55 protein-coding genes (2 of these 55 running past the window's edge) are annotated in these 57,671 nt (G+C 54.4%); 30 read left to right on the forward strand and 25 right to left on the reverse strand.

All coding sequences use genetic code 11. From position 1 onward, the window contains the following. The 5 genes from ACXADJ_RS10465 to ACXADJ_RS10485 all read right to left on the reverse strand — a co-directional run. On the reverse strand, positions 1-1,045 hold the 5' portion of the coding sequence (locus tag ACXADJ_RS10465) for a FliH/SctL family protein (RefSeq protein WP_475065515.1). The gene continues 236 nt to the left of window position 1, outside the view; only the first 1,045 of its 1,281 coding nucleotides appear in the window; it begins with the start codon at positions 1,043-1,045; the stop codon falls past the left edge of the window. A 53-nt stretch (positions 1,046-1,098) separates the two neighbouring features. Next, positions 1,099-2,106, reverse strand: a complete 1,008-nt coding sequence (fliG, locus tag ACXADJ_RS10470) for a flagellar motor switch protein FliG (RefSeq protein ID WP_028294670.1) — start codon at positions 2,104-2,106, stop codon at positions 1,099-1,101. Next, positions 2,099-3,844 carry a flagellar basal-body MS-ring/collar protein FliF gene (fliF, locus tag ACXADJ_RS10475; RefSeq protein WP_475065517.1) on the reverse strand — a complete coding sequence of 582 codons (1,746 nt, stop codon included), beginning with the start codon at positions 3,842-3,844 and terminating at the stop codon, positions 2,099-2,101. Before fliF ends, fliG begins: the two co-directional genes overlap by 8 nt. 54 nt (positions 3,845-3,898) lie before the next feature. After that, positions 3,899-4,420, reverse strand: coding sequence for a flagellar hook-basal body complex protein FliE (fliE, locus tag ACXADJ_RS10480; RefSeq protein WP_475065519.1), 522 nt, complete (start codon positions 4,418-4,420; stop codon positions 3,899-3,901). A gap of 113 nt (positions 4,421-4,533) precedes the next feature. Then, a complete protein-coding gene (locus ACXADJ_RS10485; protein ID WP_475065521.1) occupies positions 4,534-4,788 on the reverse strand; it encodes a hypothetical protein in 255 nt (84 codons plus the stop codon). Positions 4,789-5,067: 279 nt separating this feature from the next. Between ACXADJ_RS10485 and ACXADJ_RS10490 the strand changes: the two genes are divergently transcribed. Together ACXADJ_RS10490 and ACXADJ_RS10495 are read left to right on the forward strand one after the other, a co-directional pair. Next, positions 5,068-6,087: a DUF1852 domain-containing protein gene (locus ACXADJ_RS10490; protein WP_475065523.1), complete on the forward strand. Its 1,020-nt coding sequence runs from the start codon at positions 5,068-5,070 to the stop codon at positions 6,085-6,087. 122 nt (positions 6,088-6,209) lie between these two features. Beyond that, positions 6,210-7,238 (forward strand): methionine synthase, encoded by a 1,029-nt coding sequence (locus ACXADJ_RS10495; protein ID WP_475065525.1) that lies wholly within the window; start codon positions 6,210-6,212, stop codon positions 7,236-7,238. Between the two features lie 445 nt (positions 7,239-7,683). On the opposite strand, the gene ACXADJ_RS10500 is transcribed toward ACXADJ_RS10495, so the two are convergent. Both ACXADJ_RS10500 and ACXADJ_RS10505 read right to left on the reverse strand, forming a co-directional pair. Continuing rightward, positions 7,684-8,780 (reverse strand): IS3 family transposase gene (locus ACXADJ_RS10500; protein WP_475065529.1). Its coding sequence is split into 2 segments (ribosomal slippage): positions 7,684-8,519 and positions 8,519-8,780, totalling 1,098 coding nucleotides; the frame shifts between segments, so codons are not numbered across the junction. A gap of 286 nt (positions 8,781-9,066) precedes the next feature. After that, positions 9,067-9,276 carry a cold-shock protein gene (locus tag ACXADJ_RS10505; RefSeq protein WP_475068184.1) on the reverse strand — a complete coding sequence of 70 codons (210 nt, stop codon included), beginning with the start codon at positions 9,274-9,276 and terminating at the stop codon, positions 9,067-9,069. Between the two features lie 313 nt (positions 9,277-9,589). Here ACXADJ_RS10505 and ACXADJ_RS10510 point away from each other — a divergent pair, with 313 nt between their 5' ends. Continuing rightward, positions 9,590-9,859 (forward strand): hypothetical protein, encoded by a 270-nt coding sequence (locus ACXADJ_RS10510; protein ID WP_475065530.1) that lies wholly within the window; start codon positions 9,590-9,592, stop codon positions 9,857-9,859. Positions 9,860-10,178: 319 nt separating this feature from the next. On the opposite strand, the gene ACXADJ_RS10515 is transcribed toward ACXADJ_RS10510, so the two are convergent. The 9 genes from ACXADJ_RS10515 to ACXADJ_RS10555 all read right to left on the reverse strand — a co-directional run bounded on the left by ACXADJ_RS10515 (position 10,179) and on the right by ACXADJ_RS10555 (position 17,251). Then, positions 10,179-10,556: a hypothetical protein gene (locus tag ACXADJ_RS10515; protein WP_475065532.1), complete on the reverse strand. Its 378-nt coding sequence runs from the start codon at positions 10,554-10,556 to the stop codon at positions 10,179-10,181. Positions 10,557-10,664: 108 nt separating this feature from the next. Then, positions 10,665-11,048 (reverse strand): hypothetical protein, encoded by a 384-nt coding sequence (locus ACXADJ_RS10520; protein WP_475065533.1) that lies wholly within the window; start codon positions 11,046-11,048, stop codon positions 10,665-10,667. Positions 11,049-11,126: 78 nt separating this feature from the next. Next, complete coding sequence (locus ACXADJ_RS10525) at positions 11,127-11,930, reverse strand: IS3 family transposase (RefSeq protein WP_475065534.1); 804 nt, start codon at positions 11,928-11,930, stop codon at positions 11,127-11,129. Next, positions 11,891-12,250 carry a transposase gene (locus ACXADJ_RS10530; RefSeq protein WP_475065536.1) on the reverse strand — a complete coding sequence of 120 codons (360 nt, stop codon included), beginning with the start codon at positions 12,248-12,250 and terminating at the stop codon, positions 11,891-11,893. The genes ACXADJ_RS10525 and ACXADJ_RS10530 overlap by 40 nt, the downstream gene beginning before the upstream one ends. A gap of 81 nt (positions 12,251-12,331) precedes the next feature. After that, positions 12,332-12,637 (reverse strand): hypothetical protein, encoded by a 306-nt coding sequence (locus tag ACXADJ_RS10535; RefSeq protein ID WP_475065539.1) that lies wholly within the window; start codon positions 12,635-12,637, stop codon positions 12,332-12,334. 95 nt (positions 12,638-12,732) lie between these two features. Further along, complete coding sequence (locus ACXADJ_RS10540) at positions 12,733-13,629, reverse strand: DUF5677 domain-containing protein (RefSeq protein WP_475065541.1); 897 nt, start codon at positions 13,627-13,629, stop codon at positions 12,733-12,735. A 439-nt stretch (positions 13,630-14,068) separates the two neighbouring features. Beyond that, positions 14,069-15,712 (reverse strand): chaperonin GroEL, encoded by a 1,644-nt coding sequence (gene groL, locus ACXADJ_RS10545; protein ID WP_475065544.1) that lies wholly within the window; start codon positions 15,710-15,712, stop codon positions 14,069-14,071. Positions 15,713-15,786: 74 nt separating this feature from the next. Next, on the reverse strand, positions 15,787-16,080 hold the full coding sequence (locus tag ACXADJ_RS10550; RefSeq protein ID WP_028294658.1) for a co-chaperone GroES: 294 nt from the start codon (positions 16,078-16,080) through the stop codon (positions 15,787-15,789). A 646-nt stretch (positions 16,081-16,726) separates the two neighbouring features. Beyond that, complete coding sequence (locus ACXADJ_RS10555) at positions 16,727-17,251, reverse strand: FxsA family protein (RefSeq protein WP_475065548.1); 525 nt, start codon at positions 17,249-17,251, stop codon at positions 16,727-16,729. Between the two features lie 302 nt (positions 17,252-17,553). Here ACXADJ_RS10555 and ACXADJ_RS10560 point away from each other — a divergent pair, with 302 nt between their 5' ends. The 4 genes from ACXADJ_RS10560 (at position 17,554) to ACXADJ_RS10575 (ending at position 20,428) form a co-directional block, all read left to right on the forward strand. Then, complete coding sequence (locus tag ACXADJ_RS10560; protein ID WP_475065550.1) at positions 17,554-18,312, forward strand: SDR family oxidoreductase; 759 nt, start codon at positions 17,554-17,556, stop codon at positions 18,310-18,312. A 179-nt stretch (positions 18,313-18,491) separates the two neighbouring features. Then, positions 18,492-18,827 (forward strand): MGMT family protein, encoded by a 336-nt coding sequence (locus ACXADJ_RS10565; RefSeq protein ID WP_051219551.1) that lies wholly within the window; start codon positions 18,492-18,494, stop codon positions 18,825-18,827. A 97-nt stretch (positions 18,828-18,924) separates the two neighbouring features. Continuing rightward, entirely contained in the window at positions 18,925-19,524 is a 600-nt protein-coding gene (locus ACXADJ_RS10570) for an NUDIX hydrolase (RefSeq protein WP_475065552.1), read from the forward strand. Between the two features lie 85 nt (positions 19,525-19,609). Continuing rightward, on the forward strand, positions 19,610-20,428 hold the full coding sequence (locus ACXADJ_RS10575) for a hypothetical protein (protein ID WP_475065554.1): 819 nt from the start codon (positions 19,610-19,612) through the stop codon (positions 20,426-20,428). A gap of 205 nt (positions 20,429-20,633) precedes the next feature. Here the strand turns inward: ACXADJ_RS10575 and ACXADJ_RS10580 are convergent, their stop codons facing one another. The 4 genes from ACXADJ_RS10580 to fliS form a co-directional block, all read right to left on the reverse strand. Further along, positions 20,634-22,106, reverse strand: coding sequence for a sigma-54-dependent transcriptional regulator (locus ACXADJ_RS10580; RefSeq protein WP_475065556.1), 1,473 nt, complete (start codon positions 22,104-22,106; stop codon positions 20,634-20,636). Between the two features lie 10 nt (positions 22,107-22,116). Beyond that, complete coding sequence (locus ACXADJ_RS10585) at positions 22,117-23,415, reverse strand: sensor histidine kinase (RefSeq protein WP_036537221.1); 1,299 nt, start codon at positions 23,413-23,415, stop codon at positions 22,117-22,119. 231 nt (positions 23,416-23,646) lie between these two features. Next, a complete protein-coding gene (locus ACXADJ_RS10590; protein ID WP_475065560.1) occupies positions 23,647-25,122 on the reverse strand; it encodes a sigma-54 dependent transcriptional regulator in 1,476 nt (491 codons plus the stop codon). A 361-nt stretch (positions 25,123-25,483) separates the two neighbouring features. After that, positions 25,484-25,936, reverse strand: coding sequence for a flagellar export chaperone FliS (gene fliS, locus ACXADJ_RS10595; protein WP_028294649.1), 453 nt, complete (start codon positions 25,934-25,936; stop codon positions 25,484-25,486). Positions 25,937-26,270: 334 nt separating this feature from the next. On the opposite strand from fliS, the gene ACXADJ_RS10600 reads away from it, so the two are divergent. From ACXADJ_RS10600 to mqo, 8 genes are all read left to right on the forward strand, one after another. Next, positions 26,271-28,358, forward strand: a complete 2,088-nt coding sequence (locus ACXADJ_RS10600) for a methyltransferase domain-containing protein (protein ID WP_475065566.1) — start codon at positions 26,271-26,273, stop codon at positions 28,356-28,358. A 238-nt stretch (positions 28,359-28,596) separates the two neighbouring features. After that, positions 28,597-29,085: a MotA/TolQ/ExbB proton channel family protein gene (locus tag ACXADJ_RS10605; RefSeq protein WP_475065568.1), complete on the forward strand. Its 489-nt coding sequence runs from the start codon at positions 28,597-28,599 to the stop codon at positions 29,083-29,085. A gap of 38 nt (positions 29,086-29,123) precedes the next feature. Next, entirely contained in the window at positions 29,124-29,255 is a 132-nt protein-coding gene (locus ACXADJ_RS10610) for a hypothetical protein (protein ID WP_475065573.1), read from the forward strand. 25 nt (positions 29,256-29,280) lie between these two features. Next, positions 29,281-29,694 (forward strand): ExbD/TolR family protein, encoded by a 414-nt coding sequence (locus ACXADJ_RS10615; RefSeq protein ID WP_475065575.1) that lies wholly within the window; start codon positions 29,281-29,283, stop codon positions 29,692-29,694. Between the two features lie 24 nt (positions 29,695-29,718). Further along, complete coding sequence (locus ACXADJ_RS10620) at positions 29,719-30,144, forward strand: ExbD/TolR family protein (RefSeq protein ID WP_475065579.1); 426 nt, start codon at positions 29,719-29,721, stop codon at positions 30,142-30,144. Continuing rightward, positions 30,141-31,046 carry an energy transducer TonB gene (locus tag ACXADJ_RS10625; RefSeq protein ID WP_475065582.1) on the forward strand — a complete coding sequence of 302 codons (906 nt, stop codon included), beginning with the start codon at positions 30,141-30,143 and terminating at the stop codon, positions 31,044-31,046. Before ACXADJ_RS10620 ends, ACXADJ_RS10625 begins: the two co-directional genes overlap by 4 nt. Positions 31,047-31,069: 23 nt before the next feature. Continuing rightward, on the forward strand, positions 31,070-31,261 hold the full coding sequence (locus tag ACXADJ_RS10630) for a hypothetical protein (protein WP_475065584.1): 192 nt from the start codon (positions 31,070-31,072) through the stop codon (positions 31,259-31,261). A gap of 520 nt (positions 31,262-31,781) precedes the next feature. Continuing rightward, positions 31,782-33,263: a malate dehydrogenase (quinone) gene (gene mqo, locus ACXADJ_RS10635; RefSeq protein WP_475065587.1), complete on the forward strand. Its 1,482-nt coding sequence runs from the start codon at positions 31,782-31,784 to the stop codon at positions 33,261-33,263. A 226-nt stretch (positions 33,264-33,489) separates the two neighbouring features. On the opposite strand, the gene ACXADJ_RS10640 is transcribed toward mqo, so the two are convergent. The 4 genes from ACXADJ_RS10640 to ACXADJ_RS10655 form a co-directional block, all read right to left on the reverse strand. After that, a complete protein-coding gene (locus ACXADJ_RS10640) occupies positions 33,490-33,768 on the reverse strand; it encodes a 4a-hydroxytetrahydrobiopterin dehydratase (RefSeq protein WP_475065591.1) in 279 nt (92 codons plus the stop codon). 110 nt (positions 33,769-33,878) lie between these two features. Next, entirely contained in the window at positions 33,879-35,192 is a 1,314-nt protein-coding gene (locus ACXADJ_RS10645) for a sodium ion-translocating decarboxylase subunit beta (RefSeq protein WP_475065593.1), read from the reverse strand. Positions 35,193-35,206: 14 nt separating this feature from the next. Next, positions 35,207-36,979, reverse strand: coding sequence for a sodium-extruding oxaloacetate decarboxylase subunit alpha (gene oadA, locus ACXADJ_RS10650; protein WP_475065595.1), 1,773 nt, complete (start codon positions 36,977-36,979; stop codon positions 35,207-35,209). A gap of 62 nt (positions 36,980-37,041) precedes the next feature. Next, positions 37,042-37,296 carry an OadG family protein gene (locus tag ACXADJ_RS10655; RefSeq protein WP_475065599.1) on the reverse strand — a complete coding sequence of 85 codons (255 nt, stop codon included), beginning with the start codon at positions 37,294-37,296 and terminating at the stop codon, positions 37,042-37,044. 356 nt (positions 37,297-37,652) lie between these two features. On the opposite strand from ACXADJ_RS10655, the gene ACXADJ_RS10660 reads away from it, so the two are divergent. The 14 genes from ACXADJ_RS10660 to ACXADJ_RS10725 all read left to right on the forward strand — a co-directional run bounded on the left by ACXADJ_RS10660 (position 37,653) and on the right by ACXADJ_RS10725 (position 54,379). After that, entirely contained in the window at positions 37,653-38,726 is a 1,074-nt protein-coding gene (locus tag ACXADJ_RS10660) for a tRNA dihydrouridine synthase (RefSeq protein WP_475065602.1), read from the forward strand. 410 nt (positions 38,727-39,136) lie between these two features. After that, positions 39,137-39,625: a thiol-disulfide oxidoreductase DCC family protein gene (locus tag ACXADJ_RS10665; RefSeq protein ID WP_475065606.1), complete on the forward strand. Its 489-nt coding sequence runs from the start codon at positions 39,137-39,139 to the stop codon at positions 39,623-39,625. A 13-nt stretch (positions 39,626-39,638) separates the two neighbouring features. After that, positions 39,639-41,063, forward strand: coding sequence for a DASH family cryptochrome (locus ACXADJ_RS10670; RefSeq protein ID WP_475065609.1), 1,425 nt, complete (start codon positions 39,639-39,641; stop codon positions 41,061-41,063). Positions 41,064-41,069: 6 nt separating this feature from the next. Then, complete coding sequence (locus ACXADJ_RS10675) at positions 41,070-42,689, forward strand: cryptochrome/deoxyribodipyrimidine photo-lyase family protein (RefSeq protein WP_475065612.1); 1,620 nt, start codon at positions 41,070-41,072, stop codon at positions 42,687-42,689. A 346-nt stretch (positions 42,690-43,035) separates the two neighbouring features. Then, positions 43,036-44,949, forward strand: a complete 1,914-nt coding sequence (locus tag ACXADJ_RS10680; RefSeq protein ID WP_475065614.1) for a methyl-accepting chemotaxis protein — start codon at positions 43,036-43,038, stop codon at positions 44,947-44,949. A gap of 18 nt (positions 44,950-44,967) precedes the next feature. Then, positions 44,968-46,506 carry a chemotaxis protein CheW gene (locus ACXADJ_RS10685; protein WP_475065618.1) on the forward strand — a complete coding sequence of 513 codons (1,539 nt, stop codon included), beginning with the start codon at positions 44,968-44,970 and terminating at the stop codon, positions 46,504-46,506. 54 nt (positions 46,507-46,560) lie between these two features. Continuing rightward, positions 46,561-47,757 (forward strand): chemotaxis-specific protein-glutamate methyltransferase CheB, encoded by a 1,197-nt coding sequence (cheB, locus tag ACXADJ_RS10690; RefSeq protein WP_475065621.1) that lies wholly within the window; start codon positions 46,561-46,563, stop codon positions 47,755-47,757. 3 nt (positions 47,758-47,760) lie between these two features. Then, positions 47,761-48,393 (forward strand): HEAT repeat domain-containing protein, encoded by a 633-nt coding sequence (locus ACXADJ_RS10695; protein WP_475065623.1) that lies wholly within the window; start codon positions 47,761-47,763, stop codon positions 48,391-48,393. Positions 48,394-48,395: 2 nt separating this feature from the next. After that, positions 48,396-49,235: a CheR family methyltransferase gene (locus tag ACXADJ_RS10700; RefSeq protein ID WP_028294631.1), complete on the forward strand. Its 840-nt coding sequence runs from the start codon at positions 48,396-48,398 to the stop codon at positions 49,233-49,235. Further along, entirely contained in the window at positions 49,232-49,603 is a 372-nt protein-coding gene (locus ACXADJ_RS10705) for a response regulator transcription factor (RefSeq protein ID WP_475065628.1), read from the forward strand. Before ACXADJ_RS10700 ends, ACXADJ_RS10705 begins: the two co-directional genes overlap by 4 nt. An 8-nt stretch (positions 49,604-49,611) precedes the next feature. After that, positions 49,612-52,494 (forward strand): chemotaxis protein CheA, encoded by a 2,883-nt coding sequence (locus ACXADJ_RS10710; RefSeq protein WP_475065633.1) that lies wholly within the window; start codon positions 49,612-49,614, stop codon positions 52,492-52,494. A gap of 1 nt (position 52,495) precedes the next feature. Then, positions 52,496-52,753 carry a hypothetical protein gene (locus ACXADJ_RS10715; RefSeq protein WP_475065637.1) on the forward strand — a complete coding sequence of 86 codons (258 nt, stop codon included), beginning with the start codon at positions 52,496-52,498 and terminating at the stop codon, positions 52,751-52,753. Positions 52,754-52,765: 12 nt separating this feature from the next. Then, on the forward strand, positions 52,766-53,128 hold the full coding sequence (locus ACXADJ_RS10720; RefSeq protein WP_245582692.1) for a response regulator: 363 nt from the start codon (positions 52,766-52,768) through the stop codon (positions 53,126-53,128). Positions 53,129-53,146: 18 nt separating this feature from the next. Further along, the gene (locus ACXADJ_RS10725) at positions 53,147-54,379 is read left to right on the forward strand and encodes a methyl-accepting chemotaxis protein (protein ID WP_475065639.1); all 1,233 of its coding nucleotides are present in this window, start codon (positions 53,147-53,149) and stop codon (positions 54,377-54,379) included. A 417-nt stretch (positions 54,380-54,796) separates the two neighbouring features. Here ACXADJ_RS10725 and ACXADJ_RS10730 read toward each other — a convergent pair whose 3' ends face one another. Next, entirely contained in the window at positions 54,797-56,851 is a 2,055-nt protein-coding gene (locus ACXADJ_RS10730; RefSeq protein WP_475065642.1) for a putative bifunctional diguanylate cyclase/phosphodiesterase, read from the reverse strand. Positions 56,852-57,133: 282 nt separating this feature from the next. Here ACXADJ_RS10730 and ACXADJ_RS10735 point away from each other — a divergent pair, with 282 nt between their 5' ends. Then, positions 57,134-57,671: the beginning of a hypothetical protein gene (locus tag ACXADJ_RS10735; protein ID WP_475065646.1), read on the forward strand. 752 nt of this gene lie beyond the right edge of the window; only the first 538 of its 1,290 coding nucleotides appear in the window; the start codon lies at positions 57,134-57,136; its stop codon lies off the right edge, out of view.

Consider the following 57,671-nt stretch of genomic DNA (forward strand, 5'->3'; position numbering starts at 1 on the left):
ATTCAGGCTCTGCGGATTCAGGCTCTGCGGATTCAGGCTCTGCGGATTCTGGTTCTACGGATTCTGGCTCTACGGATTCTGGTTCTACGGATTCTGGTTCTACGGATTCTGGTTCTTCAGGCTCGGCATGCAACTGCTCGACGGCGGCGTCGATTTCCTGCTCCAATTCGGCGGCCAGTGTTTCGTCGTCAGGAACGGTTTGCACCAATGCCGGAGCCAGCTGTTCTAACAGCTGTTGCAGATGGTCGTACACCCGATAGTCCACCTGACTGTCGGCGGTTTTCACCTTGCATTCACCGGCCTGCAGGTTCGGGTCGATGTTGAAGTCCAGGCTTTCGCCAAACTCGGCCAACTGACCTTCCAGAAAGCTGGCATCGTCTTTGGACACAAATACTTTCGCTTGCTGTTCTGCGCCGTCGGGCAGTTGCTCCAGCGCGCTACGCACGTATTTATGGATGTTTTTGGCACCGTCCGCCAGCTCATAACGCAGCACCTGCTCGCATGCCATCATCACCAAACCTGCCAACATTTCCGGTAGCTGTTGATCACGCTCAATCAGGCTTTGGCTGGCGACCTGCTGCAACGCCTTGAAGCGATCCAGCAATTGCTCTACCTGCTCGCCAGTTGCTTTCAGAGCTTCGGCCTTGCCTTCGTTAAAGCCGATGGTGTTGCCGGCTTTTTCACCTTCCTGCTTGCCGGTTTCGAGACCCTTGGCATAGCCGTCGTCGTAACCGGCTTTTTCGCCATTCTGACGGCCTTCCACCAGCCCTTGTTCAAGGCCTTCGTTGTAGGCTTCGCGGCGAATATTCTCCAGTTCTTCGGCGGTCGGCAGCTGGATGTCTTCTTCAATTTCCGGCTCGGCTTCAGGCTCTGACTGACGGCGGCGGTTGGCAATCATCAACGAGGTATCCGGCTGCTCCCGCTCTGCCTTATGCACCACTTCCTCGGTCCAGAATGGCAACTTCCACGGCCGTGCCTGCTCGCCTTCCTTGTCGAACATCAGCTCACGTTCTTGATCCTGCTTGTGTGAGTCGTTGCCTGCCATCAGTTATCGCCATTCACCCGAATCTGTACCCGTGTAAACAAGGTCTGGTGTTACTACACCATGGCCTCGCCACCACCACCCAGCATAATTTCGCCCGCATCGGCCAGGCGACGTGCAATGGTGAGGATTTCTTTCTGCGCGCCTTCCACTTCGCTGACCTTGACCGGCCCTTTGGCGTCGAGGTCGTCGCGCAGCAGTTCGGCGGCCCGCTTGGACATGTTCTTGAAGATTTTTTCCTGCAAATTCGGATCGGCACCCTTGAGCGCCAGAACCAGCAGGTCGGTGCCCACTTCGCGCAGCAGCGCCTGAATACCGCGGTCGTCGACATCGACCAGGTTGTCGAACACAAACATCAGGTCCTGAATCTGGGTACCCAGATCCTCGTCCACTTCGGTAATGCGCTCCAGCAGTTCGGCCGCCAATGTGCTGTCGACCATGTTGACGATGTTGGCCGCCACTTTGACGCCACCCATAGTGGTGGTCTGGGCTCCGCCCTTGCCAGAGAACTGACGCTCGAGAATGTCGTTCAGCTCTTTCAGGGCCGCGGGCTGTACAGCCTCCAGAGACGCCACCCGCATGATGATGTCGAGGCGAACTTTTTCGTCAAAGTTGGAAAGAATTTCGGCCGACTGGTCGGGGTCGAGGTACGACACCACGATGGCCTGAATCTGTGGGTGCTCATGACGAATCAGATCAGCCACCTGACGTGGCTCCATCCATTTGAGCGAGTCCAGACCCGACGTATTGCCGCCCAGCAGAATGCGGTCGATCAGGGCACCGGCCTTGTCGCTGCCCAGTGCCTGCGTCAACATATTGCGAATGTAGTCATCCGACCCAAGGCCCATACCGGTTTGGCCTGAGACGGCTTCGAGAAACTCCGCCACCACGCCTTCCACCTGGGTTTGATTGATGTTCTGCAAGGTGGCCATCGCCGACCCCACTTTCTGAACCTCTTTCGGGCCCATGTGTTTAAGGATCTCGGCGGCGTCTTTCTCACCCAGACTCATCAGCAGGATGCCTGCCCGCTCGACGCGGGTCAGGTCTGTTTTTTCATCAGCCATTTTCTTCGTTCACCCATCCGATTATGACTTGAGCCACGCGCGCCGGATCTTCTGCAATCAGGCCTTTCAGTGCATCCAGCTGACGTTCGTAGCTTTCAGAGGCACCGGGCAACAGCAGTTGATCCATACCGGCAATCGTGACCGAATCTTCTTCCATACCGGAATCTGCATCTTCCAGTTCTTCCAGCAGAATGGCGTCGTCTTCTTCGCCTTTACTGGACAGGCTCTTGAAGGTGGGTCGGATCACGCCGAAGATCAGAATCAGGATGAACAAGCCTGCCATCACCTGTTTCATGATTTCCCAGAACCATGGCTGGGTCCAGAATTCGGGCTCGCCCATTTCCAGTTCGGCTTTGCCCATGAACGGCGAGTTGATCACGTTAACGCTGTCGCCACGGGCGGCGTTAAAGCCGACGGCGTCTTTCACCAGAATTTCCAGTCGCTGCAGATCGTTTTCCGTCCATGGAATATAGACGGTCTCACCGTCGGCGTTGGACGATTCACGGTCATTCACCACCACAGCAACGGTCAATCGGTTCAGACGTCCCACTTGATGCTGTTTGAAGCTGAGGGTTCGGTCGATTTCGTAATTGCGAGTGGCTTCCGAGCGGGAGCGGCCATTGCCCCCGGCACCGGCGCCACCCGTGCCAATGGCTTGCTCCGGAGCGGTTGGGTCTGCCGGTGGTTGGTTCGACAACGCCCCCGGAATACCGCCATTGATGGGGCCACTGTTGGATTCGTCGATCAGCTGTTCGCTGCGCAGAGCAATCAGATCGGGGTTGTAGAGTTCTTCCGCCTGTTCCAGACGGGTGAAGTCGATGTCGGCAGACACTTCGGCCTTGTAGTTGTCGCTGCCCAGTACCGGCTTGAGGATGTTATTCACCGCCTGCACCACGTTGTCTTCCACCCGCTGGGTGTATTCCAGTTGCTTGGCGGCCAGCAGCTCTTCGGTGGTTTCTTCTTCTTTCGACAGCAGGTTGCCGTACTGGTCGACCAGAGAGACATCCGCACGGGACATTTCCGACACGCTTGATGCCACCAGATTTACAATCGCCTCGACCTGATCCTTGTTCAGATCACGGCCCGGAAACAGCTCCAGAAACACCGAAGCCCGCGGCTTGCGCTGGTCTCGTACAAATACCGATTGCTTCGGTAACGCCAGGTGCACACGGGCATTACGAATAGATTTTACGCTGGCGATGGTGCGCGCCAATTCGCCTTCCAGACCACGGCGGTAGCGGGCGTTTTCAATAAACTGGCTGGTGCCCAACGAGCTGTCCTGATCCAGCACTTCCAGACCAACGGTTTTGTCGTCGATCAGTGCCGCAGCCGCCAGCTTCATGCGGGCATCGTGCAGGTCATTGGCTTCCACCATCAAAATCTGGGTGCCGGGATCAATCTCGAATGCGATCCCTTCGCGCTGCAACACCTCAATGATTTCCTGAGCGTTGTGGTCTTGCAGGCGATGAATCAGCGGTTTGTAGGTTGGCTCTTGCGACCAGATCATGATCGCGATCGACAGCGCGATCACCAGAGCAATACCGCCAATGGTGACCGCCTGACGGCCCATCGGCAGCTTGTTGAAGCCCAGTAGCACCGGATGGCCGGATTTCTCTGCAGCTGCGTCGGTACGACGGCTGTCGAGTGCTGTGCTGTCGGCATTGGCCGTAGCAGCAGCGCCCGATGCCGCTGCACCGTTGGCCGCCAGATCGCCGGGTTTGGCAGGTACATCAGCCATGGTAGGCACTCCTGTTCGATGGGATGAAGGTCATGTGGGTCATGGGCTTCTCCCTTACAGCGGCATGTTCATAACGTCTTTGTAGGCTTCCACCAGCTTGTTGCGCACCTGGGTCATGGCCTGAAAAGACACGGAGGATTTTTGCATCGCAATCATCACATCCGGCAGGTCTACCGTTGGGTCGCCCTGCTCGAAACGGGTTGCCAGCTCCTTGGCGGCCTTCTGATTGTCGTTAACAGCATTGATGCCGTTGGCAAACATGGTTTGGAAATCGGGAACGGTTTCATCCATTTTGGCGGTCGGGTTCACAGCCTCGGGGGCAGTGACCGACTCCAACTGCTGGGCCAGCTGCGCCTGAAAACGGCTGGGTGCTACGCCATCGGTCGTCAGGCTGTTTGGATTCAACGCGGTAGGGTTGGTATTGGGATTAAAGCCGCCAATGTTAGCACCCGGCGCAACACCGGCACTGGCCGCTTGTGCCGACTGATTAACAGCCAACTCCTGCTGACTGCGAAGCTGGTTCTTCACCTGGCGCATTTGCATCAGCACAGAATTCACATCAACACGATCAACCATACCCTTCCCCTCTTTCCGGTAGCTTGACGACTCTTTGACGCCCTCACTCGGTTGGTGAAGTTTTGGCCATGAGTCCGTCGCCTTTTTGGCGTTTCTACCGTTAAAACTGTTTGTTAGAGGGGGAGTTGCAACCGGCTTGCCAAGTTTGCCGGGCGGCAAGCCAGAACAGGCAAGAAATTTCCGCCTGCGGAAAAACGCATTTTTAAATCAAGGAGTTGCGGGAAGGTAAAAATCTCTAAACAGGTCCAAACAGGTGCAGAAAGAGGTATGGAATGAGTTAAGCGATTGCCAATAAGCTCTCGCGCTCCCCTCAGCATCAGCATCAGCATCAGCCAGCCGTACACGCCAAGCGTATAAACCAGCCACACACGCTGCTGCTCAGCGAACGCAATAGCAGGCCAGAAGCCAAGCCCAAACCACTGGAAAACCAGTCACATTTTTCACACACACAATCTATAAATGAACAGGGTTCAACATCCCTCAAGCCCCGTGTGAAGCGGCTTCACATTAAAACATGAGTAAATCTCAATCTTCTTTGAAACATCATCAATTTTCTTCACCAAAATATTTCGGTACAAATACGCTCATCGCAACGGCCGCCACAAGCAGCCAACGCCCAATATTCAGATTCCCAGGGAATGACCGCCATGAGCCAGCAATTTACCTTCAGCATCAAAAGCATCGCTTTCGACCACAACTACCAACCGGCTGAAAGCACCCGTGCGACCACCAACTTCGCCAATCTGGCCCGTGGTGAAAGCCGCGAGCAGAACCTGAAAAACGCCCTGCGCATGATCAACAACCGCTTTAACGCCCTGGCCTACTGGGACAACCCCAATGCCGACCGTTACTCGGTAGAGCTGGAAATTGTGTCAGTAGATATTCAGGTAGATGTGCAGCAAGCAGGTAACGGCCAGTCATTCCCAAGCATCGAAGTACTGAAAACCAACATCGTCGATCACAAAACCGGCAAGCGTATTGAAGGCATCGTTGGCAACAACTTCTCCTCCTACGTGCGCGACTACGACTTCAGCGTTGAACTGCTGGAGTACAACAAAGGCAAAACCGGCTTCAGCGTGCCAGCCAACTTCGGCGACCTGCACGGCAAGCTGTTCCAGAGCTTTGTGCATTCCGACACCTACGCCCAACACTTCAGCAAGCTGCCGGTCATCTGCCTGAGCGTATCCGACAGCAAGGTGTACCAGAAAACCGAAAACGAACACCCGGTACTGGGCGTGGAATACGAGCCAAACGAAACCTCGCTGACCGAACAGTATTTCAAGAAGATGGGCTTGCAGGTGCGCTACTTTATGCCGCCAAACAGCGTTGCACCGCTGGCGTTCTACTTCTTTGGCGACCTGCTGACCGACTACACCAACCTGGAGTTGATTAGCACCATCGCCACCATGGAAACCTTCCAGAAGATTTATCGCCCGGAGATCTACAACGCCAACTCAGTGGCTGGCCAAACCTACCAGCCTAACCTGAAACACGCAGATCACTCGGTAACCCAGATTGTGTACGACCGCGAAGAACGCAGCCGGCTGGCCAAACAGCAAGGCAAGTTTGCCGAAGAACACTTCATCAAGCCGTACCGCGGCCTGCTGGAACAGTGGACGGCCAACCTGACCTTCAACAACCCGTCGTTTAACAACACCAGTTTCTAAAACACCGTTTGTTTGAAAAACGTAAGTGGCCAGACGCCCACCCAATACAAGAGGCGTCGGCCGTTTTTTATGTGTCACTCGTTTTCGCAAAAATCCAATTCAGCTCAGAAAGAATTCAAACCATGAAAAAGCTACTCCCAACCTCCACCGCTGGCAGCCTGCCAAAACCCGTATGGCTGGCCGAACCGGAGAAACTCTGGTCACCGTGGAAACTGCAAGACGAACAACTGGTGCTGGGCAAACAAGACGCCCTGCGTTTGTCCCTGCTGGACCAAACCCAGGCTGGTATCGACATTGTCAGCGACGGCGAACAAACCCGTCAGCACTTTGTCACCACCTTTATTGAACACCTGCACGGCGTCGATTTTGAAAACCGCAAAACCGTGCGCATCCGCAACCGCTACGACGCCAGCGTACCCGGCGTCGTCAGTGCCGTAGAGCGCAAAAAACCCGTGTTTGTAGAAGACGCCAAATTCCTGCGCAGCCAAACCGACCAACCGATCAAATGGGCACTGCCTGGCCCAATGACCATGATCGACACCCTGTACGACGACCACTACAAAAGCCGCGAAAAACTGGCCTGGGAATTTGCCAAAATTCTGAACGAAGAAGCCAAGGAACTGGAAGCGGCAGGCGTCGACATCATCCAATTCGATGAACCGGCCTTTAACGTTTTCTTCGAAGAAGTGAACGACTGGGGCATCGCCGCCCTCGAACGCGCCGCCGAAGGCCTGAAATGCGAAACCGCCGTACACATCTGCTACGGCTACGGCATCAAAGCCAACACCGACTGGAAGAAAACCCTCGGCAACGAATGGCGTCAGTACGAAGAAGTGTTCCCGCGCCTGCAACAATCCAGCATCGACATCGTTTCACTGGAATGCATCAACTCCCACGTACCGATGGAACTGATTGAACTGATTCGCGGCAAAAAAGTCATGGTTGGCGCCATCGACGTGGCCACCAACACCGTAGAAACCCCGGAAGAAGTGGCTGCGGTACTGCGTGAAGCACTCAAATACGTCGATGCCGACAAACTCTACCCATGCACCAACTGCGGCATGGCACCGCTGAGCAAAGAAGTCGCCAACGGCAAACTGCGTGCCCTGGCCGCCGGTGCAGAGATTATTCGGAAAGAACTGGAGGCTTGAGCGTTTAACCCTGAGCACTGGGGAATATTGAAGGAATAAACCGGGACCTGCGGGCTTATTTGCGATGATGGCTATTGGCAATAAAGCTGTGCGTCCCGGCCCTTTTCTACATGATGGCAGCTTGCGATTGATCCCGAGGCTCAGAAGCTCCTGCAATGTTTATAGCTTTGGTACAGCCGTTCATTGCCACGCGGAGCGTGGGAACGAGACATATTGGAAGGTTACATAGGGACCTGAGCCAGCGCATCGTCAATATTACCCTGATAAGTTTTGCAGGCAGGCAAAGACATCCGTGCTATTGCAGGGAAATCAAACGTATTATCGGGATTACTTTACTGTTTCAACGTCGAGCCAGATGACAGGTGCCAATCAACGCCTACTTACAACAGATTGGTTGGACTGACCGTAGTCTCTGTAACCCTCCCCTGATTAGTACCACTCTTTATTAGAGGTTTTCCGGGGTGTTTGTTTGTTCACGATACTCGCTTGGTGTCAGATCCCCGAGTGATTCGTGTGGTCGTTCTTCGTTGTACTCCCTCATCCAGCGACTGGTAATGTCTCTGGCTTCGTCCAGATCGCTGAAGAGATAATAATCCAGTATTTCCGTTCTGTAAGTTCGGTTGAACCGTTCTACGTAGCCATTCTGGGTCGGCTTCCCCGGTTTGATAAACTCCAATTTCACGCCATGCTCTTCAGCCCATTCCGCTAACACCAGTGCTGTAAATTCTGGCCCATTGTCCATGCGGATCTGAGCAGGATAGCCGCGCCATTCCGCAATTCTATCCAATGTACGGATGACTCGCCTGGAGGGCAGGTTCAAATCGATTTCAATCCCGAGTATTTCACGATTGAAGTCATCAACAACGTTGAACGTCCTGAACCGCCGTCCGCATTTGAGCGCATCACTCATAAAATCCATCGACCAGCTACGATTTTCTGCGTCAGGCACTGCCAGCGGTTGCGGATACCTGTTCGGCAACCGCTGCTTGCCTTTGCGTCGAAGGTTCAGCTTCAGCTGGCAATAGATCCGATACACCCGCTTGTGATTCCACGGATGCCCGAGCTTTCGCAACTTCACGAAGAGTTTGCGGAAGCCATATCTCGGGTACCTCTCCGAGACACTTTGCAAAGCCTCAATGACCGCATCATCCCGATGCGGATCGGGACGGTAGTGATAGGCGCTTCGGGCGATATTCAACGCTCGGCAACTGCGACGTTCGCTGAGTTGATGCTCGCCTTTCAGGGCATCGACCAATAAGCGCTTCTCTGCGGGTGTCAGAGCTTTTTTTCGATCACATCCTTGAGCGCTCGGTTTTCCAGGGCCAGGTCAGCGTACATGCGTTTGAGCTGGGAAAGCTCGGACTCCATGTCTTTCATCCGCTTGACGTCGGAAGCTTCCATACCGCTGTATTTGCTTTTCCAGTTGTAATACGTGGCTTCGGATACGCCGTGTTCACGGCATACGTCCTTCACGGTTCGACCGGCTTCGACGGCTTTGAGGATGGTGATGATCTGGCTTTCAGTGAAGCGGGATTTACGCATGAGACGATCTCCTTAGTGCGTTGATTATCCCGGAAAATCTCCAGTTATGAATGGCTCAGTTTTTGGGGAGGGTTACATCTCCACTCAGACATACGTGGAGCCATCGTCTCCAAATTGCCTCATATTGCAGCCGCTGTCTTGAAATCGAAAATTTAAATCAAACCCAGAAAACAAAAAAGCCGTTAAATCATCGATTTAACGGCTTTTATCAACCCAAAATACTCGGCAGATCTCAGGTTCTTAAAAAGCAGAATGAACTATCCTGCTTTTTGGAATAACGCAGCGATTAGATGGCTACGATATTCTCGGCTTGTGGGCCTTTTTGACCTTGAGTCACAGTGAACTCAACCTGCTGGCCTTCTGCCAGGGTCTTGAAGCCAGTGCTGGCGATAGCGCTGAAATGTGCGAACACATCAGGGCCGGATTTCTGTTCGATAAAACCGAAACCTTTCGCTTCGTTAAACCATTTTACAATGCCAGTAGTTTTATTAGACATGATAAATATCCTGTAGAAAATAATAGAATTGTCCAAAAACGGACAAATAATCGCGGGAAATATAAATTGATTTTCAGAAACTACAGGACGAGAAACTGCTAGATTGCTACGTAATGGAGGTAATAAAAACTGACTTACTTTCAAGCTGCGGCCACAATAGGCCTCACCCACATCGAAGTCAACGTATTTCGAAATAATACTGAAAATAATATTTCAGTCATGATTGGATAACTTAAAGACCCATCGGGCCCAGCAACCGCCTGACGGCCGAACTGTCGCAGTGATCGAATGCAGCTGGAATCGAGAGCAGTCGATGCCGAACCTTCAGGGTTGCGCTACTTACTCATCCGTCGCTGCCAACAAGGTTGAAAGCCCGGAGGAAGTGGCTGCGGTACTGCGTGAAGCATTCAAATACGTCGACGCCTACAAACTCTACCCATGCACCAACTGTGGCATGGCACCACTGAGCAAAGAAGTCGCCAACGGCAAACTGCAAGCACTGGCCGCCGGTGCGGAGATTATTCGGGAAGAACTGGGGCTTGAGCGTTTAGCCCCTGAGCACTGGGGAATATTGAAGGAATAAACCGGGACCTACGGGCTTATTTGCGATGATGGCTATTAGCAATAAGGCTGTGCGTCCCGACCCTGTGTTACATGATGGCGGCTTGCGACTGATCCCCACGATGTTACATGGGATGTGTTCCTGTGCTTTTATAAATCCGTTCATTACCACGCGGAGCGTGGGAACGAGGCAATTCACTCATACTTGACTCCATCCGCATACTCTCAAGATATTTAACGCCCAAATATGGGGCCGTAGTGCAGGCGCGAAGCGCCGGAACGGAGGTCCCAGCAGCTTTTCTGCGCCATGATTTGCTTGTTATAATTTTCTGGTTTGGTTTCTACTCAAACATCTCCCGAATTTTTGTCAATATATAATTCGTCCAATCTTTGGCAACTATATTGGTTTTAAGAACTCTTTTTGAGACAACTTCTACACTCGTTTGGTCTTCGCCTTTCTCATCTACAAATACAGCTACATTCTCGCCATAGCTAAATGCAGACATTCCTTTTTGTCCAAGGATAACGCCTTCTTCTTTATCTTTTGAAATCAAGTCAAGGTTTGACTCATCTACGACTTGGACTGCTGCACTCCAAACTACATTGTAATCTTGCGCATATGTTTCAGATTTGCCTGTCCCTCGCGCATTTTTTGCATCTTGTAATGTCGTGCATCCAGTGAATAGGAAAAGGAAAAAAGCGATGGCAAATAACTTCATGGAAAAATCCTTTAGTAAGGTTTGAGAGAAAATTATCGCCGCCATAACCGGCAGCCGGAGCTCAGCGTAGGCTGTCCGGCGCCGATAGGCGCGAAGTTAATGGCCTTGCTAACTGTTTGCTGGCAGCAAGCCATACTTTTTGAAAACAACGTAGATACCATAAGCTAGTAAAACATAAGTGGCCCCAACAATGACCGAAGACGGTATTGCGATTATGGCCACCACGCCCAAAAACTGTAACCCTGCATAAAGACCAGATTCAACAGCCACCCAAGCGGGAAAAATGACCAATACTGCTATAAGAAAAAATAGTGGCGTTAGCGTGATGAACTTCATCATGTGCTCATTTGGCTGAAACCAAATGTATGTTGCGTAGGCCAACCCAAGTGGGACATAAACCCAAACCCATATAGCTTGAAAATGATCCATAGGAATTAACACCGAGATAACCGGAAGTAGAAAAATGATGGTTAAGTACAGTGCTTTATTCATGGTGACAGTTAACGCCCAAAGCGTTAGCACGTCCAGCCCGCAGGGTGATCCTCACCCGCTTTTCCGGACACATTGCAGTTATCCATTTATCGCCTCGTACTCTAACGGACTCATGTATCCCAAGCCAGAGTGCAGGCGAGTTCTGTTGTAGAAACGATCAATATACTGTTTGAGCGCCGATTTTAACCCTGAGTATGTTTTCCAAATATTGCCGGTTAACTTTTCCGCTTTCAGGCTGTGAAAGAACGACTCCATAGCTCCGTTGTCAGTACACTTTCCCGGTCGGTTCATGCTCGCAATCATCCCTTTGCCCCCAAGCAGTTTTTGCACTGCCTCAGCGCCATACTCACTGCCACGGTCTGTATGAAAGATGATACCGGAACCATCACTCCCGCTGGCTTTTAACGCTCGTTTCAATACCTGACATGTGACCCTGGCGGTTCTTTCATGGCTCAGCTTCCAACTCAGGATACGACGAGAAAATCGATCCATGACCGTCGACAGGTAGAGCCACTTTTTGCCAACCTTCAAGTACGTCACATCTCCCACCCATTGCTGGTTCAATGCGGTTGGTTTACCTGCATCAATCAAGCGATTCGGATGCTTGCTGTAGTACTCTCTCGTGCCTTTTGGAGCTGGTTTGTAAACTCGTGAACAGCGTCCTCTCATTCCATACTGCTGCATTAATCTCGCCACTCGTTTCTCGCCAACCCGGATTCCCTCACGCCTTAGCTCCCTATGAACTCTGGGCGAACCATAGATGCCATCACTGCCTTCAAACACATGAGCGATGCGCTTCACCAGTTGTCGGTCTGACAGCTGTCGTACAGATTCCGAGGGCGTCAGCCACTGGTAGTAGGCACTGCGAGAAATCGTTGCCACTTTTTTACCAGATCGAGCTCCTTTTTCAGGCGCTCATTCTCTCGTTTGAGCTTGCGAAGCTCACTGGATTCCTGGGGGGTCGATGCCGCTTTCTTCGCTTTGCTCACGTTCGTCTTCACTACTCTTGATGGTTGCCGAGAGGGCTTCAGCTGACCTTCCCGATATTCTTTTCGCCATCGTGACAGCATGAACGGGTGTATGTCCAAACGCTCTGCAACTTGCTGCACTTGAACATCCTCTTCAAGACTCATCTCAACCGCCGAGCGTTTAAATTCAAGCGAATATTGCTTTGTCTTTTTCTGGTTTTTGTAAGCTGGCATAGAACACCTTTTCGTCGTTAAAAAGGTGTCCGGTAAAACGGGGGAAGATCAAGGGCGATGCTGCCTTTGCTTGTTATAACTTTACTTGCCCTCATAGTTACGCAGCGCTTCCTCGCACTTTGGTAAAGTGCAATTGTTTTGAAGAATATACACCAATGTATCAACAGACTCAGAAAGCTTGTTATTAGCCTGGGAAACTTCACCTGTATTTAACAGTAACCGCACTTCTGAGAGCAACTTAAGTTGGCTAATAGTATTGTCTGAAAGTACCTCTTCAACGATAGCACCGGACTTACTATCAATATGCTCATTGATTGCACCAAAACCAAAATACGCTATGACTGCGACAAATAGAGAGCCTGCTACTAACGTCGAGATTACCTTCATTTTGCTCTACGATCTCTCATGAGTTATAACGCTAGCAGCAGGGGCGCGACGACAGGAGCGTCCCTTGCCTGCACTTGTTATGGGAAAGGCCGCCGTTACTGGCCTGACAACTCATTGAGGAGTGAATTCTTATGCTCCATAGCCAGCCCCATCACTTCTAGTGCCTTATTATATTTATGAGCTAAATCATCGCACGAAATATTGAACTTACCTAAATACATTGCACTAGCCATTGCATGGTATTTAACGGCCTGCAGGACCATATAGATAGAAAAGAAGTACTGCTCAGCTTTTTTGGCCGAAGTAAACCCGTCATTACCGATAGCTCTACAGACAAAATGATTCAACAGATCTTCTGGATCATTATGGGACTGTGAACACAAAGCAACGTATACTGTTCGATAACCAACCTCATCATCGATCATACGAAACCTGTCAAAAGCACTGGGCCACTTAGGCTCAAAGTCATTAATATTGATGCCTCTCTCTGACATAGCCTTCCTCAATACTGCTTCATATTTATCTAAGGCATCATTTTTTCCGTCAATCAACGCTCGATGATGCTGTTTAGCAGCCTCATCCACATTTGCGGCGTCTACGGAACTCCTCCAATTTACATTTTGCTTTCTCTCAACCTCGAAATGATTCCTAAAATAGGAAATTATTTTTCCGATGGAGTCCCCTAAGCTAACGAAGTGAAGATTAACAGCTCCTTCAATCGCAGTTCTACAAGATGCTTCACATGACTGCAATTGCCCAACAATCAGGAGACTCAGCGAACCACATGCGTACTCATAGCTTCTCTCGTACATATCCCACATTATTGCAAAATCAATTTGGGAGTTCAGAGTATCAAGATTTTTAGAAATTGCTTCTCTAACGAGAGAATCACATTCTTCTAATATATTAATTGTATCTACGATATACTCATTAAGCTCAATATCTTCCTTAATGGATCGGCTTTTCAGAAAGTCTTTAACGTGATTATTCAAAACTCAATCCTTTTCCATAACAGGTTATTAGTGCGCATGCGCGGTTTCTGAGTAAGGCAACCTCTAAAAAACAATTACAACTCTTTGATTTTAATAGAAAAAGCTCCATTTTTTGATACCTCCCTATCCGGCAAAGCGCGCATGCGCATTAATTCCCTGAGGAGTGCGCATTAACTTGTAAACCTTAACAATAACATCCCTGATTTCAGCCACTTACAGTAGCAGTGACTGACAAAGCGAGCAAGCAATCCGAAAAAGTGAGCACAGATTTTTACGATTTCAAAATTATACTGGTCAGGCATACATGGAAACTCCTCCGACGTATGCAGGTTTTGCTGGTTACTAATCAATAAAAACCCAATAAAAAACCCGCGTTGAGATATCTCAACGCGGGTTTCTTTAAGGCTTGGTAGCCGGGAATATGATGAAGGTTTTGGCCTTACATCATACCTCCCATTCCACCCATACCGCCCATACCACCCATATCTGGCATGCCGGCGCCTTCTTCTTTAGGCAGCTCGGCAACCATGGCTTCGGTGGTGATCATCAGACCAGCAACGGAAGCAGCAGCTTGCAGGGAAGAACGGGTTACTTTGGCTGGGTCCAGGATACCCATTTCGATCATGTCGCCGTATTCGCCAGTGGCAGCGTTAAAGCCGAAGGAGCCTTCGCCTGCTTTCACTTTGTCTACAACTACGGAACCTTCAGCACCGGCGTTGCCAGCGATCTGACGGATTGGGGCTTCCATGGCACGCAGGGCCAGGGCAATACCAACGTTCTGGTCTTCGTTGTCGCCTTCTACAGATACGTTCGCCAGAGCGCGTACCAGAGCAACACCACCACCAGCAACTACGCCTTCTTCTACCGCAGCGCGGGTAGCGTTCAGGGCGTCGTCTACGCGGTCTTTCTTCTCTTTCATTTCTACTTCGGAACCAGCGCCAACTTTGATAACGGCAACACCGCCAGCCAGTTTGGCTACGCGCTCTTGCAGTTTTTCCTTGTCGTAGTCGGAGGTAGAAGAAGCGATTTCAGCACGGATCTGTTCAACGCGTGCGTTTACTTCAGCTTGTTGGCCAGCGCCGTCAACAACCACGGTGTTTTCTTTGCTGATCACAACCTTGTTGGCAGTACCCAGCATATCCAGAGTGGTGCCTTCCAGAGACATGCCAACTTCTTCGCTGATTACCTGACCGCCGGTCAGAATCGCGATGTCTTGCAGCATGGCTTTACGACGGTCGCCGAAACCTGGAGCCTTAACAGCAGCAACCTTGAAGGTACCGCGCAGGTTGTTAACAACCAGAGTAGCCAGTGCCTGACCTTCAACGTCTTCAGCAACGATCAGCAGTGGACGACCGGACTTGGCAACGTTTTCCAGTACTGGAATCAGTTCCTGCAGGTTGTCGATCTTCTTGTCGACCAGCAGGATCAGCGGGTTGTCCAGCTCGGCGGTCATTTTTTCCTGGTTGGTTACGAAGTATGGAGACAGGTAACCACGGTCGAACTGCATACCTTCAACCACGTCCAGTTCGTCGGCGAAGCCTTTGGCTTCTTCAACGGTGATTACGCCTTCCAGACCAACTTTGTCCATGGCGTCAGCAATCATCTGACCCACTTCAGCGTCGGAGTTGGCAGAGATGGTACCAACCTGAGCAATGGCCTTGCTGTCTTTACATGGCTTGGCTTGAGCAGCCAGCTGTTCAACAACGGCAGCAGTTGCCTTGTCGATGCCGCGCTTCAGGTCCATTGGGTTCATGCCAGCAGCAACGGCTTTCAGGCCTTCGTTTACAATGGCTTGGGCCAGTACAGTTGCAGTGGTGGTACCGTCACCGGCTTTGTCGTTGGCCTGGGAAGCAACTTCCTTAACCATCTGGGCGCCCATGTTTTCGAACTTGTCTTCCAGTTCGATTTCCTTGGCTACGGATACGCCGTCTTTAGTGATGGTTGGACCACCGAAAGACTTTTCCAGTACCACGTTACGGCCTTTAGGACCCAGGGTTACCTTAACGGCGTTGGCCAGAATGTTTACGCCTTCCAGCATTTTGACGCGAGCGTCGTTACCAAATTTGACTTCTTTAGCAGCCATGATGTTTTCCTCAAAAATTGTGTGTCGTATTAACGATGTTTGAACGAATCAGTTGTATGCGTGGGTCCGGAAACTCAGGACTCCAGTACGCCGTAGATTTCGCTTTCGTTCAGGATCAACAGTTCTTCGCCACCAATTTCGATGGTGTTGGAACCGGAGTATTTGCCGAACACAACAGTGTCACCGGCTTTTACTGCCAGCGGCTGAACTTCACCGTTATTCAGAACGCGACCAGTACCGACAGCTACCACTTCGCCCTGGTTTGGTTTTTCAGCGGCGGAACCTGGCAGCAGGATACCGCCAGCAGTGGTTTGCTCTTCTTCCTTGCGACGAACAACGACGCGATCGTGTAGAGGACGGATATTCATTTGAGGTTCTCTCCAATTTTGAAGCATGTTTGCTTTAAACGGGGGTGGCTGGGCGATGTATGCCAGCCTCCCCAAATTCTTGTAATTCCTAGATATGGACGGCCAAGTGGTTTTCAACACCTGCGAGATAAAAAAGTTTTCTACTGATTTTCTGGTTTTTATTAATTTTGGCTATTTTAGTTTTTGAGAGAGAGGCTGCGGTGCGCCGTGCGCGCCCTACGGGGCTTGGATAAATGATTTGTAGGAGGCAATTCATTGCCGAATGCGGGCCAGCGGCCCGCGCTCCCGGCGGGAGCTGGCTTGCCTGCGATTAGCTGTGATGGACGCAGCGCACCATCCTATTCAGGTGAATGATTTGTAGGAGGCAATTCATTGCCGAATGCGGTGGCGCCGCTATCTGCGGGCGGGCCGCTCGCGCTCCCAGGTTGCCTATCAAGAACTGGGTTACCTTCGCTCAAGGATAATAACAAGCACTGTGGGAGGTAGCTTGCTGCCGATGGATTTTCGCGAGCAAGCTCGCTCCCACATTACTTCGGGCTCCCAAAAATCCACACACAAGGCATCCACAAACCAGCCCTTCAGAAACGCAAAAGCCGGATCATGTGATCCGGCTTTTGCGTTTAGGACTTCTGTGTTTGAACGGCAATCAATCCTCGCGACGGTATTCACCATCAATCACTTCAGGCCGGTGATGGCTGACACCACGGTCGCGCTGGGGGCGTTGTTGACCGCCAAATGGTTCTGGCTCTACTTCAACTTCGGTTTCCTGATGGCGCGCCCCACCAAATGGCCCCTGACCAAATTGTCCGCCCATCATTACCTTGGGTTTGATGAAGTCAGTTACACGACCAAGCATCGCGTGACGAACAGCCGGTACCAGCAGCGAGAAACCAAAGGCGTCGGTAACAAAGCCTGGGGTCAGCAGCAGTGCACCAGCCAGTGCCAGTAAGAAGCCTTCGGCCAGCTCGCTGGCTGGCAGTCCGCCTTCTTGCATTTTTTGTTGAGCACGCAGCAGTACGCCAGCGCCTTGCTGTTTCAGCAGGCGCACGCCAAGGATGGCGGTAACAAAAATAATGGCGATGGTCGGCAATACGCCAATCAGACCACCCACCTGAATCAGTACCGCAAGCTCAATGATGGGTACGATGATAAAAATCAGTAGAAAAGGCACTCGAACCTCCCGATGTGCGTTGTTTTCTGTCTGGTTGGATGCGTTTACTTGGGAAAATTCCAGCCAGTTTTGAATTCGTCTGTTTTATTAAATTAGGGCGGCGGAGGTTATTTCAAGGTTATGACGCTGATTTGCTGACGGTTTGGGCTGGCTTTTCCAGCTGTGAGGCTGTTCTGAATACCCTTCTGCCCGGCCTGCAATGCCGTTACTAGCTCGACTAAAAACCGGTAATGGCCTGCTTTGTGGTATTCAGCGCTATACTTTGGCCATTCTCTTAATCGACAGTCCCGCTGGAGATCCCAATGAATTTACAAGACAAAGTCATCGCCATTACCGGTGCAGGCCAGGGACTCGGCCGCGCAATGGCGGTCTTTTTGGCCAGCCGTGGTGCCCGCATCGCCGTTATCGATATCAATGATGAGCACATGGCCGAAACCCTAGGACAGATTGAAGCAGCCGGCAGCAGCGGCAAGAGCTATCGCTGCAACGTTGCCAGCGAATCCGAGGTAGAAACCACCTTCAAGGCCATCGCTTACGATTTTGGCGCGCTCAATGGTCTGGTGAACAACGCCGGTATTCTGCGCGACGGTTTGATGGTGAAAGTGAAGGATGGCGAGGTCAGCAAGATGTCGTTGTCCCACTGGCAGTCGGTGATTGATGTGAACCTGACCGGTGTGTTCCTGTGTGGCCGTGAAGCTGCCATCCAGATGATCAACACCCAAAGCGAAGGCTGCATCGTCAATATTTCCAGCATTTCCCGCGCCGGTAACATGGGCCAGAGTAACTATTCTGCCGCCAAGGCCGGTGTTGCCAGTCTGGCCGTGGTGTGGGCAAAAGAGCTGGCACGTTACAAGATTCGGGCAAACGCCATTGCGCCGGGCTTTATTGCCACCGAGATGACCGCAGGTATGAAGCCGGAAGCGCTGGATCACATCAGCAAAATGATTCCAGCCGGTCGTATGGGCCAGCCGGACGAAATTGCCCATGCCGTCGCCTTTTTGATGGAAAATGACTATATGTCGGGTCGGGTGGTTGAAGTGGACGGTGGCTTGCGTCTGTAATCAGGCTCCTGTTCTTCTGAAAATCAGCGCCCGAAAACCAACACCGGCAAAACAGCGCCCGAAAGCGTAGACAATTCGCGCACTTGGATAGCCAATTGGCCAGATTTGGCCGCTGTGCTATCCAAGGTCACAACAATGTGATACCACTGCGCTATCGTTACATGGACAGGCAGAATCCAATGGCAAGTCATGCTCATTCCGCCATTGTGGCTACAGCACACGACATTCGGCTGTTTACCATGCTGGCCAGCGTCCCCGAAGGAAATGTGGTGACCTACGGTCAGCTTGCTGATCTGGTGGGTTTTCCGCGCCGCGCTCGTTGGGTCGGCCAAATGCTGAAGCAACTGCCTGAAGGCAGTAAATTACCCTGGCATCGGGTGATTAACGCCCAAGGCAAGATTTCCTTGCCAGCAGACGGCGGCGGCAGCGAACAGGCAGACCGGCTGCGCGCCGAGGGCATTCTGGTTACCCCGGATGGCAAGGTAAGCCTGAACCAATATCGTTGGCGTCCCTGACGCTGTTCCAGCGAATTCTGTTTCTGCCAGATTTAATAAATTTCTACCCGATTCAAGATAACGCCCTCGGTGCCACGCATCGACGCAAGGACACTGCATGCCTTTCCGCAAACCTTCGCCCTTCACCACCCTGCTAACCGGCTTTGTGATGCTGCCCGTACTGGTTGCCAGCTCGTTTGCGGTGTTCGCGGAACCGCCTGCCGGTGTGGTCGGTTACGCCTGCCGCGACCATCAGGCACTGGTGTTGCTGGCTTACGACAAAGGCCCCAACCGCAAGGGGTGGGCCGCTTTCGGTGGTGGTGGCGAAAAAGACGAGCGCATTGCGGATACCGCGGCCCGCGAGTTTCGGGAAGAAACCCGCTGCGCCTTCGAGGCACCGCTTGCCGACCAGCTTCAGGGCCAACCACGTTCGGTCATTGGCCCCTTCTACAGTTATGTCTGGCAGGTGCCGTTTGTGGATGCCGAGCAGATTGAAAAATCCCGTTGTGGCACCCCCGGTGAACGCAATCAGTTTATCTGGGTAAGCGCTGCCGACCTCGCCCATGCGGTAAGAATCACCGGTCAGATCAAGGCCGTTCAGGCTGCCAAAGACAAAAACCCCGACCGCAGCTACCCCTTGTGGCTTGCTGGCCGCATTGCCTTGCAGCAAGCTATGCAGGACGGTTTGCTGCCGGTTGATGACTCCGTCTGTCAGTAGTTTTTATGTAAAAGCCCGAATTGCAGCCACTGAAAATCAGCGGTTAACTGGGCTTCCTAAAACGATAACAACGGTAGACCCCGCAGTGCTGATTCTTGCCAAAATTCTGATCACCTTTCTTACGGTTGTTTTACTGGCCGTCGTCGCCGAACGACTGGGGCCAAAACACGCGGGCTTGCTGGCGGGCTTTCCGCTAGGCACCGGTATTGCGCTGTATTTCTTTGGTTGGCAACACGGCGAAGCGTTCGCTGCGACCAGCGCTCTCTATACCCTCTCAGGGCTCAGTTCGGCGGTGTTTTTGGCACTGGGTTACTGGCTGGTGATTCGACGTTTTCCAAGGCTTTCGAGCTTGCCGCTGGCCATTGCAGCTGGCTTGCTGTGCTTTCTGGCATCCAGTGCACTGTTGCAGTTTTTGCCGGCCAATCGCTGGCTGGCGCTGGCCGTTGTGGTACTGGTGATTGTGCTGGTGCGGTCGGTGTTCAAGCGTATTCCGGAGCAGAAACAGCCAACGGCACAGTGCCATCGGGTGGCGTCCGGCTGGTTTCATAGTCGAATGGGAAAAATGCTGTTCAGAGCCGGGATGGCAACGGCGACCATTTTAATGATTACCGGCATCGCCGAGTGGCTGGGACCGGAGCGGGCCGGTTTGCTGGCGGCCTTTCCGGTGAGTTTCTTCCCTTTGATGCTGATTTTGCACCTGAGCCAGGGAGCTGCTGTGTTGTCGACCGCCATCAAGCATTACCCGGACGGCATCGGCAGCCTGGTGGTGTATGCCCTGAGCGTCAGTTATGCCTATCCGCTGCTGGGGCTGCAATGGGGCACCGTGGCCAGTTTGTTGGCGTCGGTAGCGTATTTGGGTGTGTACAGCCTGCTGTCGTCGAAGCTGACCCGTGCCCAGTCTTAAAGACCCTGTAGAACTGTCAGGAGCGCGGGCGACCCGCCCGCATTCGGCAATGAATTGACTCCTACAAATCATTCATCTGAACAGGATGCTGCGCTTGCCCCCCTATCGCAGGCAAGCCGGCTCCGAATGTTTCCCAGAGCGTGGTCCAATGTGGGAGGAAGGTGGTCCGGCATCCGGGCGGCCCGCCCGCATTGCCCCGCCATTGTCAGATCATGGCTTCAATATCAATGCCTTCTTCCCGCAGCTTGGCTACCTTGTAGCGCAAGGTTCTTGGGCTGATGCCCAAACGGTCGGCAGCTTCCTTACGGCTTGGTTCTTCCCGAATGGCCTTTACGATCAACTCCACTTCGCGGTGGCGTAAATCGTTGCCCAAACGGCCTTCTTCCATCGCAGCAGCAGCCATCGAGCTACCGTAACTGGCTGTGTGGCCGCCTGTGTAATGAACGGAATTCAACTCCTCAGCGAGTTCTACAGTGCTTGCGCCCTGTCGATCGTTGGCGGTGTGATTGAATTGCGCGGTAACGCTGGCGGCATTGGTGCGTTGGCCCGGCACCGGCGTCAGGATCAGATCCGAGGCAAACAGCTGCGCACCGGTTTGCAGAATCAACGCCCGTTGCATGGTGTTGTCCAGCTCACGGACATTGCCCGGCCAGCTGTGGTGCAACAGTTTCTGTTCTGCATCCGGCATCAGCACTGGCGCACGACGCTTCATTTTACCGGCATGGTGGGTCAGCAGTCGTTTGGCCAGCGGGATAATGTCATCACTGCGTTCTCGCAGTGGCAACCAGGTGAGCGGGAAAACACTGAGACGGTAGTAAAGGTCTTCGCGGAAATTGCCTTCGGCGACGTAGTCAGCCAGTTCACGGTTGGTGGTGGCAATGATGCGCACATCCAGATTGATGGTACGTTTGCCGCCCAGTCGTTCTACCTGGCGCTCTTGCAGAACGCGCAACAGCTTGGCTTGCAAACCGGCGTCCATTTCAGTGACTTCGTCCAGCAGCAAGGTGCCGCCCTGGGCTTGTTCAAACTTGCCCGGCGATGACTGGTAAGCGCCGGTATAAGCGCCTTTTTCGTAACCGAACAGCATGGCTTCGAGCATGTTTTCCGGGATCGCTGCGCAGTTAATTGCCACAAAGGGTTGGTCTGCCCGTTCGGAATGCTGGTGAATATAACGTGCCAGCACTTCCTTACCGGTACCGCTTTCGCCGCTGATCAGCACCGTGGAGTCGGTTTGCGCCACTCGTTCCGCCATTTGAAACAGCTGACGGCTGGCCACGGAATTGGCCACCGGCAGTTCTTCCTTCCGCTGTTTGCGCTGCTGCGGCTGCTGATCGAACGGTTGCAGCAAGCTGTCCAGCTCACTGTGCTCAAACGGCTTCATCAGGTAGTCATTGGCACCCCGCTGCATGGCTTGCACCGCCTGGCTAACGTCGCCGTAGGCGGTCATCAGCACCATCGGCAGCCAAGGATGTTCCTCACGCACCTTGCCCAGCAGCGTCAGACCGTCCATGCCTGGCATATTAATGTCCGACAGTATCAGGTCTGGCGTCTGGTTTTGCAGTGCCACACAGGCGTCCAGACCATCGCGCGCGGCGGTAACGGAATGACCTTTGATTTCGAGGCTATCAACCACGGCTTCGCGCAGTTGCGGATCGTCTTCAACTACCAGAATCTGCATATCAAGTACCTCACGCGTTGGTAGTGTGGGGGCCTGCATCAGCCTGAGTGCTGGCAAGCGGGATTCGTACGTTGGCACAGAGGCCGCCAACATCGCTGTCTTCCAGGGTCAACAAACCGCCGTGGGCACGGGCAATGGCCTGTACCACCGCAAGGCCAAGGCCAGTGCCATTGGGTTTGCTGCTGTTGAATGGCTCCAGTACCTGCTGCTTTTGCTCGCTGTTGAGGCCCGGGCCGTTGTCGGAAATCTGGATGGAAATACCCGGTGCGGCGTCGTCACCGGTTTCTCGACACACCAGCGCCAGCCGAATGGTTGGCGTGCGGGCTTCACGACAGGCTTCCAGCGCATTGTTGATCAGGTTCATCAAACCGCTGACCAGTGCATCGCGGTTGCAGTGGATGATTTTGTCCGGGCACTGGTTGTCGATGTGGTAGAGGCCGTTGTTTTGCACCATCGGCACTTCCATGGCGGCCTCAAGGTCTTCCATCAGGTCTGCCAGGCTGATGTCGTCGTGCAGTGGCAAATCACCACGAGCAAAGATCAGCATGTCGCGCACCTGATGCTCCAGATGGCGTAAACGCTCCATCAATTTGCCAGCGAAGCGTTCGCGGCTGTTTTGATCAAGATCCGGATTAGCCAGATGGCCAGCGTAAAGCGTCGCAGCCGACAGCGGCGTCCGCACCTGATGGGCAAGCGAGGCAACCATTTTGCCCATCGCAGACAGGCGCTGATGCTGGGCCAATTTGGTTTGCAGGGCGCGGGTTTCAGTCATGTCCGTCAGCAGCACCAGTTGGCCAGGCTGTTCAGTCATGGGGTTGGTACGAATCAGTACCCGACGGCCGTTTTTCAGGGACACTTCGTGGCCATCGTCGTGGCGTGGCGCAAAGCAGCGACTGATCAGCACACGCCAACGCTGGCCCAAAATGGAATTCACATCCGCCAGCGGTGCCAGCAGCTGTTCCGCCACCGGATTGGCTTTGGTCACAATACCGTTGCGATCCAGTAGCAGAACGCCAGCGGGCAGCATGTTCAGCAGCAACGCCAGTTCATTAGCCAGACGCTCTTTTTCGGCCAGCTCTTTCATGCGCTGCCGAGACACCTGGGCCAACTCACCACTGAGCTGCTCTACCTGGGTTTCCAGTTGCTCGTAGGTGTCGCTCAGTTGGCGCGACATTTGGTTGAAAAGATTGAGGGTACGGTTCAGAACCTGACGCTCTTCACTCACACCACTGCGATTTCCCAGCATATTGCTGACATCGGCCACGGAGGACGGGTTACCCGAATTGGCCTGTGCTGTTGAAATCGTCATAAACACCTCGCAAATCTGCTGATTTGTCGCCAGAAATCCAGCGTTTAGACAGAGATTGCAAAGGCTGTGCCTGATTTTAATATTATTTATAAGTTGTTGTTTTTATTAGTTTTCTAACAAAATAGACTCTCGTTTGACGGTTTTCAGGCATAAAAAAACCGGCTTGATGCCGGTTTTTTATCGTCGCTCTGCGAGGTTGAATCTGGAGTTTTGACGCCAGAAAAATCACGCTCAGGCGAAGTCTTTCTCTTTGCGTTGCAGGTTGTACTTGCGCATCTTTTCCACCAGCGTGGTACGACGAATGTTCAGCTTTTCAGCAGCTCGCGCCACCACGCCATTGGCATCGTCCAGCGCCTGTTGAATCAGGGTCGATTCCAGATCGGCAAGGTATTCGCGCAAATCCAGACCATTCACTGGCAGCAAAGCGGCGTTTTCCAGGGTGACCGGCTGGTTCTCGTCTTGCATCAGCTGCATTGCCGCTTCGTTGTTACTGGCTTCGAATTCTGCTTCTTCACCATCGCCAAAGTGGCGGAATTTCTTCGGCAGCTCGTTAACGCCCACCACCCCATAAGGATGAAGAATCGCCAAACGCTCAACCAGGTTGGCCAGCTCACGGACGTTGCCGTGCCACTCGTGACGGCACAACGACATAATGGCGGCCGAGTTAAAACGAATGGAGCCCCGCTTCTCGTTTTCCAAACGAGCGATCAACTCGTTCAGCAACAACGGCAAGTCTTCTACCCGCTCGCGCAGGGACGGCATTTCGATGGGGAACACGTTCAGACGGTAGTAAAGGTCTTCCCGAAAGGTGCCATCTTCGATCATCTGCTCGAGGTTTTTGTGGGTCGCAGCAATGATGCGCACGTTGGCGTTCATGGTTTTGTTGCTGCCCACCCGTTCGTAGGTGTGCTCTTGCAAAACACGCAGGATTTTTACCTGCATGTTTAACGGCATATCGCCAATTTCGTCGAGGAACAGGGTGCCGCCTTCGGCCAGTTCAAAACGGCCCGGACGACTGGAAATTGCACCGGTGAAGGCACCCTTTTCGTGACCGAACAGTTCGCTTTCCAGCAGCTCTGCCGGAATCGCGCCGCAGTTAACCGGCACAAACGGCTTCTTACGACGGTTGGAATGGTAGTGCAGGTTGCGGGCAACCACTTCTTTACCCGTGCCGGACTCGCCAAGGATCATCACACTGACGTCCTTGTCGGCCACCTGCATGATCAGGTCGCGCACTTGCTGGATGTGGCGGCTGGTGCCAACCAGGCTACGGAAAAGTTTAACGTCACGGCGCTCACCACGACCGCCACCATTGGTGAAGTGGTCACGGAACAGCTGACAACGGTGCAGGCTGTCCAGCAGCTTGTTGTAGCTCGGTGGGGTTTCCAGTACGGCCAACACGTTGCGACGAACGTTCTCGTCCAGCTTGGTGTTGCTCAGGTCGCCACTGCCAACCGCAATCATGGGTGCAGCTTTGTCCCAACCGTACACATCCGAAAGGATGCTGGCGCAAGCGCCTGAGTCGTCGGTACCGATCAATACAGCGGCGATCTCTTCGCTCGATTCAGTACGTGCATTCACTTCATCCCGCCAATGGGCGCTGTCGCCAACAATGACTTCTTCGCCCAGGAAGTCGAGGATGACCTTCATGTCATGGCGTCGTTGTTGATCGTCATCAATCAGCAGGATCTTGATTTCTCTCCACATACCTATTGCCCTTCCCTTCGATGCTGTCAGGCTGAGGTTCCGGCAGACCGGACTGTTAGCGCCATTCCCTTGGGCAACCTTCGGCCGGATTGTGCCAACAGTTTGACCATTCGTTATCAGTTAAGGACTTGAGACTGACTCTGTCAATTCTTCGTCGCATTACGAATGGATATTGTCAGATAAAACCCCAAAACAACATCTATGGTTACGTTATTGTCCTATTGTCTTACAATTGGTGACATAAGTAACAACATTTTGCAGTCGAGGATATGACGCAGGCCGCCAGTTTTGCGGCCGGGTCACGATGAGACAGGATCAGGGATTTTGCCCTCCCGATTGGAGGACACATCTCCCTGATGGTTCAAACAGAAATCTGGCTGGACAGCTCGGCGGAATCGGTTTCTTTTTTCGATGCAGGAGCAAAGTTGGCGAGGTAATCGTCGCGGATGCCATCCCAGCCGCGTTTCACCTCAAGCAACAATCCCATCACTTCTTCGATCATTTCAATGTCGTTAGCGCTGCTGGCCTGTAACAGGCGACGGTTCATATAGTCGTACAAACGATCCAGATTCATGGATATCTCACCACCGGAACTGTGATCCAGACTGGATTGCAGTGTGCCGATGATCTCGATAACGCGTCCCAACAAATTGGCTTTGGTCGCCATGTCCTTGTTTTCAATCGCGACCTTGCTCTGCGCCATACGGGTCAACGCAGCTTCCATCAACAATTGAATCAACCGGTGCGGATCGGCATCCAGAACTTCGGAAGTCGCATTCACTCGCTGATATTGTTTGGCACCTGAAGGGTACATAGACCTGCTCCTCTCATTCATTGCCAGGCTGGTTATCCAGAGTTAACGGCCGGGCCAGAATGATCTTTAGAAAAAAATCTGCCCAAAGCCCCTTTGAAAAACTCAACGCAACGCCAACAAGAGACCAACAACACAAAGCCAAACAGCGGTAAGGGTTATCCGCCAGAGGGCTTTCCAATGGCTGACCTTTGCCTCTCTTACAATCCAAGCCTCAAAAAATTCCATTTAAAACAGCAAGTTATAATTTGGCACAGGCTGTGCTGTATCTGACCATCAGCGGCAATACGACCGCACCACCAGACAGATACTCGCCGCCGGGCGGCAAGGGGTCCCCATGGAGAGCACTGCACTCAGGCAGACCGACATACCGGGTTTCAAGGGCAAGGCAAGGGCGCTGTACATCCAGGCCAGCACCCTCTACACGCGCGCTGGCGATGAAGGCCGCAGCGACTTGCTGGACGAAGCCCTGACGCTGGCCGAAAAGGCTCACCTGAGCGACCCGGGCAACCTGCAAAGCTGCAACCTGCTGGCCCGTATTCAGCTGCGCCGTGGCGAACTCGACAGCGCCGAACGCTGGGCCGGTATCGGCCTTGGGCTGAAACCCGACAGTACCAGTATTCTGTACACCGCCGGTCTGATTGCGCTGGAACAGCACCAGCTTGATCAGGCCGAAGACTATTTTGCCCGCGCCACCCGAGTCTCCCGGGTAGCCACCCGCGCCCCGGTATCGCTGGCTCACATCCACTTACTCAAGGGCAACTTTAACGAAGCCTTTGCCGAATACCGCCAGCTGCTGCAACAACATCCGGACGATGTGTACTTGCAAAGCCGCCTGATGGAAGCCGCTGCCGGGGTACGACTGGACGAATACGACGCTGCCCTTGCCGACGAATTACTGCAATGGTTTGAATTTGAAGGCGATATTTCGCTGCTCGACCGGCTGGCACTGGGGCAGCTGAAACTGCGCTACCGAGCAATTCAGGGCGAACGCCCGCTGGAAATCACAGACCTGCTGGATGATCCGCTATTGATTGCGGCCTGCTCACGCTTTGCCATGGCCGACCCGGATCTGGAACGGCTGCTGACCTCCGCCCGTTTGTCGATTCTGACCCAGACCACACGCCAACTTGCCATTGATAACAAACTGCAGCCGCTGGCATTGGCCATTGCCAAACAGACAAGCCTCAACGAAGGCAGCTGGATGGAAAGCGACGACGAGCAACAACAAATTGCGCGTTTGCAAACGGTCGGCAGCAAACTGCTGCAACTGGCTGACGCCCAGTCACTGGCAGCCGCTTCCGCCTGTTGCCTGCTGATCGCCATGTATCGGCCCATTCAGCAAACCCCATTGCGACCACAACTGCTGCCGCAGCGTTTGCAGCACCCGGCCTTTGATCAGGGAGTAAGCCAACTGCTGTTGCAGCAACTGGCCGAACAAGAACAGCGTGCCCTGCATGCAGACGTCATTCCCCAACTGGGTTACGACAGTCAAATGCCGCACCCCAGTCAGGACTTCAAGCAAAGCCCGATTGCCCAGTTGTATGAAAGCAACCCCTACCCGCGCTGGCAGTATCTGGGAAACTACCCCGCCAGCGATTACATGGACATGCTGCAGAAGCAGTTCCCCGGCAAGCTCAGTCATTTAAGCCCAAGATCACAACTGAATGTGCTGGTTGCCGGCTGCGGCACCGGTCGACAAGCCTTGCGGCTGGCACGGTTCTTTACCGACCTTCACGTGACCGCGCTCGACCTGAGTCTGGCGTCGCTCAGCTACGGCCGCTCACGACAAGCCGACTTCGGCCTGTCGGTCGACTGGATTCAGGGGGACATTCTCGACGTCGCCCAGCTGAACCAATCTTTCGACGCGATCGAGTGCTCTGGCGTACTGCACCATATGAACAACCCGCTGACCGGCCTGATGGCACTGTCGAGCATTCTCAAGGCCGGTGGCGTGATCAAGCTGGCGCTTTACAGTCGCACGGCCCGACGCGGCATTCAGACCCTGCGTAACAATCTCGATACCCCGACCATCAACAGCGCCAACCAATTGCGGCAACTGCGGTTTGGTCTGAAAGACATGGACATTGGCCAGCAAGCTGGACTGAGCGACCGTCAGATTCAGGAGATTGTGCACTCCCGCGACTTCTATTCACTCAGCGGCACCCGGGATTTGCTTTGCAATCCAATCGAGCATGTCTTTGATATCGCCGGTATTGAAGACTGGCTGTCACGGGCGGGCCTCAAGTGGGTCGGCATGCTGGCCAGCGGCCAGGCCGTGAAACTGGCCAACGAATTCTTCCAGCAACCGGCTGCGGAGCTGACCCCAGCCCAGTGGCAGCAAATTGAAAAGCAACACCCTCAGCTGTTTGCTGGAATGTACCAGTTTTACGCCACCAAACCGGCTCTGGCAGACCTGCGCTAATGCAGGTCTGTGAGCATGGTGAGCGCCTCTGTTTAACAGGACAATTCACCGATTAATTAATCAACTAAATAAACCGTCGACTGATTAACGAATCGTTAAAATCCCCTAGTGGCATAGTCAGGAATTGTCAGAATCGTATATTTGTGCGGTCAGACAGAACACTGACGATTGCAAACAATTACCATCTACATTAGCTTTCGCGGCCTTGATGAATACTTATTCTCTTTGAGGGCAAATCATGGACGCTGAAACTTCCCTTCTTCCGATTCAGGGCGGCCCTGTCGTCACCATCCTGATTCTCCTGTCCGTGGTTGCGACCACCTTTATTCTTGCCAAAATCTGGCAATTTATCCGTCTTGGTTCTGGTGGCCAGAAAAAGTCCGAACAGGCACTGGCTCTGCTGGAAAAAGGCGATGTGGCGCAAACCCTGATTATGTCCCGTAATCAGAAGTCGCCTTCCCTGAGCCTGATTGCCCACGTTACTGAACTGCGTCAGAAGCAGATGCCAGAAGACGTATTAAAAGAAGAGTCCATGCGTACCGCACGGGTTTCACTGGTAAACCTGGGCAAAGGCCTGCGTCCAATTGAAGTGATTGCCAACGTCGCACCGCTGATCGGTCTGTTCGGTACAGTTCTGGGCATGATCGAAGCCTTCCAGGCAATGGAATCGGCCGGTTCCCAGGTGATCCTGCGGTACTGTCGGGCGGTATCTGGCAAGCCCTACTGACCACCGCCGCCGGTCTGGCCGTTGCGATCCCGGTTTCCATGATTCACAGCGCGCTGGAGCGCAAGGTCGAAATGGAAGGCGCCAACCTGCAAAACGTACACGACCGTCTGTTTGTTATAGGCCATCAGAAGCCACAGCTGAAAACCGCTGCCACTGGCACAGCCAAGTAACTGCACACGCTGACGGAGTAACGCCATGAGCCAGGCGCTGATGCCACCACGGAAAGCCCGCCCGATCAGTCTTACTGCACTGATCGATGTGGTGTTCATTCTGCTGATGTTCTTCATGCTGACCTCCAGTTTCACTCACTGGCGAGCAGTCACTCTGGACTCCAAATCGGCCTCGACCAGTGCCGCCACCGATAACAAGCAGCCGCAGCTGCTGGTGCTGCACGAGAGCGGCACGGTGACGCTGGTACAAGACGAGCCGCAAGACTACGACAGCCTGAGCGACGCCATCAGCGCCATCCGCAAGGACGAAACGCTGGTGTTATTGCCGGAACCCAAGGTTGAAGTTGGCACCATTGTGCATGCCATGGAAGACCTCAATCACCATCAGGTTGAATCGGTAACGCTGGGCGAAACCCTGCCGGAAGCCCTCGACAAGTAACGGACCAGCGAGTCGGAACCCATCATGTTTGACAGCAATAGCCTGACCGGCCCCCGCAAGCCGTCCAACAGCGACGACAATATGATCCCCTTGATCAATATTGTTTTCCTGTTGCTGATCTTCTTTATGGTCGCCGGACAAATCCGCGCCATGCCAGACGCCTCATTGGTATTGCCGAAGGCCGAGCTGGCCGAAATTGAGCAGGAAACCCAGCTGCAACTGGAGCTGCTGGCCGACGGTCAGCTGCTGCTGGACGGCGTCTTTGTCAGCCCGGACGAACTGGACGAACAGCTGCAACAACTGGGCAGCCCGGACACCATCAACGTCGCCTTGTTTGCTGATGAACACGCCACCGCCGTAGAGCTGGACAAAGCCATGGCTGTGCTGCGTCGTCATCAATTGCAGTCGGTACTGTTGCACTCTGAAACCCGGGAGGGCAGCCAGCCATGATTCTGACCAAACGTCATTGGCTTATTGCCGGAGTGCTGGCCGTCGGTGTTCACGCAGGTGTTGCTGGCTGGTTAATGTGGTCGCCCAAGGTTGAAGCCACCGGTATGTCCGAGGGGGATGGTGAATTTGGTCAGCAGGTTGGCCTGGGCAGTCAGGGCGCGTTAGCAGCGCAAATGGCCCGGATGAAAAAAGCCGAGCCAGAGCCTGTGGCAGAACCGGAACCTGAGCCGGAGCCTAAACCCAAGCCGAAACCGAAACCCAAGCCGAAACCGAAACCCAAGCCGGTAGAAAAGAAGCAGCCGGAGAAGAAAGAAGCACCCAAACCAGAGAAAAAACCGGTTCTGGAACTGCCCAAACCGGAAGCCAAACCGGTGCCGGAAAAAACCTACAAGGTAGAGCCAAAACAGCCGCCGAAACCAGAGCCACCACAACCACCCGAGCCGGAACAGCCAGCTGAACCGGTCGAAGAGGTTGAGGAAAAGCCAGCGGTGGCCGAAAAGTTTGAGCAGGCCAATCCGAACGCCCGGGATTCTGTCTCCAGCGAGCAGATGAACAAGCGCACCGGTAACCGCTCCGACCGCGCCAGTGGTGGCAAGCGAGGCAAGGCCAAGAGCTACATTGCCGACCTGAATCGCTGGCTTAACCAACACCAGGAATATCCACCAAAGGCCAAGAAGAAAAAGATCGAAGGCGTGGTGAAATTGCAATTTGCATTTGACCGCGATGGCTACGTACTGAGCTCAAGAGTGTATGAATCCTCTGGCTCGGAGCTGCTCGACCAGGCAGCACTGGACATGCTTCAAAAAGCCAGTCCACTGCCATTGGTTCCGAAAGATTTTTATCCGAAGAAAAAGCGTTTGAGTATGGTGATTCCGGTCGAGTATTCACTGATTACCGACTGACCATCCTGCATCAAGTCACCCCAGTGACCTCAGGGCAGCGTCTGGCTTCCTTTATGTGGATGCAAAGCCTGGTAAAGGACCCGGCAGAGCGGGAAATGCTGTTCGAGATGGATCAATCGATCCAGACATTGGGGGGTAAACTGGGCACTGATCACGACGAAGTCGCCCGACTCGGGCAGCTTTATCACAATCTGTTACGCAAATGGTCGGAATAAGTCATCTTTTCGGCTTATATAGTTAGGATGATATTCACTATTTCGTAACCGAATTGACATTAATAGCATGGTTCCTTAGATTGCACCTGCGGAATACTTTTTGCCCCAGAGTCAAGAAAAGTTACCTTTTTCACCCCATTGTGGCGTATTTTGGGTCAATTTCCGCACAAAGCAGACAAACCAGACCCAAGTAGGCGATGTTTGGTCCAACACTCAACACCCCCGAGTGACGGAATCTTCTACCCCACCTGGTAGTCATCCTCCGGACATCTCCGGACTTCCTAACTGAGCCATACGTTAGTAGAAGTTTTCTACTGCTCGGCTTGTCTGCTGAACAGAGGGTTTGTATAAAGCCCCCCGGTTTCGAATCATCTCAGCTCAATCAGAGTCGCCGTGGTCACCGTGACACGCCCAAACGACCGAGCCTGGATCAAAAGTCCGCGAGATGATGTGGCCCAACGGAAGACGCGACAAAACGCGTGTTCTGACAAAACGACTTAGATCAAAAGGCGAAATCGTAATGACTACTCAACAGGTCGATGTCCTCCTGATCGGCGGCGGTGTGATGAGCGCCACGCTCGGCACCCTGCTGAACAAGCTGGATCCATCCATGAAGCTCACCATGGTTGAGCGTTTGGATCACGTTGCGCACGAAAGCACCGATGGTTGGAACAACGCTGGTACGGGCCACGCCGGATACTGCGAACTCAACTACACCCCGGAAGACGCCAATGGCAACGTGACCATTGAGCGGGCGCTGAAAATCAACGCCAACTTCGAGCTCTCCCTGCAACTGTGGAGCACCCTGGTAGAAAACGGCGAACTGCCGGAACCAACCCAATTCATCAACACCACGCCACACATCAGCTTTGTCTGGGGTGAAAAGAACGTCGCTTTCCTGCGCCAGCGCGCCGAAAAGCTGTCTGCCCACCACCTGTTTGCCGACATGGAATTCAGTGATGATCCGGAAGTCCTGAAACAGTGGATGCCACTGGTAATGGAAGGTCGTGATCCATCCGAGCCAGTTGCCGGTACCCGTGTTGCCTACGGCTCCGATGTTGATTTCGGTTCCCTGACCCGCAACCTGGTTAATCGCCTGACCAGTCAGGAAGCCCTCGACTTGCGCCTGAACACCGAGGTAGTAGATTTCGAGCGTAACCGCAGCGACAAGCGCTGGACCGTTTCCCTGCGCGACCGCAACAGCGGCAAGACCAGCACCATCGACGCTGGCTTCGTATTCATTGGCGCGGGCGGTGGCTCCCTGCCACTGCTGCAAGCTTCCGGCATCGAAGAAGCCGAAGGCTACGGTGGCTTCCCGGTATCTGGCCAGTGGCTGGTGTGCAAGGACGAGAAAATCGTTTCCCAGCACCACGCCAAGGTTTACGGTAAAGCCGCCATTGGTGCGCCGCCAATGTCCGTTCCACACCTGGACACCCGTATTATTAACGGCCAACCAGCACTGCTGTTTGGCCCATACGCTGGCTTCACCACCAAGTTCCTGAAAAAAGGTTCCAAACTGGACCTGATCAAGTCCGTCAGCACCGACAACCTGTTCCCGATGATGTCGGTGGGCATGCACAACATGGACCTGACCAAATACCTGATCAGCGAAGTGATGCAGTCACACGACGACCGCGTCAGCACCCTGCGAGGCTACTTCCCGGATTGTAAGTCCAGCGACTGGACACTGGCGCACGCCGGCCAGCGCGTACAGGTCATCAAGAAAGACGCCAAGGGCAAAGGTAAACTGGAATTCGGTACCGAACTGGTTGCTGCTGAAGACGGCTCACTGGCCGCTCTGCTGGGCGCCTCTCCAGGTGCTTCCGTCGCCGCCTTCGCCATGATCGAAGTGTTGGAGAAATGCTTCACCGAGCGCATGAACAGCGAATGGAAAGAAGGCCTGAAAGCACTGATTCCATCCTACGGTGAGTCCCTGATCGACAATGCCGAGCTGCTCAACCAGGTACGTGAACGTACCCTCACCACCCTGAAACTGAAGTAAACCCGGTTTTTGGTTGGTATCGAAACGGCGCCCTGTGCGCCGTTTTTTGTGGCCGGCGGTTCATCCGTAGGAGCGCTTACTTACCCCGAACCCGGTACTGAGAATCCTCTGGGAGCGCGGGCGGCCCGCCCGCAATGCTGCATGATACTCACCGCGCTCGCTTATCCCACTTACAGCCCAATCGAACCTGGCAGGAGCAGGCTTGCCTGCGAACACCGTCCTTTCTTCACGACTCCAACATAGCGTTAATCGCCTGCGCCAATCGAACATCCCGCATCGTCAAGGTTTTCTTGTCGTGAGACACCAGCACAATGCTGACGCGGTTATAGCTGTTACTCCAATCCGGATGGTGATCCATTTTTTCGCTGACCAGCGCCACCCGGCTCATAAACCCAAAGGCCTCCGAAAAGTCCTTGAACGCCAGTTCACGGCACAGCTTGCCGTCGATTACTTCCCACTGCTGCTGGGTCAAATTGCCAATATGCTGTTCCAGTGAATCCGTCATTTTGTACTTGCCCTTTCTTTAACTCTCAACAATAACCCCTGAACCAGACTAACAGGCATAAAAAAACGGCGCACAAGGCGCCGTTCTCTTTGTTGCATTGGTAATGACCATCAGGCTCCGAAGAAACTAATCATCACACCGGCAGCTACCGCCGAACCAATCACACCGGCCACGTTCGGGCCCATGGCATGCATCAGCAGGAAGTTCTGGGAGTTGGCTTCCAGACCGACCTTGTTGGATACACGCGCCGCCATCGGTACTGCGGATACACCGGCAGAACCAATCAGCGGGTTGATGGCGTCTTTCGACAGTTTGTTCATCAGTTTGGCCATCAGGACACCAGCAGCAGTACCCACACAGAAGGCAATCAGACCCAGTACGATAATCGCCAGAGTGCTGCTATTCAGGAAGGCATCAGAGCTCATCTTGTAGCCCACAGACAGGCCCAGGAAGATGGTAACCACGTTGATCAGGGCATTCTGGGCAGTATCGCTCAGACGCTCTACAACTCCAGATTCCTTCATCAGGTTACCAAAGCAGAACATACCCAGCAGTGGCGCAGCAGAAGGCAGCAGCAGGGCTACCAGTACCAGTACCGCGATTGGGAAGATGATCTTCTCAAGCTTGGTAACGGTACGCAGCTGATCCATCTTGATGGAACGTTCGGCTTCGCTGGTCAACGCCTTCATGATTGGTGGCTGAATCAGCGGCACCAGAGCCATGTAAGAGTATGCAGCCACCGCGATCGCACCCAGCAGTTCAGGCGCCAGCTTGGAGGCAATAAAGATCGAGGTTGGGCCGTCAGCACCACCAATGATACCAATCGCTGCCGCTTGCTGGATGGTGAAGTCCATCAAGCCTGCATCAGTCAGCAACACGGCACCGGCAACCGTACCGAAAATACCGAACTGGGCAGCTGCACCCAGCAGCAGGGTTTTCGGGTTTGCCAACAGTGGGCCAAAGTCAGTCATGGCACCTACACCCATGAAGATCAGCAGCGGTGCAACACCACTGGCGATGGTCATGTTGTAGAACACGTACAGCATGCCGCTATCGAAGCCCAGGGCCGAGCCCAGCGCAACGGCTTTCTTGTACAGCATACCCTGGGTTTCATAGGCTTCTTTGTAGGCCGCAAATACGTCCTGCATGCCGGCATCAGCAGCCAGACCAAACAGCTTGCCGAATTCCGTCAGCACGTTGGCATCGCCGGAACGGATCGCCGCTTCCGCAGCAGACCAGCCCAGACCGGCACCCGGGATGTTTACCATCAGGGTACCGACAGCGATAGGCAGCAACAGCAAGGGCTCGAAGCCCTTTTTGATGGCCAGGTAGAGCATACCGAAGGCCACCAGCATCATCAGAGCCTGGCCGCCTTCAATGTGGGCAATACCGGTATCGTTCCAGAGGTTGATTAAGCTTTGCATAAATCAGCCTCCCGTTATGCCAGGGTGTACAGGGTATCGCCAACTTTCACGGCAGAACCTTCAGCAGCGCTAACCGCAGTCACGGTACCAGCGCGCGGTGCACGAACCTCGGTTTCCATCTTCATGGCTTCGAGGATCACAACCACATCGCCTTCGGCAACCTGTTCGCCTGCAGACACCAGTACTTTCCAGATGTTACCGGCCAGCGGTGCAGCAATGGCATCGCCTTCACCGGCTGCCGGAGCAGCGCCCGCCGCAGCGGCTGGTGCGTTACCGCCCAGAGAGGTTGGTGCGCCGTTGATGGCACCCAGTTTGGTGACGTCGCCGCCTTCGTCTACCTGCACCACGTATTCGTTGCCGTCTACGGTAATGGTGAAGGTGTCTTCGGCATCACCCTTAGGCGCTGGCTCGAAGGCATCCGGGTTGCCACGGTTCTTGAGGAACTTCGGTGCAATCTGCGGGAACATGGCGTAGGTCAGGGCGTCGTCGATCTTGTCGGCAGACAGCGTCAGACCTTCGTCCTTGGCCAGCTTCTCGACGTCGGCAATCACCTTATCCATTTCGTTTTCGATCAGGTCAGCCGGACGACAGGTAATGGCTTCTTTACCGTCCAGAACGCGGGCTTGCAGCTCAGCATTCATGGCAGCAGGTGCCGCACCGTATTCGCCTTTCAGGATGCCCTGGGTCTCTTTCGAGATGGACTTGTAACGCTCGCCAGTCAGTACGTTCAGTACCGCCTGGGTACCTACGATCTGGGAAGTTGGAGTCACCAGCGGAATGTAGCCCAGGTCTTCACGAACTCGTGGGATTTCCTTCAGTACGTCGTCAAACTTGTCAGACGCACCCTGCTCGCGCAGCTGGTTTTCCATGTTAGTCAGCATGCCACCTGGCACCTGAGCCACCAGAATACGGCTGTCGGTACCTTTCAGGGCACCTTCAAACTTGGCGTACTTCTTACGAACCTGACGGAAGTAAGCGGCAATCTCTTCCAGCAACAGCAGGTCGATACCGGTGTCACGCTCGGTGCCAGCCAGAGCTGCAACGATGGATTCGGTAGCCGTGTGGCCGTAGGTCATGGACATGGAAGAAATGGCAGTATCGACGCGGTCAATACCGGCTTCCACAGCCTTCAGGATGGTCATGTCGGACAGACCGGAAGTCGCGTGCGCATGCAGCTGAACTTCCAGGTCAGTCTGGGCTTTCAGGCGGGAAACCAGCTCGAAAGCGTCATAAGGCGTCAGTACACCGGCCATGTCTTTAATGGCGATGGAGTCTGCACCCATGTCTTCGATCTGTTTGGCCAGATCGACCCAGGATTCCAGCGTGTGAACCGGACTGGTGGTGTAAGACAGTGTGCCCTGGGCGTGTTTGCCCTGCTTTTTCACTGCTTTCAGTGCGGTGTCCAGGTTGCGCGGGTCGTTCATGGCGTCAAAAACGCGGAAAACGTCCACACCGTTGGTCGCAGCGCGCTCAACGAACTTTTCAACCACGTCGTCAGCGTAGTGACGATAACCCAACAGGTTCTGACCGCGCAGCAGCATCTGGTGCGGGGTCTTTGGCATGGCTTTCTTGAATTCGCGGATACGGTCCCACGGGTCTTCGCCGAGGAAACGGATACATGAGTCAAATGTTGCACCACCCCAGGATTCCAGTGACCAGTAACCTACCTGGTCCAGCTTTTCAGCGATAGGCAGCATGTCGTCAATACGCATGCGGGTCGCCAGAATCGATTGGTGCGCGTCGCGCAATACGACGTCGGTAATTCCGAGTTTTTTAGAATCGGTCATGGATGATGGCCTTTTCCTAGATAACGTTTTTGGAACGCTTCTGATTGTTATGAGTTCGTGCCTTACTTTTGGCGAGCACGATGTTCTTTCACAGCAGCTGACAATACTTTCAGCAATTGTGGATCAACTCCCTGTGGCGCAGCAGCGGCAGGTTTCCTGACAGGTGCAGGTACTGGCTCTGGTTCAGGGAAATATTTACTCACCAGCTTGGACATGGCTCCGGTAACGAATACCAGCATTGTCAGAAAGACAAATACGGTACCCATGCCAAACACCATGAGTTCCAAACCTTGCGTGACGAGTCCTGGCTCAGACATGCAAGCGGCTCCTATAAATAAAATTTTTTATGATGCAAACAGCGGTCCTTCTTCCTTCACAAAATCCATTCATGACAGCTTTGTGACGGTGAAAAACCGAATCAGACTACTTAATAAAATGACCTCAGGCAACTGAGCCGAGTCAAGTCTCATGCGGGTTCAGGGCAATTCCGGCCGGTAGGCCAATAACCCCGTAGTTATTTCCGCTGGTTATGTTACCCATAGAATTAAAAAATACTGGAACGAACAAAAAGACATAAAAAGGCTCTGAATACCTATATTTTTTGTCTTGACGCTAAACGACAGAAGTGTGAATTTCCGCGCCCCGTGATTATCAATATTGTGAGATCGAATAAATGCCCCAACCACAATTACCCTTTGGTACCGACAGTAATCTCTACATTGCTCTGGCTCCGATGGAAGGATTGATGGATTTTCATTTACGCGAAATCCTTACCTCGGTTGGCGGTATAGATCATTGTGTTACTGAGTTTATTCGCGTTTCCAATACCCTGTTTCCGGAAAAGGTGTTCTATAGATACTGTCCGGAATTACACAATAATGGCAAGACACTTTCCGGAACTCCCGTGCATATTCAGCTGCTTGGCAGCGACCCGGAACTGATGGCCGCCAACGCCGCCAAGGCCGCTCGCCTGGGGGCTCCCGCCATCGATCTTAACTTCGGCTGCCCGGCCAAAACCGTCAACAAAAGCCAGGGTGGCGCCGTATTGCTGCAATACACCAACAAGCTGCACGATATTGCCAGTGCGGTGCGTAAGGCGGTGCCCGAGCACGTTCCGGTAAGCGCCAAAATGCGTCTGGGTTTCCGCGACAAACACATGGCCACAGACAATGCCCAGGCACTGGCCGATGCCGGTATCCAATGGCTTACCGTCCACGCTCGCACCAAGACCGAAGGCTACAAGCCTCCCGCCTGGTGGGACTGGATCGAGAAGATCACCGACCTGCTCGACATCCCGGTATTGGCCAACGGTGAGATCTGGACCCCGGAACATGCCTTGCGCTGCCAAACCGTCAGCAACACGCCTTTGTTGATGATAGGACGAGGATTGGTGGCAACGCCCGACCTTGGACTCAGAATTCGGGCTCATAAGGCCGGAATCGACTATCAACCCATGGATTGGCGTGACAATGTGGCCCTTATTCACAAGCTGGCGGCTCGTCTGGAGCATTTGGAAGACAAACAACTGACCGACCGTCTGAAACAGTGGCTGCACTATTTCTCGATGTTTTCCGTCGACATGAAGCAGCTGTTTGATCAGGTGAAACGACACCGTACCCGCGAAGACTTTTTTGGCGTGATGGACGACATCATGACTGGCAGCGGACTGTCCGCAACAACCGCTGACCGTGAAGGGAGCGATAGCACACAACTGACTCCCACCTTCAAGGACAACGCAAAAATCTGATTACTTACGGCCCCTCTGAACAACTCGGTGCCCGCTCTGGATGACAGGGCGACGCTGAATCACGAAGCTGATTTGCAGGCCTGGCGGGTCAAGTCAAAAATCAGCGACACAGAGTCAGCAATGCCCTGCCATCCCCGTGGGGCGCGGCCTGCAGCCTGCCAGAACGGTGTTGGCGAACTTGGAAAGGGCTCGTCATTCCGATGCATTCGCCGCGGGGTTGTTGTAGAGAGCCAATGACACCCTGTAGGACTCGCGTACGACTGCATGGATGCAGGAGGTAGGGCGAAGCAGGAAGCCAGAGCCGAGAGCTGTGCAGAGTTATTCAGAGGGTCCGTACACAATCCGGCTTCAAAAATTGTGCGCCAAACACTACTATATACAAGGTATGTACAAGTTTTGGATAGCTAGTAATGACGATCAATGCACAACTGACGGTATTCTTTGATGGCAACTGCCCTCTGTGCAGTCGGGAAATGCAGCACCTGCGCAAGCTGGATACCAACGGCCGGATTGCGTTATTCGATCTGGCATCAGCGGATGCCGATGCTTTGCTGGCGGCCCATCACCCTGACATCAATGCGGTCGAGGCAGACCGCATCTTGCACGGTAAAACCCAGGACGGCCGGGTTATCAAAGGACTCGACGTAACCCACATGGCATGGTCACTGGTTGGCAAAGGCCACTTGACCGCGCCACTGCGCTGGCGCATCACCGCCCCCATTGCCGATCGTTTCTATCTGCTGTTTGCCAGTCAGCGCCATCGTATTTCTGCGCTGCTCACCGGTAACTTCAAAGCTGCTTTTTCACCGAACAGCTGCAATGACGGCTGCCGCATTCCAGCTCGTGATCAAGACGTTAAAGGCAAGCGTGGCAATGACCTCCAAGCCCGCAATCGGTAACAGGAGCGCCGCTATGCAGTTACTTTGGCTTCGTAATGACCTGCGCCTGCACGACCACCCGGGCTTTGAACTGGCTCGCCAACGGCAGCAACCTCTGGCGGTGATCTACATTCTGCCGTCCCACTGGTTACAGCAAGACGGCCATGGCACCCACCGCCTCAGTGCTGTCAAAGCCAGGTTCTTGCGCACCTGTTTGATTCAGTTACACCGTGACCTGTACAAGGAAAACATCCGCCTGACGCTGACCAGCGGCGATCCGGTTGAGGTCTTGACGCAGCTGCATCAACAACATCCGTTTGAACTGCTGACTCATACGGCACAAGCACCTGAAGAAGCCGACTGGCTGGCACAATTGCAGCCGAGCATGACGGTCACCACGTATGAGTCGCAAACGCTGTTCAGTGAAGAACAGTTGGCGCCACTGTTGAATCAGAACAGCTTCCCCGCCAGTTTTTCCAGCTTCCGCAAACAGGTTGAGCGCAAACTGAATATTCTACCGCCAGAGCCAACCACCCCCTCACCTTTGCTGCTGACCGACTGGACGCCCGATGTGCCCGGCAACGTTCAATGGCCAGACGACTGGCACTTGCAGCCCCACCCAGGTTTCAACCGCCTGGGCGGTGAGCAGCCAGGCATCAAATGGCTAAAGGAATACCTCTGGCAACGACGCGCCATCGACCACTACAAAAGCACTCGCAACCGCCTGACTGGCGACGACTATTCCAGCCAGATCAGCCCCTGGCTGGCGTGGGGCAGTTTGTCGCCACGGTATGTGTGGCAGCAAATTAATGATTACGAGGCGGAATTTGGTAGCTCCGGGCACTCCGACTGGCTCAAGCAAGAGCTGCTGTGGCGGGAATTTTTTCACTGGTCGCTGCGCGTGCATCAGCACCGATTCTTCACTTACAGCGGCCTGAAAGCCGGCGATCTGACCACCCCACCCGCGTTTAACCAAACTAATTGGGATGCCTGGTGTAACGCATCCACCGGCTTCCCCATGATTGATGCCGGGCTCAACGAGCTGCACCAAAGCGGATTTGTTTCCAACCGCCTGCGACAGATCCTGGCGAGCTTTTTTATTCATGAATTACAGCTGGACTGGCGCTTGGGAGCACGTTGGTTTGAACAACACCTGATCGACTTTGACGTCGCCAGCAATTGGGGCAACTGGAGCTACATTGCTGGCAGTGGTCACGACCCACGCAATGGCCGCTACTTTATGTTGAACAAGCAACTGCGCCAGTACGACCCGGAGCTGAGCCACATTCACCTTTGGTTACCCGAGCTGAAAGACACCACGCTGGAGCAAATTTGCCAGCATCAGCAGGGCCAACAACGATTGAAGGACTATCCTGCGCCAATCGTCACGGTCAAACACAAAGAGCTGTCTAAAGAGCTGCTTAAAGATCAATCCAAAAACCTGTCAAAGGCACGGTAAGGGCCAATGAACCTGCACATTGTCTGGTTCAAGCGTGATCTCCGTGTCCGCGATCATAGGCCGCTGGTTCAGGCAAACGAAGCGGTTCGAAAACAAGGGGGTCAGCTGCTGTGTTTATACGTTGTTGAACCAGAGTACTGGCAGCAAGCGGATACCAGCAGCCGCCAGTGGCTGTTCACCAAAGAATGCCTCAACGATCTGGATCAGGCATTGATCGCTCTGTCTGGCGCCCAAACGGGCCTGCACATCGCCATTGGCTCATTAACAGACTGCCTCGAAAAACTCGCCCAACATGCCAAACTGCACCTGTACAGCCATGAAGAAACCGGTAACTACTGGACCTTTGAGCGTGATAAAGCCGTTGGCCGCTGGTGCAAGCAGCATCAGGTTCCGTGGCAGCAGGATCGTCAGTTCGGCGTACTGCGCCCGAACCCCAACCGCGATCAATGGGCCGATTGGCGCGAGCAATGGTTAAACCAGCCCGTTACACCAACACCCAGCCAGCTACCGCTGGTGCAATGGCAGGGCCACTGTGGCTTGCTGTCGGTAGAGGTACTCAACCAGCCAGTCTTCCCATCGCTGGGTTTTGATCAAAGCCCTTGCCCCGGTCGCCAGCGTGGCGGCATACAGATGGCCCACCAGCTGATTAACAGTTTTTACCATTCACGCGGTGAATATTACCGTGGTTCCATCAGCTCCCCTGTCAGTGCGGAGCATCATTGCTCACGCATTAGCCCCTACCTGGCACTGGGCTGCATCAGCCTGAAAGAGCTGCAATTACACAACCGCCAGCGTATTCAGCAGTTAAAACAGGCACTCAAAAGTCATCACGAGCCCGACCGCCAACAACGACAGTGGCTCGGAAGCCTGACCAATTTTGAATCCCGCCTGTGGTGGCACTGCCATTTCATTCAGAAACTCGAAGACGAACCCGAATCCGAGTGGCAATCCTTACACCCCGCCTACCGCGATTTACGCCAGCGCAGTGGCGGCAACGACCCTCGTCTACTGCACGCCTGGGAAACCGGCAGCACAGGCTGGCCATTGGTAGACGCTTGCATGAAATACTTGCAGCACCACGGCTGGATCAATTTTCGGATGCGGGCCATGTTGATGTCGATTGCCTGCTACCCGCTTTGGCAAGACTGGCAACAGCCCGCCCAACGGCTGGCACAGCTGTTTGTCGACTACGAACCCGGCATTCACTACCCGCAGGCGCAAATGCAATCCGGTGCTACCGGCATCAATGTGCTGCGCATGTACAACCCCACTCAACAAGCGCTTAAACTGGACCCCAATGGTGTCTTCATCCGCCGCTGGCTGCCTGCATTGCGCAGCGTGCCCAACAGCTTTATCCACCAGCCGTGGTTGATGAATCTGCGCCAGCAGCAGGACTGCGGCATGATGATCGAGCGCGACTACCCCGCTCCGGTAGTGAATTTCGAGCAAGCCATCCGCGAAGCCCGCAGTCACCTGAAAGGGCTGACCAAAAGTGCCGAATTCCGCGATCAGGCCCGCGGTATCGGCCACAAACACGGCTCCAGACAACGCAATAGCATGGGCCAAAACCGCTCACGCAAGCGCACGGTGATATCTGACCAGCAGTCTCAGCTGAGTTTGTTTTAGGGACTCTGGCCTAATATACAAGCTGTCCCTCTCATCACAGCCTCTCTTAGCCCCTCCCAGCCCCCCCTTAGCCCCTCCTGAAAGCTGAACGGTTATTACCAGGCGATCAAAAATTGACGATCAGGTGTCAAAACAACCGCTTTTCAGCCTTGTATAATTTCCATATAAGAAAGTAACAACAAGTCTAACCTGTCATTGCGGAACAACCTCTGCCCAGCCAACAGGCAAACCGGGCACAAGCCATCTAGGTTTTATTTACCACGGCCGTTCCAGTCGCCAACCGACGCACTGTTCCAATTCCGGCCGCTTCAATCGAATCAACCTTGTTTGCCCGGAGACAGGAACTATGGCTCTTGTTAAGAAAAATGCGCCGCTCTCTCAATCAGCACCGGCCGCCAAAGCCGACCCTGCCGCAGCCCGTGAGGCCGAAGCCCAACGCAAGCGCGCCAGAACACTGGCCAAGCAACAACAGGCCGCTGAGCGCATCGCCTCGGCCACCAGCCAGTTGAGTGCTGGCATCACCGAAGCGGCCTCCGCTGCGGAAGAACTTAACAGTGCGTCTGAACAGATTTCCGTTGGTGCCGAACAATCCAGCGGCGCCGCTCAGGAGTCGCTGGCCGCGTTCCAACAAGTCACCACCAACATCCGTCGTCAGCTGTCCGCCGCCGAAACCGCCAAAGACCGTTGCACCGCCTTGCAGGTATTGGCCAAGGAAACCTCCGTTGGCATCGACAGCCTGGTCACCAACGTCGGTGAAGCCGCCAAACGTCAGGCAGCGTCTGTGACCATGGTGTCAGAACTGGAATCCCAGGCCGCCAACATTGGCGAAATCGTTAAAGCCGTGGTGCGCATCGCCGACCAGACCAACCTGCTGGCTCTCAACGCCGCCATCGAAGCCGCCCGCGCCGGTAAGCACGGCAAAGGTTTTGCGGTGGTCGCCGACGAAGTTCGCACGCTGGCCGAAACCTCCGAACAAAGTGCCATCGAGATTCAGAATCTGGTCAAGCAAATTCAGTCCGAAGTACAAACCATCGCCGGTGGCATCAAGACCGCATCCGAAACCGTCGAAGGCGAAGTGGAAAAAGGCAAAGCCATCACCGAACAGCTGTCCAATATCCGTAAAGACATGTCGACCGTGGTGAAAGGCGCAGAAGAAATCGCCAGTGGCGCCGAGCAATCCGATACCGCCGCCATGCAAGCCCTGAAAGGCGTGCAAGACATTGCAGCGGCCTCGGAAGAACAGGCTTCGGCAGCGTCTGAAGCCACCAAAACCGTCGGCGAACAGTCCCGTGCCTTGGCTGAATGTGAACAAGCGGCTCAGGCACTGCTGGAGCTGTCTGAAGATCTGCGCAACAGCACCGACGTGGCAAAATCCGCCGAAGACGTTGCCTCCAGTGCCGAACAGCTGTCCTCGGCCGTACAGGAAATCAACCAGTCCTCCACCGAAATCATGGCAGCGATTGAACAGATTCGTCGTGGTGCCCAATCGGCTGCAGCGGCAACCGAAGAGTCTTCTGCGGCGGTAAACCAGATTGAAAAAGGCCTTGAGATTTCCCAGGAACGCTCACAGGTAAACCTTGAAATCGTCAATAAAGTCACCGAGCTGCTGGGTGAAAACAAACAAGGCGTGGAAGAGCTGATTCATGGCATCACCCTGTCGGTCGAAGCCACTAACCAAAGCGTGAAACAGGTGAAAGACCTCGAGCTGGTTTCCCGCCGCATCGACAAGATCGTTGAAGCCATTACCACGGTATCCATTCAAACCAACATGCTGGCCGTGAATGGCTCGGTTGAAGCCGCCCGCGCGGGTGAATTTGGCAAGGGCTTTGTAGTGGTGTCGACCGACATTCGTAATCTGGCACGAGACTCGGCCGAAAACGCCGACCGCATCAAGGATCTGGTGCGTGGTATTCAGGATCAGATTCAACTGGTCAGCACCGACTTGCGTGAAATCGCCACCGCCGCCCAGGAAGAAACCGAAAAAGCCCTCGCTTCTACCAACAACCTCGGCACCATCGAAACCGACATTGCCGAAGTAGCGACCGGCGCTGAAGACATTCTTGCCGCAGCCAATGAAATCTCCTCCGCCATCCTGCAAGTGAAAACCGGTACAGAGCAAATCGCTTCCGCTTCCCAGGAAGCTGAAAAAGCCGCCGACGAAGCCGCCGCAGCCGCTGAACAACAGTCCCGGGGCGCCGACGAGTTGGCCGCCGCCATTGAAGAAATTGCCTCTCTGGCAGACGAACTGCAAAGCGCTTGATAACCCGCGGAGGTTGCCATGAACACGTCCGTGGCTGAAGACAATACCCTGCTCGACGAGCCGGAAAACCTGCATCAGTACGTCACCTTCAAGGTGGCCGACGAAACCTTTGCCGTACAAATGGCACCGGTGCAGGAAATCATCCGGGTACCCGAGGTGGTGCGGGTGCCGCTGGCACCAGCATCACTGATCGGCCTGGCCAATTTGCGCGGCAAGGTACTGCCCATTCTGTCCTTGCGCCGCCTGTTTGGCATTGAAGACAAGGACCATGACGACGCCAGCCGCGCCATCGTGGTCGACGTCCGTCAGGACGTTGGCTTCACCGTCGACCGCGTTGCCAGCGTCATCGACGTCGAGCCGGAATTGATCGAACCGGCAGACCAGGTCAGCTCATCGCTCGACCGTGAAATGCTGTCCGGCGTGATCAAAAACACCGGCGGCCACGAACTGGTGATGATTCTGGATCTGGCCGCCCTGCTGCAAGCCGACTACAGCCAGATGCAGCAGATGGTCACCGACAATTCGCTGGGGCTCGAGGGCATTGGCGATGAAGAGCAGGATCAGGACGAAGACGATGAAGACGACAAGCGTCAGCTGGTCAGCTTTGAAGTGGCCGGCCAGGAATATGCCATCGACATCGACCAGGTACAGGAAATCGTCCAGCTGCCCGACAGCATTACCCGGGTGCCGCGAGCCGACCAGCACATTCTGGGCATCATCAACCTGCGTGAACGACTGCTGCCATTAGTGAACCTCAGCAGCCTGTTCCACCTGCCACAGAAAACCCTCGATGACAAAAGCCGCATTGTGGTGCTCAACGTTGGCAATGCGTCGCTGGGGGTTGTGGTCGATGCCGTTAACGAAGTGCTGCGGGTCGATCTCAACCTGATCGAACCCATGTTGCCGATTCTGGCCAAGGAAGCCGACCTGCAAGACATCGCAGCCCTGTGCCGACTGGAACAAGGCAAACGGCTGGTATCCATCATTGCCACCGAACAGCTGATAGGCAACGAACAGATTCAGGAATCGTTACAGCAGCAGGAGACCGAGATGCTGGATGAAGACGTTGAAACCGAAGAATGGGGCGACGATGACGACGACGAACAACTGGTGGTATTCCGACTCGGCGACGAAGAATTTGCGGTGTCGATCAATACCGTGCAGGAAATCGTGCGCATTCCCGACACCCTGATTCGGGTGCCCAAAGCTCCGGCCTTTGTGGAAGGCATCATCAACCTGCGTGGTGTGGTGCTGCCGGTGGTCGATTTGCGTACCCGGCTGGAACTGACGCCAATCGAACGCAGCGAGCGTCAACGCATCGTGGTGTTCAACATCGAAGGGGTCAAAACCGGCTTTATTGTCGATTTGGTGACTGAGGTACTGAAGCTGTCCCGCGACCAGATCGAAGCCACACCGAAGATGACCGATGCCCAGCACGGGCTGCTGTCTCGCATGGCCAACCTCAAAGTGGAAGGCCGCATGATCCAGTTGCTGGATGCCGATTTCCTGATGGTATCGGACGAGATGGACCAGCTCAAAGATTTGGCGGCGGGCTGAGCTCTCCGCCATGGCAATCATCGAAAAACTGTTTGAGAGTACGACGAGCAAGCCATGACGAAACTGCTGATTGTTGATGACTCCGCATTGATGCGAAGACACCTGACCAGTGTTTTTGAAGAGGTCGGTGGCTACGACATTCATGTCGCCCGTAACGGTGCCGAAGCCGTTGCCATGAATACCAGCATTGAACCCGATGTGGTCACGCTGGACATCAATATGCCCGAAATGGACGGCCTGGAAGCGCTGTCCATCATGATGGCCGAACGCCCGGTACCTGTGGTGATGGTGTCGTCACTGACCGAACGCGGCGCGCTGGCCACCTTTGAAGCCCTGAACCTGGGTGCCATCGACTTTGTTGCCAAACCCGGCGGCACCATCTCATTGTCGCTGGACGCCATTCACAACGATTTGATCCGCAAGGTGCGTTCGGCCGCTCGGGCACGACTGAAAAAACCGTCACGCTCAGCTGCCGCCAGCGCCTCTGCCCGACAGGCTGACCGCAGCACGGAACAACCGGCGACACGCAGCTCTGCCCGCACCGCTCGAACAACAACCAATACCGGGTCGAGCAGTGCTCGCACCAGCAAACGCCCGGTACAGCAGCCCACTGGTATCAGTGGTGACCTTAAGCCCGGTATCCCCAACTACAACGAACTGAACGTCGACGACCCATTGATCATTGTCGGCGTCTCGACCGGCGGCCCTCGTACGCTGGAAGATATTTTGCCCAATTTGCCAGCAGACCTGCCGTGCCCACTGCTGATCGCCCAGCACATGCCACAAAGCTTTACCAAATCGCTGGCCGACCGACTCGACCGGGTGTGCGCTCTGAAGGTCGAGGAAATCAACAGCCCCACGGTGCTGTGCAATGGCCATATCTACATCGCACAAGGCGGCCACGACATTTTGTTGTCGCGCCGAGGTTCCCGCCTGAGCGCCATGCCAAAACCTGAAGATGCTGAGTTTTTATGGCACCCATCGGTTGAGCGACTGGGCATTTCAGCGCTGAAAACCTGCAAACCCGCCAATGTTATGGCGGTGATGCTGACGGGTATGGGCTACGACGGCGACAACGCCTTTACTGAACTGCGTCACGCCGGTGCCCACACACTGGCCGAGTCCGAACAATCCTCTGTGGTGTTTGGCATGCCTGACGCCCTGATTCGCAAGGGAGGCGCCATTGAAGTGGTGCCTGCCGATCGCATTGCCGACCGCATGATTGCCTGGTCGCGTAAATTCCGGAGATAACCCATGGCACTGGTGAAACGTACCCACGATGACAACCTGCCATCCGAGCAGCAGGCAGGGACTCCCAAAACACTGGAAGAACTGCAACAGCAACTGCAAGGCAGCCATCCGCTGGAGCGCCGCCAGGCGGCTCAGGACATTGTTGATCACGAAGGTGCCACGGCGTTGCTGCTGGCCCAGCTTGAACGAGAAACCTCAGCGGTGGTGCGCCAGGTGATCCTCACCTCGCTGACCCGCATTGGCGACCGCGAGGCCGTCTTCGGACTGGCCGAGTGCCTGCGCTCAGAAGACGCCCGGCTGCGCAACGACGCCATTGAAGCGATGAAGGAAATGCCAGACCAGATGGCCGAGATTGTTGAAGAGCTACTGGCTGACGACGACCCGGACGTGCGTATTTTCACCGTCAACATTCTTGAGTCGTTACGTCACCCGCACGTCGAGCAGTGGTTAATCGATGTGCTGGACCATGACGACCACCTCAACGTGGTGTGCACCGCCCTCGACCTGATGGGAGAAGTGGGCACCGAAGCCGCCATTCCAACGCTGCAACGGGTTGGCTCTCGTTACGAAGACGAAGCCTACGTGCAGTTCGCCGCCGACATGGCCCTGAAACGAATCCAGAGTTCAGCGGAGTAACAATGAGCAAACTGATCAGCGATCAGGAATTTGCCACCTTCCGCGAATTCTTTTATCGCAAAACCGGCATCAAGTTCGAGGATACCAAGCGCTACTTTGTTGATAAGCGCCTGCTTGAACGCGTCAGGGAAACCGGCAACGACACCTTCCGGGAATACTTCACCACCCTGCGCTTTCAGGCCAGTGGTGAAGAACTGCAACACCTGACCAACCTGCTGACGGTCAACGAAACCTATTTCATGCGCGAGGATTACCAGTTTGACTGCCTGGTGAAGTCAATCCTGCCGGAAATCTGTAAAACCCACGACCGCAGCAAACCCATTCGGATCTGGTGCATTCCGTCGTCGTCCGGCGAGGAACCCTACTCCATCGCCATGTGGTTGCTGGAGCGTTGGCCCGGCATCAACCAGTGGGACGTTGAACTGATTGCCTCCGACATCGACACCGGCATCCTCAACACCGCCCGGCAGGGGTTGTATTCCGAGCGTTCGATTCGCCTGATTCCACCGTCCTGGAAAACCCGTTACTTCAGCCGGGTCGGTTTGCAGTATCAACTCTGCGACGACCTGCGCTCGGCGGTTGAGTTTACCCATGTGAATTTGTCCAACGTCGCCGACGTGCGTCGTTACCGCCCCATTGATGTGATTTTTTGCCGCAACCTGCTGATTTATTTTGACGACGTATCCCGTAAAGCCGCGGCCGAAGCGATGTTCGACGTCATGGCTCCTGGTGCCTTTATTTGTCTGGGACATTCCGAATCCATGGGGCGCATTTCGCCGCTGTTCAAGGTTCGCAAATTTCCCGGCGCCATCGTTTACCAGAAGCCTTTGGAGGAGTCATGAAACGAGTTTTGATCATTGATGACGCCAGCACTATCCGGATGTACAACCGCAGCATCCTGGAGGCCGGAGGATATCAGGTAGAGGAAGCCGTTAATGGCATGGAAGGGTTGGAAAAAGCCCTCGAAACGCCGTTCGACCTCTACATTGTCGACATCAACATGCCCAAGCTGGACGGCTACGGATTCCTGCAACAACTGCGGGCCGAGTCCATCGATCAGGCACCTGCCATGATGGTGTCCACCGAAGCCGCTGGCCGCGACAAGGAAATTGCCTACCTGTCGGGCGCCAATCTGTATCTGGTAAAACCCACCAAGCCGGATGAACTGATTGCCTACGCCCGCCTGCTGATGGGGGAACCGAACCAATGACGCCATTAATGCAACAATTCGTCTCCGAAAGCCGGGAACAACTGCAAGGCATCAGCGAAGCCTTGCTGGGGCTGGAAAAAGGCGGCGACATTGCCGAAGGCCTGAACGAGCTGTTCCGGCTGGTTCACACCCTCAAGGGCAGCAGCGGCCTGTTCGACTTCCCGGACATGACCCGGGTATTGCACGCCGGTGAAGACCTGTTGACCGAGCTGCGCGACCACCCTGATCTGTTCAGTCACGACCTTAACGACCAGTTGTTCGACTGCATGGATTTTGTCAGCCAGCAGCTGGACGACCTCGAAGCTAACGGCAACCCCGGTAACGACAAGGAGCGCGCCGACCAGTTGGAAGCCGCTTTGCGGGCCATGCTGGAGCGGATAACCGCCGGCCCTGCGGACACCAGCAGCGAACAGGTAAACGAATCCACAGAGGATGTGAGTCAGACAGACCGCGACGCCGAAGCACTGGCTGACGCCAACCGGATGCTGGATGGCAGTGACAAATCTGAAGCAGCTGAAACAGAAGCAGCAGCTGAAACCGCTGTGACGCCTTTGCCCGACGACAGCCCGCTGGCCGATATTCCAGAGCTGGTACGCCACGAAGCCGTCAGCGAAGCCATTGCAGGCAGCGACGTGAAACTGGTGCATTACCAGCCCGAAGAAACCTGCTTTTTCACGGGTGAAGACCCACTGTTTCAGGTCATGCAGTGCCCGGGCGCCCTCTGGGGAGCCGTGAAAACCCGTCAGCCATTGGCCAGCGTCGATGAGCTGGACCCGTTCCAGTGTCAGCTGCAATTCTGGGCTCTGACCAGTGCCAGTGCTGAAGAACTGGACGACCATTTCCGCTACAACCCGGAAGCCCTGAGTGTGTACTCGGTGGCCCCGGAGCAACTGATAGCCATCGACCAGCATTTGCCACATCAGCCACTGCCTGACGATGCGCTGGAGCATCTGCACCACGCCTACGCCAGTCGTGACCATGATGCTTTGATGACGCTGGTCACCCACCAGCTGGAAGCCAGCGACGAAGACTGTCAGGCCCATGTTGCCTTGCGCTGGATTCGACTGGTGGCGTCGGCATCGCCCGATTCGCCGCTGCTTGAAAACAGCTGGCAATTGCTGGCCGAACTGCACGGTTTCAATGGCCATCACGACACTGGGGGCGTCAGCAGCACCCATAATACTCAGGGCTACGCGGCTCCGCTAAACCCGGTAGACTTCAGCCCGGAGCTGAACGAAGTGCTGCAAACACAGCAACACATTCTGGGGCTGAAAGACGATTCGCCATGGGCCAGTGGCCGGGTGCAGGCAGCCGGTAACTCACTGCTGAACAGCATGAGCTCGATTGGTCAACACGACCAGCAAGCGACCCTGCGAGAACACCTGGATACCGCACTGGAGCAAGGCGACAGTGCGCCAATGACCGATTGGCTGGAGAATCTGCTGGAACCTGCTTCCCCTGCCGAAACAAGAGCCGAAACACGCGCAGATGCAGGCTCGTCCAACGTGGATAACACGGCCGAAGCTCCGTTAACCAAAGCTCCGTCCGCAGAAGCTCCATCTACAGAAGCCCAGGCAACCGAGCCCGCTCAACCAGCAGGTCAAACAGCTTCGGCTCAAATAGCTTCCGAGAGCGCCAAACCAGCGCCAGCGGCCAAGCCCGCCACTGAGCCTGCCCGCGCAGAAAGTCAGCCGACCGGCCGCAGCCTGAAAGTGGATCAGGAGAAAATCGACCGCCTGATGAGTTTGATCGGCGAAATGGTGGTGGCCAAAAACGCCCTGCCGTTCCTGGCCCAAAAAGCGGAAAAACTGGGGATTGAAGATCAGGCCTACGGCAGCCGGGATCTGTCACGGGAGTTAAAAGAACAGTACGGCGTCATCAATCGTATTTCAGAAGAAATGCAGGACGCGATCATGCAAATTCGCATGATGCCGTTCTCGTTTATTTCGATGCGCTTCCCTCGACTGGTGCGGGATATTTCACGCCGTCTGGGCAAGGACATTCAGCTGTCGATTGAGGGCGAAGACACCGAAGCCGACAAGAACATCATCGAATCGCTGGCCGAACCGCTGATTCACATTGTCCGCAACAGCCTCGACCACGGCATTGAAACCCCTGAAGTGCGCACCGCAGCAGGCAAACCCGCCTCCGGCAAGCTCAGCATTCGAGCCACCCAGGAAGCCGACCGGGTACTGATTGAAATTGCCGACGACGGCAAGGGCATCAATCCCGAAGTGGTGAAACGCAAAGCGATTGAAAAAGGCGTCATCGACGAAGCCACTGCCGAGCGCATGACCGACCGCGAGGCCGTCAATCTGGTGATGGCAGCCGGCTTTTCCACCGCCGACGCCGTATCAGACCTCTCTGGCCGTGGGGTTGGCATGGACGCCGTGCGCCGTGCTGTCGACAAGGTCAACGGCACGCTGGCGCTCGACAGCGAACCGGGCAAAGGCACCCGTATTCGCATTCAGCTGCCAATGTCGATTGCCGTCACCCGGGTGATGATGATCGAGACCGACGGTCAGCTGATGGGCATTCCGATGGATCAGGTACTGGAAACCGTGCGCGTGGATAAAGCCAATATTCACGAGCTCAAACAGGTGAAAACCACCATCCTGCGCAACCGCATTATTCCACTGAAAAGCCTCAACGAGCTGCTGAATCTGGATTCTCTGCCTATGCTTAATGAAGAAGGTGAATATGCCGTACTGGTGATTCGGGTAGGTGCAGAAACCGTTGGCCTGATGGTCGACAACTTCCGCGGCTCGGCCGACATCATTCAGAAGCCGCTGACCGGCAGCGTGCTGGGCGGCGTATCGGCCTACTCCGGTGCAGCACTGGTGGGAGATGGTTCGGTATTGATGGTACTCAACCCAAGGGAGCTGATCTGATATGACCATGCGACTGCTGAAACGCCGCGCGGTACTCAGCGACACCCTCGCCATTGAGGATGCCGACGAGCTACTGGCCTGGTTCAAGGACAAGGACCGCACCGAACTGGATATGTCCGCACTCGAACACATTCACAGTGCCCCGCTACAAGTATTGATGGCGGCTCAACCAAAAGTCATCGCCTGGCCGGAGCGGCTGGGGTTGAGCCAATGGCTGCAAACCTGTCTGGGTGACGCAGCGCTGAAAGAGGAGCAATAGCCCGTGGCTAAGATGATATACGTTGTCGACGATTCCAAAACCATGCTGATGAGCGTGCGCTCGACGCTGGAAATGGCCGGTTATCGGGTAGAAACATGCGATAACCCACTCAACGCCGTACAGCACCTGAATGGTAATAAGGTCGATCTGATCATCACCGACGTCAACATGCCGGGGATGAACGGTCTGGAACTGATTGCCAAGGTCCGTTCCAGCAGCGCCAATCGCTTTACCCCGATTCTGACCCTGACCACCGAAAGTCAGGCCCAGAAACGGGATGAAGCGAAAAAGTTGGGGGCCACCGGATGGCTGGTTAAACCTGTATCCGCCCAGGACCTGACTCGCGTTTTACGTCAGATCCTGCCAGGCGCCTGATCTCCGGGGAGTGTTGGTATGAATCTGCAGTACCTGCAAAAAAATACAAAATTGGTCGGCGCAGGATTGGCAGGCTGGCTGGTAGGCGTGGGCGTGCTCACCTTTGGTGGTTTTATCCCAACACCCTACTGCAATTATCTGTGGGCGTTCAGCAGCGGCATGATGGGCATATTCACCTACCTGGTGATCCAGTCCGCAGGGGCTGTTCAAAAGCGCAAAAAACAACGAAGCAGCGACACCGATGTCGACATTGCAGGCAGAACCCAGGCTCTTAAACAGCTGCTGTGCAGCTTTAGCCCACTGGCTGGGCTCTTGAATGCGCACCTGGAAACCACCAACAAACTGGCCGATGACGCCGCCACCGACATCATGGAACGGGTGCTGAAAATCAGCCAACGCTCAGAAGAGTTTCTGAAGGTGTTTGAACAGCGCCGTCTCGAAGCCCAGGACATCACCGCCGAAGCGGAAAACACCATGGCTTCCAGCCAACACCTGCTGGAAGAAATGTCCGCCTACCGTCAGAAGCGTGAAAGCCACCAGCAACAACAGTCCGAAGCCATTACCGACATTGCCAACAAGGTGGAAACCTTCAAGCCATTGATTGAAGTGATCCGCGAAGTGACCAAGCAAACCAACCTGCTGGCACTGAACGCCGCCATCGAGGCGGCCCGTGCCGGTGAAGCCGGACGAGGGTTTGCAGTGGTCGCCGACGAAGTGCGCACGCTCTCCAACCAGATTGAAGACGCCGCCGCCCGCATTGAAGACAGCGTCTTCCAGGTGTCAACCACGGTAGACGGCCAAATGGATCGTCTGGAAGAAGCCCAGCAAAGCGCCGTCGACGAAGTGGAATGGCTGCAAACCATTAATCACTCGGTGAATACCCTGTCAAACCAGTTCCAGAAAGCGGTTCACACCCTCGATGACCTGACCGACAACACCCAGGAAGCCGTCAGCTACGTGCGTAGCTCGGTACTGACGGTGCTCAGCCGCAGCCAGTTCCAGGACATCGCCCGCCAGCAGATCGAACAGGTACAGGAAGGCCTCAACCTGTGTGAAGCGCGCTTCAAAGTGATCAGCGAACAGCCAGACATCAGCAAACTGACCACCGATCAGGACCTCAGCGACATCATTGAATCCCTCCGAGAGGGATACACCATGAAAGAACAGGAAGACATCCACCGCGAACTGCTCGACGGCGTCGACACCAACCAATCTGATGAACCCGAAAGACCCAAGATTGAATTGTTCTAGAACCCCCTCTGAACAGCTATGTACCGGATGGGCGCTCTGCCCATCCGTTCTTCTTATCCGAAACCCCAACACATTAAGCCCCCAAGCACACCAAGCCCGATAGCACTCATGGGTAGCCTGCTCTCTGTCTATCCAAGCTGTTCGCAGGCAAGCCTGCTCCTACAAAGGAATGGCGTACCATCGGCAGCAAGCTACCTCCCACAGGCTCTAAATCTATGGGTAGGATGTATTAGCGGAACGCGTAATACATCGCCAGCACTGGGGATTCGCTGGCAGCCGAATTTGTAGGAGCGAATTTATTCGCGAAAGGGAAAGCGGGTATCCACACCATTATCAATGACTCGGTCGGATAAGCTCGCGACACCCGACACCCGACACCCGACACCCGACACCCGACATACCAGACCACAGCCAACCTCAATCTTGCTTCAGCAAACTGGTGTAATCGGTCAGCTTCATCGGCTTGTGGAACAGGTAGCCCTGAAAAATATCGCAGCCATGGCGAGTAAGAAATTGGCGTTGCTCGACCGTTTCAACACCTTCGGCGCACAGCTCCATGCCCAACCGGCGAGCCATTTCGATGATGGTGATCACCAGGGCGTCGTCGCGTTCGCTGCGGCCAATGTTGTCGACAAATTGCTTGTCGATCTTGATCAAGTCGATGGGGATTTTGGTCAGGTAGCTGAGGGAGGAATAACCCGTTCCGAAGTCGTCCAGCGCCACCCGGCAGCCCATGGCGGTAATGTCATCGAAGAAGCGGTTGGCAACGTCGAGGTTATCCAGATAGGCGTGTTCGGTCACTTCGAACTCAATCAATCCCCGCGGGATTTCATGTTTGATGAACGCTCCTTTGATAAAACCAATCAGGTGATATTTCTTGAGGTCGTGGGCCGACAGGTTAATCGACACCTGAAACGGCTGCGGCACATGGCTGAACACATGGCGGCAGTCGGAACACACCCGCTCAATCACCCACTGGGTAATGTCAGAGACTTTGCCGGAGTGCTCGGCAATTGGAATAAACTCCGCTGGCGATACAAACCCCAGGGTTTTACTGGTCCAGCGCACCAGCGCTTCTGCACCAACCCGGGTACCATCGGGTTTGACCTTTTCCTGGTAGTATACGCTGAATTCGTTTTCCGCCAGTGCGGTATCAATCGAGTTGGCAATGTCCACCCGCCGCTGATAGTTGTCCATCATGGTGGAGTTAAAGAAGCTGTAGCGGCTCTTGCCGAGGCTTTTGGCGGTATACATGGCGACGTCGGCATTGCGAATCAGGTCGCGGGTGTCAGCATCCGAGTCAAAGGTGGTTGCAATTCCAACACTGGCAGACACCCTTACCTCCCAGCTATTGATCACATATTTTTGCATCAGGCCAATCACCACCAGATCGGCCAGCTGTTCCAGCTTGGCCCGCGGTGGACATTCCCGCAGCAGGACCAGAAATTCGTCGCCGCCATGGCGCGACACGGTGGCTTCGTCCGGCACGATGGACACCAGCCGCTGCGCCACCATTTCCAGCAGTTTGTCGCCCACCTCATGCCCCAACGAATCGTTTACCAGCTTGAAGCCATCAAGGTCGACGTACATTACCGCCAGATGCTGGTTGTTGCTTTCCAAATGTTCCAGCGCATGGGCCAGCAACGTCATAAAACGGTTACGGTTCGACAGCCCGGTAAGGCTGTCGTAATTGGCCAGATATTCGGTATCGGCCTTGCGTTCTTCCAGCAGCGCCACGTACTCGCGGTTAACTTCGGTCTCTTCCTGAATCACCCGCATCATGGCGTGAATGTTGTTGCTCAGGCGCTGAACTTCAAAGCGTCCGCCGTGCGGAATTTGCAGGGCGTAGTTTTTGGTGCGGCTGACTTCTTCAACAAAATCACTCAACCGCGTCAGCGGTGCCAGCCACTTGTTGCCGAGCAAATAAAATGCTGCCGCCAGCAAAATCATGATCAGGGCAATGGGAGGCAACAGTCGGGTGATCAGTTTTTGGGTGCTGGCCGCAATCGGGCCCTCAAAATCGTCGATGATGACCAGATAACCCAGCCGATACGCCGGATCACCAATGCTGCGCACCGCCACCAGATCGCCTTCAACGGGGTGAATGCCTTCCCCCAGTGACTGCAACGAACGACTGACCACCGCCAGTACGGCATCGCCCTCGCGCAAGCCAGCCTGACCGTGGTACAGGTCGAGCTGGTTCCAGTCAGGGTCATACACTGCGGCAATGCGGATGTTTTTATAGGGGTCAAGGCTCAGCAAATAACGTTTGAGTTCAAAGGCACTGTCTTGCTGGTTGAGGATATCCACCAGGTCGTTGGACATGTTTTCCGACAGTGCTCGCAAATCGCTCTGAACGTAGCGGGAATACAGCTCCTTATGCTCACGCAGCGACAGCAAAAACACCGATGCTGCCACGGCAGTCAGAAAAAGAAGGCTGAGGATAACAACGGATGTACGAATACTATTCACGTCAAAGGGTACCTGTGGATTCCCGCAAGATAGCCCTTTAACTCTAGTCGCTCCGACGCCCGACATGGCAAACCCGAGGCCAACAAATCAGGCCAGAACGTAATGAATTACTACCAAATGTAACCCGCCGGTAGTCCTCGCCTGTAGCGTCTCATATACCCTGGAATTACCCGCATCAAATCGCTGTGGAATATGGCAAGCCGCCCGATAGCTTCTACACTGTTTTCAAGGAACCCAAATTATCTGATTCCTTATTGCATACTCCATTACAGAGAGCTTTTCGTGAAGACACGCCTTATCTCTGCCACTGCGAATACCAGACGACGGCCCTTGCTGGCCGCCGTAACGTCTGTGCTGTTAGCACCCTTGACGATGCTGGGCGTCGCCACTGCGTTAAGCTCGTCGGCCAACGCCGCCAAATTGACCGATGACATCGAATTGTCTGGCATCGTTCGCGTGATTGGCGGCTACCTGGAGTCAGACAACCACAGTATTGATGGGTATAGCGACAGCGTCAGTCTGCACCAACAGTCGTTGATTGCGTTGCAGCCCACCTGGCACATCAACGACCGGTTGAGCACCACCCTGCAGTGGGTTGGCCATAGCGGAGCCGGTCGAGAATCCGGTATAGAATGGGCCTACTTGAGCTACAGCCTTAATGATCAGTGGCAACTGAAAGCCGGCAAGCTACGGATGCCGTTTTTCCATTACAGCGACAGCATTGATGTGGGCTATTCCTACCCTTGGGTGTCACCGCCATTGCAGCTGTATAACAACAAGCTATTTCCTACCTTTAAAGGCGCCAACGTCAGTTACAACT

The organism is Oceanobacter sp. ABM4_470, assembly GCF_056158645.1.

Coding starts and splice junctions, on each gene's coding strand:
- mqo (WP_475065587.1), top strand. CDS start 31,782: ATGACTACTCAACAGGTCGATGTCCTCCTGATCGGCGGCGGTGTGATG.
- ACXADJ_RS10490 (WP_475065523.1), top strand. CDS start 5,068: ATGAGCCAGCAATTTACCTTCAGCATCAAAAGCATCGCTTTCGACCAC.
- ACXADJ_RS10725 (WP_475065639.1), top strand. CDS start 53,147: ATGAATCTGCAGTACCTGCAAAAAAATACAAAATTGGTCGGCGCAGGA.
- ACXADJ_RS10565 (WP_051219551.1), top strand. CDS start 18,492: ATGGCAAGTCATGCTCATTCCGCCATTGTGGCTACAGCACACGACATT.
- ACXADJ_RS10600 (WP_475065566.1), top strand. CDS start 26,271: ATGGAGAGCACTGCACTCAGGCAGACCGACATACCGGGTTTCAAGGGC.
- ACXADJ_RS10655 (WP_475065599.1), bottom strand. CDS start 37,296: ATGTCTGAGCCAGGACTCGTCACGCAAGGTTTGGAACTCATGGTGTTT.
- ACXADJ_RS10710 (WP_475065633.1), top strand. CDS start 49,612: ATGCAACAATTCGTCTCCGAAAGCCGGGAACAACTGCAAGGCATCAGC.
- ACXADJ_RS10585 (WP_036537221.1), bottom strand. CDS start 23,415: ATGACGATTTCAACAGCACAGGCCAATTCGGGTAACCCGTCCTCCGTG.
- ACXADJ_RS10620 (WP_475065579.1), top strand. CDS start 29,719: ATGTTTGACAGCAATAGCCTGACCGGCCCCCGCAAGCCGTCCAACAGC.
- fliS (WP_028294649.1), bottom strand. CDS start 25,936: ATGTACCCTTCAGGTGCCAAACAATATCAGCGAGTGAATGCGACTTCC.
- fliE (WP_475065519.1), bottom strand. CDS start 4,420: ATGGTTGATCGTGTTGATGTGAATTCTGTGCTGATGCAAATGCGCCAG.
- ACXADJ_RS10515 (WP_475065532.1), bottom strand. CDS start 10,556: ATGAAGTTATTTGCCATCGCTTTTTTCCTTTTCCTATTCACTGGATGC.
- ACXADJ_RS10560 (WP_475065550.1), top strand. CDS start 17,554: ATGAATTTACAAGACAAAGTCATCGCCATTACCGGTGCAGGCCAGGGA.
- ACXADJ_RS10505 (WP_475068184.1), bottom strand. CDS start 9,276: ATGTCTAATAAAACTACTGGCATTGTAAAATGGTTTAACGAAGCGAAA.
- ACXADJ_RS10700 (WP_028294631.1), top strand. CDS start 48,396: ATGAGCAAACTGATCAGCGATCAGGAATTTGCCACCTTCCGCGAATTC.
- groL (WP_475065544.1), bottom strand. CDS start 15,712: ATGGCTGCTAAAGAAGTCAAATTTGGTAACGACGCTCGCGTCAAAATG.
- ACXADJ_RS10720 (WP_245582692.1), top strand. CDS start 52,766: ATGATATACGTTGTCGACGATTCCAAAACCATGCTGATGAGCGTGCGC.
- oadA (WP_475065595.1), bottom strand. CDS start 36,979: ATGACCGATTCTAAAAAACTCGGAATTACCGACGTCGTATTGCGCGAC.
- ACXADJ_RS10605 (WP_475065568.1), top strand. CDS start 28,597: ATGGACGCTGAAACTTCCCTTCTTCCGATTCAGGGCGGCCCTGTCGTC.
- fliG (WP_028294670.1), bottom strand. CDS start 2,106: ATGGCTGATGAAAAAACAGACCTGACCCGCGTCGAGCGGGCAGGCATC.
- ACXADJ_RS10535 (WP_475065539.1), bottom strand. CDS start 12,637: ATGAAGGTAATCTCGACGTTAGTAGCAGGCTCTCTATTTGTCGCAGTC.
- ACXADJ_RS10685 (WP_475065618.1), top strand. CDS start 44,968: ATGAACACGTCCGTGGCTGAAGACAATACCCTGCTCGACGAGCCGGAA.
- ACXADJ_RS10715 (WP_475065637.1), top strand. CDS start 52,496: ATGACCATGCGACTGCTGAAACGCCGCGCGGTACTCAGCGACACCCTC.
- fliF (WP_475065517.1), bottom strand. CDS start 3,844: ATGGCTGATGTACCTGCCAAACCCGGCGATCTGGCGGCCAACGGTGCA.
- cheB (WP_475065621.1), top strand. CDS start 46,561: ATGACGAAACTGCTGATTGTTGATGACTCCGCATTGATGCGAAGACAC.
- ACXADJ_RS10680 (WP_475065614.1), top strand. CDS start 43,036: ATGGCTCTTGTTAAGAAAAATGCGCCGCTCTCTCAATCAGCACCGGCC.
- ACXADJ_RS10510 (WP_475065530.1), top strand. CDS start 9,590: ATGCCGAACCTTCAGGGTTGCGCTACTTACTCATCCGTCGCTGCCAAC.
- ACXADJ_RS10675 (WP_475065612.1), top strand. CDS start 41,070: ATGAACCTGCACATTGTCTGGTTCAAGCGTGATCTCCGTGTCCGCGAT.
- ACXADJ_RS10660 (WP_475065602.1), top strand. CDS start 37,653: ATGCCCCAACCACAATTACCCTTTGGTACCGACAGTAATCTCTACATT.
- ACXADJ_RS10590 (WP_475065560.1), bottom strand. CDS start 25,122: ATGTGGAGAGAAATCAAGATCCTGCTGATTGATGACGATCAACAACGA.
- ACXADJ_RS10640 (WP_475065591.1), bottom strand. CDS start 33,768: ATGACGGATTCACTGGAACAGCATATTGGCAATTTGACCCAGCAGCAG.
- ACXADJ_RS10610 (WP_475065573.1), top strand. CDS start 29,124: ATGATTCACAGCGCGCTGGAGCGCAAGGTCGAAATGGAAGGCGCCAAC.
- ACXADJ_RS10615 (WP_475065575.1), top strand. CDS start 29,281: ATGAGCCAGGCGCTGATGCCACCACGGAAAGCCCGCCCGATCAGTCTT.
- ACXADJ_RS10570 (WP_475065552.1), top strand. CDS start 18,925: ATGCCTTTCCGCAAACCTTCGCCCTTCACCACCCTGCTAACCGGCTTT.
- ACXADJ_RS10645 (WP_475065593.1), bottom strand. CDS start 35,192: ATGCAAAGCTTAATCAACCTCTGGAACGATACCGGTATTGCCCACATT.
- ACXADJ_RS10530 (WP_475065536.1), bottom strand. CDS start 12,250: ATGCCAGCTTACAAAAACCAGAAAAAGACAAAGCAATATTCGCTTGAA.
- ACXADJ_RS10580 (WP_475065556.1), bottom strand. CDS start 22,106: ATGCAGATTCTGGTAGTTGAAGACGATCCGCAACTGCGCGAAGCCGTG.
- ACXADJ_RS10520 (WP_475065533.1), bottom strand. CDS start 11,048: ATGAATAAAGCACTGTACTTAACCATCATTTTTCTACTTCCGGTTATC.
- ACXADJ_RS10625 (WP_475065582.1), top strand. CDS start 30,141: ATGATTCTGACCAAACGTCATTGGCTTATTGCCGGAGTGCTGGCCGTC.
- ACXADJ_RS10695 (WP_475065623.1), top strand. CDS start 47,761: ATGGCACTGGTGAAACGTACCCACGATGACAACCTGCCATCCGAGCAG.
- ACXADJ_RS10665 (WP_475065606.1), top strand. CDS start 39,137: ATGACGATCAATGCACAACTGACGGTATTCTTTGATGGCAACTGCCCT.
- ACXADJ_RS10495 (WP_475065525.1), top strand. CDS start 6,210: ATGAAAAAGCTACTCCCAACCTCCACCGCTGGCAGCCTGCCAAAACCC.
- ACXADJ_RS10705 (WP_475065628.1), top strand. CDS start 49,232: ATGAAACGAGTTTTGATCATTGATGACGCCAGCACTATCCGGATGTAC.
- ACXADJ_RS10670 (WP_475065609.1), top strand. CDS start 39,639: ATGCAGTTACTTTGGCTTCGTAATGACCTGCGCCTGCACGACCACCCG.
- ACXADJ_RS10550 (WP_028294658.1), bottom strand. CDS start 16,080: ATGAATATCCGTCCTCTACACGATCGCGTCGTTGTTCGTCGCAAGGAA.